Origin of the sequence: Ensifer sp. Root558 (assembly GCF_001427045.1) — a bacterium.
GTDB lineage: Bacteria > Pseudomonadota > Alphaproteobacteria > Rhizobiales > Rhizobiaceae > Ensifer > Ensifer adhaerens.
This window is the reverse complement of record NZ_LMGC01000036.1, coordinates 57,480-115,150: the sequence shown is the minus strand read 5'-3', so window position 1 is coordinate 115,150 and position 57,671 is coordinate 57,480. Positions and strand designations below refer to the sequence as shown.

Below are 57,671 nucleotides of genomic sequence, written 5' to 3'. Positions count from 1 at the left end.
CGAATTCGTGCTCGACGACAAGGCGACGATCCAGGAACACAAGATCACCATGGAGAAATTCCCCGACATGGAGCACGACGACCCGAACGCCATCCGGCTCGAGCCGGGCAAGTCCGGCGACATCTACTGGACCTTCACCAACGACGGCACCTTCGAATTCGCCTGCCTGGTGCCGGGCCATTACGACGCCGGCATGCATGGCCCGCTCGACGTCGTGAAGAAGTAGCCCGAGAAAACAGGAAAGGATGAAACCATGAAAACCGTAGGCAAACTCCTCGCAGCGCTCGCATTGGCTGTTTCCACCGCCACCTTCTCCCTACCCGCCCAGGCCGCGGAGTTCACCAAGGGCGTGGTCAAGAAGATCGACACCAAGGCCAAGAAGGTGACGATCGACCATGAGGATCTGAAGAACCTCGACATGCCGGCCATGACCATGGTGTTCCGCGCCGATGACGCGGTGCTTGCCAAGCTCAAGGAAGGCGCGTCGATCGAATTCGTCGCCGACCGTGTCAACGGCAAGCTGACCGTGACCGAGATCAAGTAGCAGCGACAAACTGCCCGGGTCGACTTTGCGCGGCCCGGGCGCCACAATCCTGAGATCAGGCAAGAATGGAAAGGAATGTTCGATGAACGTATTACGCAGGCATTTCGTGGCGGGCACGATCGCGGGCATCACCCTCTTTGCGACGGGCGCCGTCGCGGCAACCGGCACCATGGCCGTCTACAAGGATCCGCAATGCGGCTGCTGCGAACAATGGGCCGACGCAATGGAAGCGGCCGGCTACAAGGTCGAGGTGCGCGATGAAGCCGACATGTCGGTGATCAAGACGCGCTTTGCGGTTCCTGCCGACATGGAAGGCTGCCATACCGCCGTCATCGACGGCTATGTCATCGAGGGCCATGTACCGCTCGAAGCGGTCAAGAAGCTGCTGGCCGAAAAGCCGGATGTCGCCGGCATCGCGGTTCCCGGCATGCCTTCAGGCTCGCTCGGCATGGGCAACGATCCGCAGGCCTCGTACGATGTCTACACGATCGCCAAGGCGGGCGGCGCGAAGTCGACGGTTTATTATCAGGTCCGGCCGGCGAACTAAGCAGTTCCCCACCGATCGGCAGTCTCCGAGGCTGCCTTCCATGAACAGTTCGGGCATCTCTGCGATCGCGGCGGTGCCCGAACGCCGATGAAGCCTGGCCGTTGGATGGACGCTAGACTGTCGTGCTCGCGGCTCCCAGATCCTGCGGTTCTCCGATCTCGACGGCATGTCCGTCCGGATCATGAAAGCGAAAGACGCGCTGGCCCCATTCCTGGCGCTCGACCGGATGGATCAGGTCCACATGCGGTGCAATGCGCGCGAAGGCCGCGTCGACATCGTCATCTTCAAAGTAGAGAAGCACGTTTCGTCGGCCATAGGCTTCGGCGGAAGACAGCTCCTGCCGCCAGATGGTCCGTTCGAGCGAGCGTCCTTCATGGATGGCAAAGCCGCCCACGAAAAGCACGAAATTGCCGAAGTCCTCGCGGATCGTCAGACCGAGTGTCGTCTCGTAGAAGGTTCGCGATCGCTCGATGTCGCTGACAAAAGGGATCGGATTGATGAAGCGCATGAATTCCTCGCAGACGCGGCCGATACGACGAGACGAGGCTAACGCGCATGTCTCAAGAGGCAAAGGAGTTCATTCGCGGAAGGGTACAAATCCGCGCCGGCCACAGGCTTACAGCCGGCGCGAGATCACGCCCTTCGCCAGCTGCCGTCCCCGTTGCGGGTAAGCATCGGTGTCTGGAAAACGCCGACCACGCGCTCGGGCCAGTGGGGCGCGAGGTCCGCAAGCGGCTGGCGCCAGCGCTCGGTCTGCAGCATAGCCGCACCGATCGCGACCGGCTCGATGCCGCAGGCTTCCATCAGCGTCAGCCCGGCAAGGATCGACGTGCCGCTGGAAATGACGTCATCGATCAGAGCCACGCGCTTACCCTCAAGCAAGGGCAACATTCGCGGATCGACGTAGAGACGCTTCTTCTGGTCGGGCGTGGTGATCGAGGAGAGCGGCACGGAGAGATCGTCGACATACCAGAACTTCTTGGACGTCCCGAGTGGCACGTAGCGGCTGTGGCCGAGCTTGCGGGCAACGGCCGAAGCGAGCGTGAGGCCGAGCGTCGGCAGACCGGCGACGACTTCGGGCTCATAGGGGGCGAGCTTCGCCGCAAGTTCCGTTGCCAGTGCGTCCTCAACAGCAAAGCTCGCCTGATTGACGATCAGCGAGGCCAGCGCATGTTTGCCGTCGGCGAGTTGACGGATCGGCAGGAGAATCTGCCTGCCATCACCGAGGGACGCCGGGAAGAAATCGCGATAACCCGCCTGAATATCGAAACTTTTCGGCGGGTAGATTTCCTGCCAGAAGTCGTGGGGCTGCATCGGTCCGGTCCTCGTCTGCGCGCTTTCGCCCGAAATGAAAGGCGATCAAAAAGGCCGGCTTGCTGTTCTGGTTCCGGCCGTTTTCGTCTATACCGTTTGCGACTTCGATCAAACCGAAAGGGCGCTGCGGCTCAAGCAAAGCACGCGGAATTCACAAGCCCTTCGCGCAATGAAACATGGGAATGCCTGACGATGCGCCTGCCAGACGGAATAGCCGACGACCTCACCTTCCTCACCGACTTCCGTCGCGACCTGCATGCCCATCCGGAACTCGGCTTCGAGGAGGTACGCACCAGCGATCTCGTTGCCAAGTGGCTTGAGGAAGCGGGTCTAAAGGTCCACCGCGGCTTGGGAAAAACCGGCGTCGTCGGCACGCTGCAGGTCGGCAACGGCACACGCTCGATCGGCCTTCGCGCCGATATGGACGCGCTCGCCATGCCGGAGATCGCCGACCGTCCCTACAAATCCCGCGAGGCCGGAAAGATGCATGCCTGCGGTCATGACGGCCACACGACAATGCTGCTCGGCGCTGCCCGCCATCTGGCTAAGACCCGCAATTTCTCCGGCACCGTGCACTTCATCTTCCAGCCTGCCGAGGAAGGGCGTGGCGGTGCGAAACGCATGGTCGAAGACGGCCTCTTTGAACTTTTCCCCTGCGACGCGGTTTACGGCCTGCACAACATGCCGGGCCTTGACCCGAACGAGATAGCCGTCGTCACGGGTCCGCAGCTTGCCTCTTCGGATAGCTGGCGGCTCACCTTTCGCGGCGTCGGCACCCATGGCGCCAAGCCGCATCTTGGCCGCGATCCGGTGACGGCCGCCGGCACCTTCCTTGCCTCGCTGCAGTCGATCGTCGGCCGCGTCGTCGATCCCTTACAGCCAGCCGTCGTCAGCGCCTGCTCCGTGCGCGCCGGCGACCCGAAGGCGCTCAACGTCATCCCCGATACGGTGGAAATCGGCGGCACGGCCCGCGCCTATACGCCTGAAGTGCGCGATCAGCTCGAAACGGAGATCGGCCGGCTCGCGCGTGGTACCGCCGAGATGTATGGGATTTCCGTTGACTACGAATTCGAACGCCGCATTCCGCCCGTCGTCAACGACGCCGATGCCACTGCTCGGGCGTTGAGCGCCGCTCAGGCGGTGTTCGGCAAGAAGACCCGGACGTCATTTCCACCGTCGACCGCCGGCGACGATTTCGCCTTCTTCGGGCTGGAAGCGCCCGGCTGTTACGTCTGGCTCGGCAACGGCCCCGCCGTCGACGGCGCGCTGCACCACAACACTGCCTATGATTTCAACGACGACGCGATCGGTCCGGGCGCCACCTTCTGGTCGACCCTCGTGGAGCAGGAACTGGCACGCGCCGAGTAACGCTTGCATCGCGAAGAAGCAGGCGGGAGCGTGCGATCTCAAGGATTTAGAACCTGCGCTTGAAGGGCGAGGCAAGCTGTCATACGGAAATGACGTCGGACTTCAACGGCCGCCCTGCCTGGGCGGCCGTTGAATGTCAGGCTTCAAGGATCTCCAGGATCGGGCTTTCCATGACCTTGCCCGTCGCCACGTCGGCGATGCCGCGATCGGTCTGGTGCGGTCCGGCATTGCAGGCGAGCGTCGCGCCGAAGCAGGCCTTGAAGACCAGGTAAGGCGGCTGCCAATCGACGATGCGGCCGACTGCTTCGCGGAGTGCGGCAAAGCTATCCGCCACCTCTTCCAGCGGCTCCTCGGAGACCAGCCCCGCGAGCGGCAGAGGCAGGAGTGCATCGACCTTGCCGCCGGACACAGCGGCCATGCCGCCACCGGCAGCAATCACCGCGTTGGCGGCGACCGCCATATCCTGCGCATTGCCGCCGAAAACCGTGAGGTTGTGGCTGTCATGCGATACCGTGGTTGCAAAGGCGCCGCGCCAGGCGCCCCAACTCGACAGCAGACCCACAGCCGGTCGGCTGTCGGCGCGCCCGTGACGATGCGCCACGGCGATCAGAGTCGTCCCCTCGGGCGGAACGACGAAGCCGCCCTCGACCGCGGCAACGGCATCGCCCCATTGGGTAAAACGCGGCCGGTCGATGGTCGCGACGCGGACCTTCGTGCCATCTGCTGGAATGCGGAAATCGTTCTCCGACAGCGGCGCGATCTTCATCGTGCCGTGCAGGGTCTCGGCGGCGATGCCGCAGAGCGGCTCGATCATCCGTCCGGCGTCTGCAATCGACTTGCCGTCGACGATGACCGTGCGCGCACGGAAATCAGCGAGATCTTCGAAGATCACGATGTCCGCCCGACGCCCTGGCGCCACAAGTCCAAGATCATGCCGGCCCTGGCGGACCGCGCCGTTCAGCGTGGCTGCCCGAAGCGCCCATTCGGCGGGCAGGCCATAGCGCACCAGCCGGCGAACGACGTCGTCGAGGCCGCCGGCATGGGCAAGATCGTCCGGGAAAACGTCGTCGGTGCAGAGCGTTACCGTCTGAGGAAGATGGCCCAGAGCCTTGATCGTTTTGACGAATTCCGGCAGCAGGTGATCGTGCGAGCCGCGCAGTTCGATCGAAAGCCCTGCCCTGAGTTTTGCCAGCAGATCGTCGCCGGAAACAAGCTCATGGTCGGAGCTGACGCCGGCGGTCACGAAGGCCTGCAGATCAGAGCCCGCAAGGCTGCGCGCATGGCCATTGACCGGCTTGCCGGCGGCAAGCCCCGCCTGAACGATCCCGGTGATCCGTGCCTCACCGTCGATGACGCCGCGCATGTTCATCATTTCGGCGATGCCGCCGATTTCCGGCCAGCTCAAAATGTCGGCGATCACATCAGCGTCGAAATCGGCACCGGCCAGCTCCAGGCCGGGTGCTGACGGCACGCTCGACGGTGCCAGCAGCACCGTGCGCAGCGGCAGATCGCGACTGGCGTTTGCGGCCCAGCGCACGCCGGCCACACCGTTGACATTACCAAACTCATGCGGATCCCAGACGACGGTCGTCACGCCACGCGGCAGCACCGCATTGGCATAGGTCGCCGGCGTCACCATCGAGCTTTCGACGTGCATATGGGTGTCGATCAGACCGGGCGAAACGTAAGCGCCCGTCGCATCGATCATGGTTGCCGCATCGGAGCGCGTGCCCGGTTCGTGGACACTTGCGATCAACGATCCAACAAGGCCGATATCGGCCGGGCGAAACTCGCCCGTCACCACGTCGACGAGCGTACCGCCCGAAATCAGAACGTCGAACGGTTCAGCACCACGCGCTGCCGCCACTGCCCGGCTGCGGAGCGCCGCATCCATCAAGTCCTGAGGCTGCTCTATGGAACTCACTTCTGCGCTTCCTTCATCAAAGCGCCCAGGATCTGAGCCCTGGTCGTCTCGACATGGGCATCGACGGCATATTCGGCATTGAAGATCGCGTGGCTTTCGCGCGTTTCGACGACGGTGCGCCCGCGGGCCAGCGTCCCTCCGAGTTCGACATCAATGCGCGCCTTGCGAAACGAGATTGCGCCCGGATTGACGAAGGCAACGGCAGCGCAAGGGTCGTAGATCGCCATGCCCGGCCGGCCGCGACTGGTGCCGATCGAAATGAAGCCGGCAAGCAGATCGGCGATGAGGGCGGCATGGACGCCACCCGCCGAGCGGATCGGCGCGACGTCATCGGGGTAGGCAAAGACCTTGCGGCAGAGATCGAGATCGACCATGCGCAGCGGCAGGCCATGAGCGATCACGATCGCCAGCGCTTCCGGATCGGCGAAGGCGTTGAATTCGGCAGATGCCGTATGGTTGCCGCTGGTGACGCCGCCCCCCATCCAGGTGAGGTCGGTGATCCGGCTCGCCAAGTCCGGACGGGCAAGGCAAAGGGCAGCGAGATTGGTGAGCGGCCCGAGCGCCAGAATCCGCTTCGGCCCCTCCTGCTCCAGCCAGGCGCAAAGTGCCGCAAAGGCGTCGCTTACCGGCAAGGCGTCGGCCTCCGGCAGCGTCAATCCCGCTGTCGGCATGCCGGCTTCGCCAAGGATGCGTTCGGCAGTTTCGAGCTTGCCGAGCACCGGCAGGGCGCGCCCCTCATGGATGGGGAAAGCCCAGCCGAAAGCGCGCGCGGCGCCGGCAGCGTTGCGCTTCACCTGGTCAAGCGGCGTGTTACCGAAAACCAGCGAAACGCCGTCGATCTCTTCACCGGCATGAAGGACGACAAGCACTGCGGCAATGTCGTCGAACCCCATGTCCGTATCGATCCAGACACCCATCGGACCTTACCCGAACTTCTTGAGGCGTGCGGCCTTCTCGACCGGCAGGTCGAAGGCAATGGCAGTACCGGTTTCACGGGCTGCAAGTGCTGCATCCTCTTCCGCCTTGATGGCGCCGAGCGGCGTATCGAGCAGGTACTCGCGCGTGCTGCCGGAGAAAGAGGCTCCGCGCACGGTGCCTTGGAAAGGACCTGAACCAAGGGTCACCATGCGCGGACGCCACGCAAGCCCTGCCGTGTCAGGCGGCAGGGATCCGGAAAGATCGATCGGGCCGTTCTCGGCCTTCAGCTTGCCGCCCTCGACGGCAAAGATGTTTTCGAAACCGACGAAGTCGGCGACGAAGCGCGAGATCGGGCGGTTGTAGATATCCTCGGGCGTGCCGATCTGCTCGATCGCGCCGTTCAGCATGACGACGATGCGGTCCGCCAGCGACAGGGCCTCGCCCTGGTCGTGGGTGACGAAGATCATCGTGACGCCGGTTTCCTTCTGCACCCGCTGCAGTTCCGTGCGCATTTCGAGGCGCAGACGAGCGTCGAGGTTCGACAGCGGCTCGTCGAGCAGCAGCACCTTCGGCTCCATGACCATGGAACGCGCCAGCGCGACACGCTGCTGCTGGCCACCGGAGAGTTCGCCCGGCTTGCGGGCGGAAAACTTCGAAAGCCCGACCGACTTGAGACCGGCGGTCACCTTGCTCTCGATCTCGTTGGCCGGCAGCTTCTTCAGCCGCAGGCCGAAGGCGACGTTTTCGAACACGGTCAGGTGCGGAAACAGCGCATAGGACTGGAAGACCAGGCCGACCGAGCGCTTGTTGGCGGACACGCGGGTGATGTCGGCACCATCGAGCTTGATCGCGCCGGACGCGGGCGACAGCAGGCCGGCGATCGAGCGCATCGTCGTCGTCTTGCCGCAACCGGAGGGCCCAAGGAAGGCCACCAGTTCGCCCTTGCGGATCGAAAGGTCGAGGTCCTTCACCGCAACGGTATCGCCATAGGCGAGCGTCAGTTTTTCAAGGCTGAGGAAGGGGGCGTCAGACATAGCGAGAGAATCCCAGGAAGCGTTCGGCAAGAAAGACGATGCCGATGGACATGAAGGCGAGCAGCGCGGAGAGGGCGGCGACCGACGGATCGTAAGTGATCTCCATGTAGGAGAGCATGTCGATCGGCAGCGTGCGCACGCCCGGGCCGGAGAGGAAGAGCGATACCGGCACCTGGTTGAAGCTCGTGACGAAGCCGAGGATGAAGGCGGCGAGGATGCCGCTGCGGATGTTCGGCATCACCACGCGGAAGAAGGCGCCGGCGCGCGAGGAGCCGAGCAGCACAGCCGCCTCCTCGATATCGGAGCGCAGGTTGTTGAGGCTCGCCGAGACGACCCGTACCGCATAGGGCAGAACCAGCGCGGTGTGGGCGAGAAACAGCGTCAGCGTGATGTTGAGGCCAAAGGGCACAACGATGTAACGCAAGAGCGCCAGGCCGACGATGATACCGGGCACGATGATTGGCAGTGACACGATCGTGCGGATGGTTTCGCCAAACGGCAGCTTGTAGCGCGACAGGGCGTAGGAGGCGGGAACGCCGAGCACGAGAGCGGCCGCCGTTCCGCCGATCGCCAGCAGCATCGAGATCGCGAAACTTTCCTGGAAGCTCTCGACCGTGAACACCTTGGCGACCCACTTGAGCGAGAAGCCCTGCGGCGGGAAGGCCAGCGTCTCGCCGCCGGAGAGCGACGCGGCGACGATGATGAAGAACGGCCCGATCAGGAAGCCGATCACCAGGAAGAGGACGAGGGGTGAAAAGACGCGGGGTGTCATCGCTTGTTCCTCGCGGTGGCAAGCCGTTTCAAAAGAAGATTGGCGGCAAAGCTCATGACGATCAGGATGAAGGCGATGACGCTGGCCGCGACGAAATCGTTGGCGACGGTGACGCGCTGATAGAGCAGCGTTTCGAGCATCAGCACCTTGGAGCCGCCGAGGATCGCCGGTGTGATGTAAGCCGTCAGCGAGCCGGTGAAGACCAGGGTACCACCAATAACAAGGCCCTCCTTGGTGAGCGGCAGGATCACCTTGAAAAACACCTGGAACCAGTTGGCGCCGAGTACGCGGGCAGCCGGGATCGCATCCTTCGGCATGTTTTCGAGCGCGCTGATCAAGGACAGGATCATCAGCGGCAGGAAAAGCTGCAAGAGACCGATGAACACGGCGGTCTCGGTAAACAGGAAGCGGATCGGCTCATCCGAGAGGCCGACAAACTGGAGCGCCTGGTTGACGATGCCGGTGCGGCCGAGAATGACGATCCAGGCATAGGTGCGGGCAACCGACGAGATCATCAGCGGCAGCACGACAAGGCCGATCATCTGTCCCTTGCTGCGCGGCGTCAGATTGACGATCGCAAAGGCGGCGGCATAGCCGATGACCGCCGAAACGACGGTAACCATCAGGCCGAGCCGGAAGGTGCGTAGGAAGACGGTGCGGTTCAGCGGATCGGAAAAGAAGGTCGTATAGGCCGACAGCGACCAGCTGTCGGCGCTGCGAAAGCCTTCCGCCAGCAGGATCACCACTGGCGCCAGAAAGACGATCGCCGCAAAGACCGCTGCGGGCAGAGCGAGCGCCAGGGCTTCGGCGCGGTTCTGGAACATCCTTCTTCCTTTCAAGGCATTCCTGGGCGCGTCTCATCGCGCCCGTCGCATCAGGTCTCCACCGGCGATCACGATCCGCCGGTGGAGGTCGCAATGGCTTGGTCTTACTGGCCGACCTGGGCGTTCCACTCCGACAGCCACGCTTCGCGGTTGTCGAGGGCAACGGCCGACGGGATCAGCTTCAGGTTCTTCACGGTCTCTTCGCCGTAGGTGAGGTTTTCGGCGATCTCGGGCGAAACCTTCACGTCCTTGTTGGCCGGGCTGTCGACCAGCTTTTCGGCAAGTGCGGTCTGGATTTCGGTCGAGAGCCAGAAGTCCATGAACTCAAGCGCCAGATCCTGGTTCTTGCTGCCCTTGGTCAGCACCATGACGTTCATGCCGCCGGTCTGGCCTTCCTTGGGCGTTGCCCACTTGATCGGCAGGCCGAGCTTGGTGAAACCTTCCCAGGAGAAGCGACCGATCGGAGCGGCCCAGATTTCTTCCTGCTGCATCAGCTGAACGAGCTGGGAGGACTTGACGTAGAAGGTGACGATATCGTCCTTCTTGGCGCCGACGGCGGCGATCGCTTCCTTGAGGTCAGGCGTGTTCTTGCCGATGGCTTCGCCGACCATGTAGAGCGCCGGCGGGCCTTGGTTGGTGGTGACGTTCGGGAAGGCGACGTGGCTGGCGTTCTTGTCGCTCAGGAGATCGGCCCAGGAGTTCACTTCCATCTTGTCCGAGCGATAGACGATCGAGGTGGCATAGAAGGTGTAGCCGACGCTCATGCCGTCGCCGTTCGGATCCTTGGCAAGGTCGTAGAGCTTGTTGAAGTTCTGGAGCTTCGAGGTGTCGATCTTTTCGATGAGATCGGCGCGGGTGGCCGAAAGCGCGTCGGCCATCGAGACGACGGCCATGTCGACGACCGGGCTCGCCTTGTTGGCTTCCATCTTGGCGAGGCGCTCGACGCTGTTGCCGGTTTCGACGACGAGCTTGCAGCCGCACTTCTGTTCGAACGGGGTGTAGACCAGTTCCTTGAATGCGTCCTGGGCAAAGCCGTAGACGGAAATGGTGAGCGTCTTTTCCTGAGCGGATGCGGCAGGGGCGGTAACGAGCAAGAGCGCGCTCGAGGCAAGCAAGAACTTCTTCATGGCTGGTGTCCTCCTTCGGTGACGGATGTAGCTGCGGTGGCAGTGGTAAGAATGGGTTGAGACGCGGGCGGTGCCGCGGCCGATTGCCGGACGACCAGATGCATCGGCACCTTGCAGGTCGCCGCCGTAACCGGTGCGCCGATCGCGGGATCGGACGGGTCGCGCTCGCTGATCGCCTTGACCAGGGCTGCGACGGCGATCGCCGCGATCTTGGTCATGTCCATGCGCGCGGTCGTCAGCGCCGGCGTGATGACCGGCGACCAGATCAGGTCGTCGAACCCGGTGACACTCGCCTTTTCCGGCACGTTGATGCCGGCGCGCTGCAGCTCGGTGAGCGCGCGCAGCGCATGGAGATCGGAGATGCAAGCAAAGGCCGTGTAGCCTTCCGCCACCTTGTCGGCGAGGCCGAGCGGACAGCCCTTGCCGGCCGCCTTTTCCAACGGCTCGATCCAGAGCGTATCGGTATGGGTGCCCTCGCCGAAGACCGAGCGAATACCGCCGGCGCGGTCGTTCTGCACGTTCGAGGCGGGATTGTTGCCGATGATCATCACGCGGCGGTGGCCGAGAGCCTTAAGGTGTTCGCCAATCTGCCGGCCGCCACCCCAATGGTCGGCGGCGACCGTGTTGCCCGGCGTCGAGGGCGTATCGATGACAGCGACCGGACAGCCGACATCGGCAATGCGCGTGCCGCGCCGCGGCACGATCACGAGGCCATCAACGTCGCGATCGATCAGGCGCTCGATCGCCTTGGTCTGGGTCGAGACGTCGCCGCGCGAGTCGGCGATCAGCACGCCATAGCCCGAGGACGAAGCCGCAAGCTCGATTGCCTGGGCGATCTGTGGGAAGAGCGGATTGGCGATATCGGGAAGCACGAGGCCGAGAACACCGGTGCGGCCGGTGCGCAGCGCCCTACCCGCCTGGCTCGGCACATAGCCGAGCTCGGCAGCGGTCGCGCGGATCTTTTCCACCATCTCGGCGGAGACGCGCCCCTTGCCCGAGAGCGCGTTTGAAACCGTCGCCGCGGAGACGCCCAGCGTTCTGGCAATCCTCGTCAGTTTTGGTCCGGAACGCGCCAAATCAGTGGTTTCCGCCATCGCGTGATTAAACGATTAATCAGCCGATATATCAGAATCTCCCGACTGTCGAATCCTTTTGTCGACTCGTTGCATTTTGCAATTTTCGAGGGAAAAGATTTGCGAACGACAATCGATTTCCGCTTGGCGCCTGGCGTTCACAATCAGCGGAAGGAGTTCACGTCAATTCCTCAAGCGCCAACGGGCCGTCCAAAGTCTGCCTGATATATCTCCGCCGACACCGAGCGATGAAAAGCGAAACACGCATCTGCCCAACCGCCGCAATCGCGGGTACAAATTTCAACTTCGCCAGACAAAAGAAATCAATTTTTCCACTAAATTACTAGGGAATAAGTATGATGCACGGCAATCGTCCGATGGCTAGAATTCGGGCGGCGGTGCGATCCGCACAACAGGCATAAGCAGGAGTTTGGGACATGACTGGCACTATCATCGGCTTTGGCAAGACCGCGGGACAAACCCGCCGGGCGCGCGGTGCAACCTTGGCAGCCACCACGCTGGCGCTGGCTCTTTCGTCGAGCACGGCCGTTTTTGCCGAGGACGCGAAGTTCGATCCCAACGCCTCGATCACCATCGGCTCGCTCTATGAGCCGCAGAACCTCGACAACACCGCCGGCGCCGGCCAGGGCATCAACGAAGCCTTCAACGGCAATGTCTATGAAGCGCTGTTCACGCTGACCGATGCCGGCGACGTTCAGCCGGGTCTCGTGGCCGAGCAGAGCGTCAGCGACGATGGCCTCACCTACACTTTCAAGCTTCGCCCCGGCGTCACCTTCCACTCCGGCGATCCGCTGACAGCGACAGACGTCAAGTACAGCATCGAACGCGTGACGGCAGAGCAATCCAAGAGCTCGCGCAAGAAAAGCCTTGCAACCATCAGCGCCATCGAGGCGCCCGATGACCAGACGGTGGTCGTCAAGCTGTCTGCCCGCTCGATCTCGCTGCCCTACAATCTGAGCTATGTCTGGATCGTCAACGATGCGGCCAAGGACCTGAACGCCAGCGAAGATGGCACCGGCCCCTACCGCCTCGACGAATGGCGCCGCGGCTCGTCGCTGGCCCTGATCCGCAACGACAAATACTGGGGCACCGCGCCGACCAATGGCGAAGTCGTCTTCCAGTACTTCACCGACGCGACCGCGCTCAACAATGCGCTCCTGACCGGCGCCGTCGACATCATCACCAGCGTCCAGAGCCCGGACTCGATCGCCCAGTTCAAGGACAATCCTGACTTCACCGTCACCGCCGGCCAGTCGACGACCAAGGAACTGCTCGCCTTCAACGACCGCGTCGCCCCCTTCGACAACGTCAAGGTCCGCAAGGCGGTCGCCCGCGCCATCGACGACAAGAAGCTGCTGACGTCGATCTGGGGCGAATACGGCACGCTGATCGGCTCCTTCGTTCCGCCGACGGACCCCTGGTACGTGGACCTCACCGCCGTCGATGCCTATGACGTCGAGAGCGCCAAGGCGCTGCTGAAGGAAGCGGGCTTTGCTGACGGCTTCACCTTCAAGCTCGACACGCCGAACTACGACCCTCATCCGATCGTCGCCCAGTTCATCCAGAGCGAACTCGCCAAGGTCAACATCAAGGTCGAGATCAACGTGATCACCGCCAACGAGTGGTACACGAAGGTCTACAAAGCGCATGACTTCCAGGCGACTTTGCAGGAGCACGTCAATCACCGCGACATCGTCTTCTACGGCAATCCGGACTTCTACTGGGGCTACAACAATCCCAAAGTCGTCGACCTGATCAAAGCGTCGGAGGCAGCGGCCAACACCGACGAGCAGACCGCCAAGCTCAAGGAAGCCAACACGATCATCGCCGAGGATGCCGCCAGCAACTGGCTCTACCTCTACCCGCAGATCGTCGTCTCGAGCTCGGCCGTCACCGGTTATCCCGTGAACGGCCTGAACTCGCAGTTCTTCGCCTTCGGCATCAAGAAGAGCGAGCAGTAAGCGGCATCGCCATCCGGCGCGCATCCGCGCCGGATGCGTAAACGACAGCCCCTGGATCCGTTCCGGGGGCTGATTGCGTTTCGCGCCAATTCGTCCGAGCGCCTCTCAGGCCTTCCACAGGCACTCCCAAAGACGAGAGACGCTCTAGCCTCCCTCTTCTTTTTGGTGCAAAAGCCAGCTCTCTGATCACGGATCCCGTGAGAAGAAAGGAATGCAGCCATTCTCACCTATCTCGTCCGCCGCTTTGCCATTCTGCTTCTGTCGCTGCTGATCGCAGCGGTGGTGCTGTTCGTGCTGTTGCGCCTTTTGCCGGGCGACCCCGCCAATGCGCTTCTCTCCGTCGGCGCCGATGCCGTGCAGATCGAGAAGGCGCGCGAACAGGTCGGCTCGAACCTGCCGCTTTGGCAGCAGTTTCTGCGCTTTGCCGGCAGCCTCGCCCGCTTCGATCTCGGCACGTCCTTCGTCAGCGGCAAGCCGGTGATCGAGGAGATCGCCGCGCGGTTGACGGTCACCGTGCCGTTGGCGCTGATGGGTTTTGTGCTCGCTATCCTGATCGCCGTTCCGCTCGGCATCCTCTCAGCCGTCAAGGCCGATCGCTGGTATGGCGGACTGATCTCGACAGTTTCGCAGCTCGGCATCGCCATCCCCGTCTTCTGGGTCGGCATTCTGCTGGTCACGCTGTTCGCCGTCACCTTCCGGCTGTTCCCTTCGGGCGGCTTTCCCCGCCGCGGCTGGCAGAATGAGGGGCAGGTGCTCTATGCGCTCGCCCTGCCCGTCATGACGATCGGCCTCGTCATGGGCGCGTCACTGCTGCGCTATGTGCGCGCGGCGACGCAGGACGTTCTCGGTAGCGATTACTTGCGAACGGCGCGCGCCCTCGGCGCCAGCTTCCCCGAAGCGCTCATTCGCCACGGCATCCGCAATGGCGCCGTGCCGATCGTTTCCATCCTCGGCATCGAGCTTGCGACGACCTTGCTCGGCGCGGTCGTCGTCGAGCGCGTCTTCGCGCTGCCGGGCCTTGGCTCGATGCTGCTGCTTGCTATCGAGCAGCGCGACTATCCGAACGTTCAGGGCGTGCTGTTCATCTCCACCCTGCTGGTGCTGCTGATCGGCTTTGCCGCCGACCTCACCCAACGGCTGATCGATCCACGCCTGCGCGAACGGGCCGTCGGAGGCAACGCATGACCTCGATCGGTACATCCGTTTCTGCGCCGAAGCGCCGGCGCTCGCTGGCGCTTACCGTCGGCCTTGCGCTCGTCGGCCTCAACGTCGCCGTTGCGGTACTGACGCTCTTCTGGACGCCCTATGATCCATTGAACGCCTCGGGCGGACGGCTGGAAGCGCCGTCGCTTTTGCACTGGCTCGGCACTGACCGCTTGGGCCGCGACCTGCTTACCCAGTTGATGATCGGCGCCCGCACAGCGCTGCTGGTCGGCACGGGTGCGGTTGTGATCGGGGCTGCGATCGGCGTCAGCCTCGGCGTTCTCGCAGCCTTCGCCACGCGCCTTGCCGACGACGTGATGGCCGCGACGCTCGATATCCTGATCGCCTTTCCGACCCTGCTGCTTGCCATGCTGGTGGTGGCGGCAAGCGACAGCGCCAGTCTCTGGTCGGCGATCCTGGCGCTCGGGCTTGCCATCTCGGCGATCGTCGCGCGGCTGACCCGCATCCTTGCCAAGCGGGTGCTGCGGCAGGATTACATCGTCGCCTCGCGCACATCGGGAACCTCCTGGGCCGGAGTCGTCTTCCGCCATGTGCTTCCCAACATCTGGCCGACGCTCTCGGTCAACTTCGCCCTGCAGTTCGGCCTGGCCGTTATCGCCGAGGCGTCGCTCTCCTATCTCGGGCTCGGTGCGCCGCCGCCGAACGCCTCCTGGGGACGGCTGCTGCAGGAAGCGCAAGGGACCGTCTATACGGCGCCGATCGGCGCGATCGCGCCGGGCATCGCCCTCGTTGCACTCGTCATCGGCATGAACCTCCTAGCCGACGGCCTGCGCGATATCGCCGATCCGACACGGGGGAGATCGCGATGACGCCGCTTCTCGACATCAAGGGTCTCGACATCCGCGCCGGCGACAAGCCGCTGGTCTCTGACCTTTCCCTCTCAATCCGGCCCGGCGAACGCATCGGCCTGATCGGTGAGTCCGGTTCCGGCAAATCGATGACGGCAATGGCAGCGACCGGCCTGCTGCCGCCGTCGATCACTGTCGCCGGCTCGATCACGCTCGACGGGCAACAGGTGGTCGGCGCCACAGATCGGGTGATGAACCGGCTGCGCGGCGTGGCCGCAGCGGTCGTCTTCCAGGAGCCACTGACCGCGCTCGATCCGCTGATGAAGATTGGCCGACAGATCGCCGAGCCCGTTCGCCGGCGTCTGGAACGGGACGGCGGCAAGGCAACGAAGGAGGCGGTCCAACGCGAAGTCCGCGACCTCATCGACAAGGTGGCGTTGCCGCAACCCGACCGCATCATCAATTCCTACCCGCACGAAGTGTCCGGCGGCCAGCGCCAGCGCGTCGCCATCGCCATGGCGCTCGCCTGCCGCCCGAAGCTCCTGATTGCCGACGAGCCGACGACCGCGCTCGACGTCACGACGCAGGCGGAGATCCTGAAGCTGCTGGACCAGCTGGTGCGCGAGACCGGCATGGCGCTTCTGTTCATCAGCCACGACCTGCCCGTGGTTGCCCAGGTGGTGGAGCGCGTCCTCGTGCTGAAGAACGGTATCGCTGTCGAGGAGGGACTGGTCGGCTCGGTCTTCGGCAAGCCGCAGCACGACTATACCAGGACGCTGGTCGAGGCCGCCCGTCTCTTCGACGAAGCGCTGGGAGCAACCGGATCATGATGCTCGATCTTCAAAACGTCAGCTTCGGCTATTCCCGCCAGCAGACCACCCTCGACAACGTCTCGATATCGGTGCGACCGGGAGTGAGCGTCGGTCTCGTCGGCGAATCCGGATCGGGCAAGACGACGCTGCTGCGACTGATGCTCGGGCTCATTCGCCCGACGAGCGGTAGCATTCGCTTCGGCGAGGAGATCCTCGACACCGGCAGCAGCGCCTTCATGCGGCGCTATCGTCGTGCCGTGCAGCCGGTTTTCCAGGACCCCTATTCCTCTCTCGACCCGCGCCAGCGAGTGATCGATATTATCGGCGAGCCGCTGCGGTCGCTGCGGATCCCGGGTGACCGGACGCAGGCGGTCACCGCGGCGCTCGAAGCGGTCGGGCTTCCTGCCGATGCACTCCACCGCTACCCGCACGAGTTTTCCGGCGGCCAGCGCCAGCGCATTGCCATTGCCCGCGCCATCGTCGCGCGACCGCAGATCGTACTCGCCGACGAGGCGGTCAGCGCGCTCGACCTTTCCACCCGCATCCGCATCGTCGAGCTGTTCAAGACACTCGCCGAGAAGCTGACGCTGGTTTTCGTCTCGCACGATCTCGGCGTCGTCGCGGCCCTCTGCGAGGAGATGGTCATTCTGGAGCGCGGCAAGGTGGTCGAAAGCGGCAAGACCCGCGACATTTTGGCCGCCCCGAAGCACCCATACACACAGCGTCTTCTTGCCAGCATTCCGCGCATGCCCGCCTGACAGGGGATTGGCGCGGATATCGCATCTTCAGCCGAATCCACCTTTATCCCCAAGGGCTTGGTGATTCGCGCGCGCATTGATCCAAGACAACCGCTGAGACGCCCTGTTGAGCATAGTGCCGTCGGCCGCAGAATCCCTGCCGCTAACGCCCTGACCGGCGATGTTCAACTTCTTCTGGGGGTCCGGAAAATCATGCCTACTCGCGCCATTCTGCCATCTGCCGTCCTTTTCGCCGCGCTTGCGGCGCCGCTCGCGCTCGCGACGGCGGCAGATCTCTCCGAGCCGGGCGCGGTCGCGGCACCGGAAATGCCTCTCGCAAGCGAGCCAGGCCCGTGGATGATCCGCGGCCGCGCACTGGCTGTCCTGCCTGACGACAAGGGCACGCTCTATCTCAACGGCAGCGCGCTCGACGGCGAAAAGGTCGGCGTCAGCAATTCCGTGGTGCCGGAACTCGACATCACCTATTTCTTCACCGACAACATCGCCGCCGAACTGATCCTCGGCACGACGCCACACACGGCACGCGGCAGCGGCTCGATCGCCGGCCTCGGCGAGATCGGCAAGGCCTGGCTGCTGCCACCGACGCTCACGCTACAGTACCACTTCAACGTCACCGACGAGATCAAGCCCTATGTCGGCGCAGGCGTGAACTACACGATGTTCTACAACGAGAAGCCCCGCGGCGATTTCTCCAGCTTCAACCTGAAGAACACCTTTGGCGTGGCGCTGCAGGCGGGCGTCGACATCAAGCTCGACGACCACTGGGGCCTGAACTTCGACGTGAAGAAGCTGTTCCTGGAACCGGAGGTCAACGCCACCCTGCCCGGCGCCGGTGCTGTCAGCGGCAAGGTCAAGCTCGATCCGTGGCTCATCGGCACCGGTATCAGCTACCGGTTCTGATGACCCCAAACGAAACGGCTTGCGGCGCCCTCTTAAAGGCGCCGCACCCTGTAGAGCCCGACCTTAGACGTGGTGGGCCGTGACGGCTCTGGCGAGTTCGCCCGACAATTGCTGGCTGCCCGCATGGGAGACGTCCCCCAGCGACAGCATACCGACCATGCGCTTGTCCTGGTCGATCACCGGCAGACGCCGCACCTGCTTCGCCTCCATCAGATGAACGGCATGTTCGATCGTCTCGTCCGTGCGGCAATAGACGATATCCCTCGTCATCACGTCCCGCGCCGTCATCGACGCCGGGTCCCGCCCGTTGGCAAAGGCGCGCAAGGCAATGTCGCGGTCCGTGACCATGCCGATCAGGCGGTCGTTTTCGCCGACCGGCAGCGCACCGATGTCCTCGTCGCGCATGATACGCGCGATTGTCTTCAGATCGGTTTCGGGAGAGATCCAGCGAGCGCCGGGATGCATGGCTTCCGATATTCTCATCTCAACCTCCTGTACGTGAAAGGGGCGGAGCATAGACTGACATCGTGGCCATTCATTGATCCAGCGATGTGCCGCGCCACTCCTTACCGCAATTCGAGGAGGAAATAGGTGGTTGGGCCGAAGGGCCCATTGTTGGAGAGCCGGAAGGCGACGTCGCCCGTGCCTTGCGCTACCGGCGCATGCACCTTGCCGTCGAGGCCCACGGGCGAAACGCTCCAGTTCTTTGCGGTTCGCGCCAACGTCAGATCGACATAGCCTTCACGCAGCCGAACCGGCAGCCGCCCAAAGTCCTCGATCACCTTCTCCTCGGTGTCGCGAAACGCCATGCCGGTGTTTTGTGCATCCGTCGCAAAGATCAGCAGTAGGCGCCGGCCCCTTGCGAGCCCTCCATCCGCATCGAGCGCCGAGAGCGCAACGAGCCCATTGCCATCGGCCCGCTCAACCCTGAGCAGGCCGAGATCGATCGGCTCTCGCAGCGTCGAGAAGGCGGATGCCTCCGTTTTGTCGGTGACGACGCGCAATTGTCCGGCAAAGCGATTCAACAGGATCTCGCCGGTGCTGCTCTGGTAAATGCCGGTATCGATGCTGGTACCGTTTTCATCAGAAAGCGCGCCGCTTTGGCGCAGGCTGCCGAGTATCCCTTCGCTGTCTTGCTGGCGCGGTTGCTTCACCGCAGGCACATCGCCGAGCCGGTTCACGTCTTCAAGACCGATCCGCCCGACCAACGCCAGGTCCGTCAGGCGTTCCGGTTCGCGGGCCTGCATGTCGTCGGAAAGATCCTCCTCACCACGTACCGCAAACGGGACGGTGACGGCTGAGGTCGCCACGTCGCCGCGCCGGTAGAGAAGCGCCGACAGCGTCTCGCCGGCGCGCGCGACGGGATCGAGCGCGATGGCATAAGGCAGCATCGCCTTCTTGTGCGGGAACGGCTCGCCATAGGAAAGAACGATCGGGCCATGGCCATGTCGGCAAAGCGCGTCCCAGCCTTGCAGCGCCGCATAGGCCGGCATCGCCAGCCCGGCCTCGTAGCGGTAGCGGTTCCAGAACAGATGATCATATTCGCTGACGAGGAACGGCCGGTCGAGCCAGCGCGTTGCCGCGATCATGCGGATATAATTAACACCGTCGGCGATCGAGCTGACCTGCGTCGTCTTGCTTCCCGGGGCGTAGCCGCTGACCCAGTCGTGATATGTATTCATGGTTACGGCTTCGAGGCCGCGGCGGCTGAGCGACGCCTGCACCGTCGGCCAGTTGTTGTAGTTGCTGATCAAGCCGCGGTAGCCGAGCCTGCGGAGCACCTCGCTCATGCGCGCGGTCGTGGCCTCTTCCGTCTCGGTGAAGAAGGCCTGCAGGTCGCGCAGCCGCGGAGCAGGGATGTAGCGGTCCGCCGGCAGCGCCACGGATCTCGCCTCGATCGTCTCGTCCGGGCGGAGGTCAGGCCACGCCTTGGCAAGCGCCTCGGTCGATCCGTAGCGTTTGGCGAGCCACACGTTGAACGGCTTGGCAAGCTGCGGATCATAGGGCGGCTTGCCCGGCCGATCGTGCACGACGGTGTCGAACTCCATGCCGTTCTCGTTGGCGAGAATGACGACCGCGAGCGCATCGTCGCGGATTGGCGCCACGCCCGTGTAGGGGTTCACGCGCCCGAGGATCGTCTCCTGCATGCGCTTCCAGTGGTCGAACGCCCGCTCGTCGACAAACAGCTCGAGCTTGAGGTTACCGCCATCGTCCCAGCGATCGTCAAAACCGCCATAAACGCCGCGCAGCGACGACAGGCCATCCATCATCCAGTAGATGCCGTTCTTCTTCAGCGCCGCCAGCAGGTAGTGGACACGGTCGAGCGTCTCGGGGTCGAAATCGAAGTCGCGGTCCCGGCCGAACATCAGGCTGCCATCAACGAAATGCAGCCGGGCGAGATTGTAGCCGCGCATCGCCAGCTGCCGGGCGTAGCGGTCAGCCGTTTCGTGATCTGGAAACCCGCCGGAGGCTGGGCTCCAGGCAAGCGATGCGCAGAGCATGCGCTCCGGCTTGTCCGGCGACTTCGCGAAGGCAAGCCGCCCGCCGGCACCGGCGACCAGGCGGTGATCCGCATCGATCGTGCCGTTCGGCAGGAAAGACGAAAAATCGAGAGGGCTGCCAGCCTCGAACTCGAGGGAAATTTCCCGCAGGGCAAGCCACTGGTCCGATGCCTGCGCCGGCGAGCAGACAGCAGCAAGCGCTGCCGCGGCTACCAGCAATGGCCGCCGCATCATGCCGGGGCCCCGAGCAGCTTGCTTTCGATCGGCGCGTCAGGCTTTCGGCGCGCCCGGAAGAAGCCTACCGGCAGCGCCGCTGCATGGAAGAACCAGGCGACGACGGTATAAAGCCCCATGCTGAAACCGCCTTTGCGCAGGCTCATCAGCCCGACCACGCCGGCAAGGATCGCAAGAACGATGCCGAGCGCAAGGAGTTTATCGGGCACGAACAGCAGGATCGCAAGCGACGCCGCCCACCAGAGATAGACCAGCGCCCAAAGCTTGAGCTCCGGCAGCTCTCTGACGAGCTGGAGGAAATAGGGCTGGCCGAGCGAGGCGCGCAGCAGTTCTCCGATGCCGAACAGATACTTGCTCTTCCAGCGGCGCACGAGCAGGCGATAGGAATTGTCAGTGTGGCCGAAATGCTGGACGAAGCGTCGGTCGAGGCGATGCAGCTTAAAGCCGGCACTTCTGAGCCGGATGCCGAGGTCGAACTCCTCATAGCCGTGCAGATTACGGTCCGACAGGTAACCGACCGCCTCGATCGCCGCCCGGCGATAGAGGCCGCCCCCATTCATGCGGTCGATCGCGCCGATCCGGTTTTCTGGTGAATTGCGTGTGACCCGGCGGGAGAATTCGAGGTTTGAGGTCAGCATCTCCTGGACATGGCCGGTGACACCAGCCACTTCGGGGTCTTCGGCGAGGAACGCTTCCGCCACTTCGAGGAAATCGTCGTCCAGCAACATGTCGCCGTCGAGCAGGCAGATATGCGCGTGGCGCGAGTATTGGAAGCCGAGTTGCGGGCCGATGCCGCAGCTCGGAAGTGCCGGCGGGCTGATCTGTGCGATCACGACCGGATAGCGCGAGGCGATCTCCACCGTCCTGTCCCTGGAGCCGCTGTCGGCGACGATGACCTCGCCGCCAACGGTTTCGAGCGCCTTCAGCGCGCTTTCAATGGTCGCGGCGATGCGCTTTTCTTCGTTCAGCGTCTTGATGATGACGGATACTGCCACGCGATCCCCCAGTCTCGACGGAGCGCAGGCCTGCTCCGGTTGCCGCCGATCTTATCGGCGATATTTTGCGTTTTGGTTTACCGCCCCAGCAGTCGCAGCAGCGGCAAGCGAAAGCGATGAAGGAACCAGCCGCCAAAGACGCCGCAGGCGCCGCCAAGAAGCTTGACCATCACATCCGTTACGCGTGCGTGGCGATCGGCCGAAACCATCTGCAGCAGCTCGAAGCCGATGGCCGTCGCAAAGACCAGAACCAGCACGAGCCCCAGCCGCCTCGGATAGGCGATCGCGAACAGCAGGCCCAGCAGGCCGAAGGCACCGAACCGTTCGAGATGGACCAGGTGCCCGATGCGGGGCCGCAGGTCGAGCGGCGACATCGTCGAATAGGCGATCACGGCAAAGAGGATCCATGCGAAGAGGCTGGCGGCGCGTTTGATAGTCATTGTCGGCTTGTCTTCCAGGAGGCGTGCGAGGCACGGCAATCATCGAACGATCGGCGACGGCGCCTGCGCGTTCATCGCGTTGCGGGGGCGCGGCCGCATTTTTGAGGTGAGCGGTGCGTGGTGAACGCACGGGGCAAGCTCCGGCCGGCGACACGGCGGACGCGAACGTCCGGCTATTTCGCCAGCAACGCGCTATACACCGCCGCGGTCCTTTGTGCCACATTTGTCCAGCTATAGGCGGCTTCCGCGTGCGCCGCACGCTCGCGCACCTCCTCGTCGCTGAGCGGGGCTGCGAGTTTTTCCACGATACCGGACGCCAACGCGTCGATGTCGCCCAACGGGAAATATTCGTCGGGCGCCAGTTCCATCTCCTGATTGGCGACGATATCGCTTGCAAGGACCGGCAGCCCGTAGGCCATCGCCTCAAGCAGCGCAATGGGCATGCCTTCGTGGCTGGACGGCAACACGAAAAGGGCGGCATTGTCGAAGAGTTCCGCCAGCCTGTCGCCTGTCTGAAAGCCGGTGAGCACGACGCCCGGCACGTCGCGCGCAAGCGCCCTCACCTCCTTGACGTAGGGCGTTTCGAATTCAGCGCCGCCGGCAAGAACGAGCTTCATATCGGCCAAGTCGCACTTGGCAAAAGCGCGGATGAGATCAAGCTGTCGCTTTTCCGGAACCAGCCGGGCAGCGAGCAGGATATAGCGCCGCCGTTCCAGGCCGAACTCCGCGAGAATGCCGGCCTCGCCGGTCGGCGGAGTGACCTGGACGCCGTTCGGGACCAGCGTCATGGAGACATGGTGCCGGGCATGCATCGTCTCGGCGATGTCCTTCGAGATCGCCACGCGTCCGTTCGAGAACCGCATGCCGAGGCGCTCTCCGAGCTTCAGCGTGCGCCTAGCGAAACCGCCCCATTTCTGCCGGTCATAGTCGTAGCCATGGTGGGTCACCACGACCTTGAGCCCAAGCATGCGCGCAAGCGGCGTCATCAGCGCGGGGCCGATGGCATGAATGTGCAGGACATCCGGGCGCCGCCAGGCGGCGAGCCAGACACCGAGGAAGGTATGTACAATGGCTTCCAACGCCATCCGGCGCGGTGCCCAGAGAGGGACGACGTCGACGCCGTTCCAGGCGTAGGCGTTGCGATCCTCCAGATAGCGACGACGTCCGACCACCTCGACGTCCCAGCCGTATCCGAGCAGCTTGCTCGCCAGCATTTCGACGTGTTTCTCGACGCCGCCCTGAACGTTGGGGATGCCGCGCAAGCCCAGCATCATCACGCGCTTGCGCTCGCCGCGCGCGGCCAGCGCGCCGCTCTGAACGGGGTGGCCATGCTGCCGGCCTGCGAGCGCGGCGCTATGCCGAGGCAACCGGCCGGCTCCGTCCGACAGTCCGGTCTGCACCATCTCCTGCGCAATCACCGGCTGTTGCTGGCGATGACTTCGCGAAACATCAGGCTTTCTGCTCATGTGTCGCCTCGAAGGTTGCCCGTTCCGTTTACTAGGGCGATATACTTAATCATCGCCAAGATATTTCATTCACCCCTTATATAAATGACTGAAAACCATAGGGCGAGCCCAGTTTACTGCAAATTGTATCGTAACGTTAATGCCGGACGAGATCAGACCGCTCCCAGCCTGGAGTAGAGGTCGACCGTTCTTTCACGATAGGCGGCGGCGGAGAACTCACTGGCGATCCAGTGTCGGCCCGAAGCACCCATCGCAGCGCGTTCGGCAACTGGCAGACCGGCCATCGTCGAGAGCACGCGGGCGAGATCATCGGCGTCGCCCGAAATCGCGGTCATGCCCGTCTCACCCTCGCGGATCATTTCAGGAATGCCGCCGATCGAGGCGCCGATTACCGGTCGCCCCAAAGCATAGGCTTCAAGCACGCTGATCGGCGCGTTCTCGTACCATTCGGAAGGCAGAACCAGCGCCCGGGATTCTCCGATCAGACGATGCAGGGACTGGCCTGAGAGATAGCCGGCAAAGGTCACGTCGGCGCCGGTTTGCGCAACCAACTGGCGCAGCATCGCTTCCTCGGGGCCGGTTCCGGCGATCACCAGCCGTTGGCCCGATGTGGCCGCCGCGCGGATCAGCGTCGCCAGCCCCTTCTCCGGGGCCAGGCGTCCGGCAAAGACGAAATAGTCGCCCTCGACCCAGTCGGCCGAATAGCCGTCGACATCGACGAAGTTCGGGATATGGACCATCTGTTCGCGCGGCCAGCCCCACTCGACCAGCTTCTCGACATAGAATTTGCTCGGCACGACGATGCGGTCCACCTTGTTGCGGTAGAGACCGAGCGCACGGTGGACCACGGTTTCAGCGAGCACGACCGCGCTCAGCGTCGTCTCCCCCTTGATGCAGCGATGACGCAAGACGTTGTAGATATGCCCGCCGCGACAGTCCTCGCAGACGGCACCGTCACGCAGCATCTTGTAGGAGGGACATGCGAGCTTCAGATCGTGGGCGGTCATGACGACCGGAATGCCGGCCGCCTTCAGCGTCGAGAAGATCGCGGGCGAAAGATGATGGTAGACGTTGTGCGCATGGGCGACGGAGGGCCGAGCGCGCTCGATCAGCCGGCTGACGTTCTTCTGCGCTTCGCGCGAGTAGATGACGCTCGCCGCCTGAACCACCTTGCGCAGGAGGTTGGTACGCCGGCCATACTCGATTTCGGAGACGAAATACTCGGACCATGGCGAGGCTTCGTTATCCTCGTGCTGCATGGCGAAGGGCACCACGTCCCAGCCGATGTCCGAGAACATCTTCATGTGGTCGAAAAAGACCGCCTCCGCGCCGCCACGGCGATAGAAGTAATTGTTGATGGCGAGCAGCCTGTTGCCGCCGTTTCCCTGCCGCGACATGCGTCCTCCTACCAGCCGAGCCTGTCGAGCGCCTGCTCGACCGGCAACACGACACAGCCCTTCTCAACCGCGGAGCGAACCAGGTTCTCGAAGGTCTCGGGCGTGCAGCCATAGGGCGTCGGGCGCGCGGCGATGTCGTGGGTGAAAAACACGAGCCAGCCAGGCCGATCGACGACATCTTCGATCCAGCCCGTGAGCGCCTGCGCGTCCGTCTCCGGCTGCCGGATCTCGACGGCCTTCAGCATCAGCGGATCGACGGCCGTGCGGTTGATGCCCTCGCCGGCCGCGCGGCAGGTGCGGTAGCGGCGCGCCAACTCCCGGCGCGCCAGCGGCCAGGCGGCATTGTAGGGAAAGGCAAAGTTGGTCGCGGCCGGGCCGACGCCGCTTTGCCTGAGATAGGCGGCATTGCGGTCGAGATCCCGGGCAAGCCCACTTCCGCCCAAACGCCTGATCTTGCTATGGGAATAGGTGTGGCAGCCGACCTCGTGACCCCGGCAGGCGAGATCCGCGCAGCCCTCGGGCGAGATCAGGGTGCGATCCGTTTCGACGCGCCCCGCAAGCCCCCCGGCGATGTAGAACGTTCCGCGCACGCCGTGACGTTCGAGAATAGCGGCGCCATTGTGAAGTGCTGTGTCCGGCACGTCGTCGAAGGTGAAGGACACGAGCGGCGCGTCGGTTATGACATCACGGGGTTTCGACGCGAGACGCCAGATCAGCCGGTTGGCGACGCGGTCGACAAGGCCGTCGACCCTCGACAAAGCCTGTGAAAAACTAGGCATGCGCCACCATCCTTTGTGCAAGCGGGCGTGGTTCGGTTGCAAGCGCTGCCGAGGACTGCAGGCGCAAACCGCAAATCGCGAAAAGCAAGGTAAACCACAGCACATTCGGACCATCGAAGAAGAAGGCCTCAAGGCTGGCGCTGTAGATCGAATAGAGCCAGATCCGCAGGAACAGCCGCGTGAGGTCGCTGTGCTGCCGGGCCGGCGGAATGCGCGAGATATGATAGAGCGGGAGCACCACCAGCCAAAGCAGCGTGAGGATCAACCCCGGAATGCCGATGACGAGAAGCGTCTCGAGATACGAATTGTGCGCATGGGCCGCACGAACCGCCCAGGTCTCGATGCCACCGCCGCTGAACACCACTTCCTCGGTCTGCCAGAAGGCCTTGAAGCCTCGCCCGATAAACGGCTGTTCGGCGATCACCGAAAAGGCGAAGCGCCAGACATCGGCCCGGTTCGTGAAGGTCGCGTCGATGCCGAGCGACGAGACGAATTCGCCGAGCGGTCGGAAGACGGCCGACCCGACGGCGAAAAGGTTGAACAGGGCCACGCCGCCGATCGCGATCGGGATGCGCAGCAAGCGCACATGTTCGAAGAGCCACGCCAGAAGCAGAATGCCCGGCAACATCGCCGTCGAGGTCTTTCCTCCCGTATGGATGAGGAAGAAGAAGGCCAGACTAACGATGGTCAGGCCGACAAGCTTCGACCACCGGCGCAGGACGTACAGGCCGAGAAACGAGGCAAGCACCATGGCGACCGCCGCTTCGTTCTTGTGACGGAAATGGCCGCGCCACAGCCCTGCATGCATCGGCTCCAGCACTTCGTTGGCCTGGTGAATGGACAGAAGCGGTTTGAACAGGACGCCGTAATAGGCAACCGCGAGCATGACGAGCGTCGAGACCGCCAGCATCTTGGCGAAGTGCCGCTCGTTGGCCGGCAGCAGCAGATAGACGTTGGCGTTGACCGCAACCATCGTCGTCAGGATGATCGCCTTGATGCCGTTGGCCGGATGAGCGGAGACCAGGCAGGCAAAGAGCACCCACAAAAGCAGGATCGCAAGCAGCACCCGCGGCTGCATAAGCCCACGCCGCATCGGATGCAGCACACCGTAGCAGGAGGCGCCCGCAAACAGCAGCAGTGCCACGATCTGGTTCAGCCGGCTGGAATTGTCGCCGCCCGGTTCCAGCAGACTTTCCTTGGTCAGGTCGACGAAGGAATGAAAGGGGATCCAGTAGTAGATGGAAATGGCCAGGAACAGGAAGGTCCCGACGCGGACCCTCAAGGTTTCTGCAGAATTGGCCGGGCTGCCGCTGAGATCGGGCACGATGGCCGCCCTCTCACGGCGCCAGGGGCTGCGGACGACGGATGTATCTCCACAGACCGAGGGCAAGCGCGAGGGATATGCCGAGAATAGTCCCCAGGAAACCGCCGCCGGCGACCAGAACCACGGTGCGCGGCGGCCAGCTGCGCGCATTCGGCGGCAAGGCGCGCGAGATCACGCGAACATTAGTCGTGTCGATCTGCTGGCGTTCGGTGATCTGCTGGGCGCGCGCCAGGTGGGTCTCATAGATGGCAGCCTTGGCGCGCGCGTCCCTTTCGAGGTCTCGCAGCTGCACCTGGGCTTCGTTGTCGGAGAACACGTTCGACTTCTCGTCGCTCGCCTTGGCGCGCAAGGCCGAAAAGGCCTGCTGCTCCCGGTCCATGTCCGCCTTGGCGCGATCGAGGATGCGGCGCGCCTCGTCGGCCATGGCCGATTCCAGGTTCGCACGCTCCGAGCGCGCATTGACGAGGCGGGGGTGGCGCTCCCCATAGGTGCGCTGCATGGAGGCGATCTGCTGCTGCAGCACGTTATACTGCTCTCGCAGGTTCGTCATGTTGACGGATTCAAACTCGGATGCACTTGCGGTCCGCCCCTGTGTTATCGCGTCGTTCATCTGCCGGTAGCGGGTATCGGCCTGGATGAAGCGCTGTTGGGCGTCGAGAACCTGGGTGTTGAGTTCGTTCGAAAGCTGATTGCTCACGAGCTGACCGTCATTGGTCGACTGCAGCCCGTTCTTGCGGCGGAAATCCTCGACCGCGCGTTCGGATTCGGTGACGTTGTGGCGCAACTCGTCGAGCCGGGCGTTGAGGCTCTGCGCGACGCGACCGGCGCTCTCGGCGGCGGACTGAAACAGCTCCTGCTCGAAAGCCGCGACGATCGCATCCGACAGCGTCACCGCTTTCGCAGGCTCTTCGCTCCAGACCTTCATCACCACCACGAAGGACCGCTCTTCGCGCCGGGCTTCCACCCGCTCCGACAAGGCCCGCATGGCAGCAAGCTCGTTTCCGGCCTGCTGCTCCGCCTTCGTCGAGAAGAGGTTCTTCAGCGAACTGAAGGCCGAGGGCTTCACGAATTCCGGGTCCTCGGTGAGGCGCATCTGGGTGATCACCCGCGACAGCACATTGCGCGACGTCAGGATACGCAGCTTGCTTTCCACTTCCAGCAACTGCGCATCGCGCTGCGGATTGGTGGTGAAGACGTCATCGCTGACGACATTGAGGTTGGACGGATCGACGACGATATCGGTGTAGACCGTATAGCGGGGCGTCGCCGTCATCGCATAGGCGAGCGCGGCCCCCACGCACAGGACGAGCGCCAGCACTATCCAGATGAGCCCGTCGCGCAACCAGCCGATGATATCGTCGACGCCGATCCGGCTGAGGCCGCTCAACCCGGGAAAATAGCTGTCGCGACGCGCGCCGGCCGCACTGGACACGGGCGGTACCAAGTCAGCCGGATGGGGCGAGGCTTTCGGAACATCTCTGGATTGATGCTGGACTTCGGCAGGCCGGTCTGTTGCCGAACCGTCAGCGCCAGACTTCGCTTCGTGAAGGTCTGACGAGAGCAGATCGAGCAGCGAGCCTCTTTCGACCGGTGCACGCTGCTCGCGTGCCGGTTGGCTGGCCCCCTGTTTTCCGGCCTCGTCCGGCCTATACATAAGCATCCCTCACGCACGCCCATCAAGACGCGAAGATCGTGACCCCGCGAGCCGCCTTCTAGCGCAGAATTAAGGTTGTACGGTGAATATTCCGTTAAATGGCAGGATTGCCGCTTAACCCGTCGCTTCAGAAGTCGGTCAACAACCGGCTCCAGCTCTCCGATGCCAGACCGCCCACGTAGATATCGTTGCGCTGGGCCGCGTCTTTCAGATCCGCATGCCGCGTCACCATGCAGAAATAGCCGCGATGGTGGAAGGACAGCCATCTCTGGCGCGAGATCGCATTCATGAGGAACGGCTGCGAGCTGCCGACGGCGAGCGCGTAACCCTCGGCGTCAAGCGCATGGAACATCTGTGCGGTGACGGCGAACTCACGGCCGGCCTCGCAGACGACGTTGAGCACCGTTGCCCGCTCGCCGGCCTTGCCGAAGTAGAGATAAGCGCCGATGACGCGCCCGCTTTCATCCCGGACCTCGCGGCAGAGAAGCTCGCCGAGCGGCGTGTTCAGTCGCGCGACCGTTACCAGCCAGTCGAATTCGCTGCGCGACCAGACCGGCCTGACGGAAAATCGCTGCAGCATGGGTTCTGCGAGATCGACGAAGGCAGCGGGATCAATGGCGTGCGTCGTGCAGCCGGCCACCGGATCGGGTTTCGTGCGCGGGCGGCGGCGGCGCAAAAGCCGGTCCGCAAGCGCAAGCGGCTTGGAAAGTATCGGGGATCTGAGCAGGCGCACTTGCCTGCCAACCGTTAGCCCCCAGGCTCTGAACGGACGGAAGGAGCGGCGCCAGTCGAGGCTCTGGATCGGCAGCACGACGCCACCGCCAGCGACCCAGTGATCGGCGCTGACCGGAGACGAGTTGTCGGAAAAACACATGTCTTGCCGTGTCGCCCGCATGGCGCGCGCCAGGCAGGCGGCGCCGACCGCACCGGCCTTGCCCTCGGACATGAAGGCGCAGAGAAGTTTCGCCACCGTTCGGCGGCCGTTGACCGTGAACTCCATGGGAATCGCTAGAATGGCGCTGCCGATGCCGCCGGTCCCGTCGTCGTAGACGATGCTGCCGTGTTCCGGCGCATAAAGCGGGCTGCCGAAGAAGATGGTCTCGACATAGTTCTGAAGCTCCGCGCTCGCCTCTTGCTCCCGCTTGCGAAAGATCCGGGTGAACATGCTGCTGACGGCTGGGATATCCCGGGGTTCCATGGCGCGCACGTTGCCCATCCGGGGCATTTCCCGTCCGGACGACCGTGCGGCCTGGATCTTCCCGAGCTCAACCTCCATGCACCACCCCCGTCGACAGGGAGGCCGCGCCGGCCTGTTCCCGATCGCGCCGCACGAAGCGCAGGAAGACCGCCCATGAGACGATCACCATCGCGGTCTCGATCACGTAGAAGGAAATGAACGTGCCTGTCGGCGGTGCGTACCAGGTCGCCCAGGCGGTGAGTGCCGCACCAAGCACGCTGCCAAGACCCATGACCGAAGCGCGCGCCGGATGGTGGCCGGACGCACCAAGGGCCTCCATCGCCACCGACCACATGGCGAGCGGCACCACGACCCAGCACAGGATGCGAACGAAGGAAACGAGGGAGACGTAGTCCTTGCCGAAGAGATAGGGCAGCACCGGCGCCAGCACGAAAACGGCAACGGCCGCGGCAATGCTGATCGAGGTGGCCGCGAACAGAACCTTGCGCACGCGCTCGAAGGCGTGGTGCAGGCCGGCTGCCGTCGCCTTTGCCGAACCCGGATAGATCAGCCGGTTCAAGGCCTCAACCGACAGATAGCTGCTCTCCAGCATGCGCCGCGCGACGCTGTAGCTGGACATGACCTCGGCGCTCGCCACGAGGCTCAGGACCAGAAGGTCGGCGTTCTGCCGGACCGCGCGCAGGATGAACGGGATGCTGAAATACAGCCCGAGCGGCAGCTCTTCCCGCACGATGCCATAGGTCGGGCGTCCCAACCCCTTGACCGCTCGCCAGCAGCCGAAGGCCACGATTACATGGCATACGAACTGCCACACAGCCCAGGAGGCCACCGTCGCGACCCCGAAGGCGATGCAGGCGAGCGCTGCAGCTATGGTGCGCGCCAGGGCGAAACCGACGACCACCTTGTTGGCCGAGGCAAAATTCGAATGCGCAAGAAAGATCTGCTCCGCAAGCACGATGACCCGCACGAAGATGATGTTGGTCACGAGCATCAAGGTGATCACCGCGACATTGGCCGCGGGATCGGGCGAAAGCGTGAAGAAGAACGGCAACACCGCTGCGCCGAGCAACACCAGCAGCACGCCGCTGATCGAGGTCAGAATGATGTTGTGGCCGAGCATCTGCGGGTACATGCCCCGGTCGCGCGCGACGCGGCGCACCAGGCACTCCATCGCGCCGAGACCACAAAGGTGAACCGCGATGTTGGCAACGGCCGTGATTGCGACGAAGACACTGAATTCATGCACGCCGAGAAAGCGCGCGAGGATCGCAAATGTCAGAAGCTGCGCAGCCGAGCCAATGACAAGGCTGCCGCCGGATGCAGCATAGGATATGATCATCGAGAGGAACGGTTTGTGCGCGCGTTCCTTCACACCTTCCGAAGCCATTCCGATCTGCCCTTGATCTCAACCCGTCATTGTTGCGCGCAAAAAGCGTTCAATGACAGCGAGCACCCGCCTCTGATCACGCGCAAGGTAACAGGCAGAAATGATTGCGCGGTTAACGTGCTCGCGGCAATTGTATTTCAGCTTCCGTTTACTCAATTGCACTAGGCTGCGGTCCGCACGTCTACAGAGTTTTCCAGCGACATGAGGAGTGGCTGTGGCGCAAAACGACAGCAATCAGACCGACCGACCGACCGAAGACCGGGCCGCAACACTGCACCGCTTCATGGGTGTCGAACTGGAACTTGCGCCCGACGTCCTGGTTCCACGGGAAGAAACAGAGCTTCTTGGAAAAAGAGCCGTCTCAATCCTTGAAGGCGCCCCCCTCGACGTCACCATCATCGACATGTGCTGCGGTTCCGGCAACCTCGCCGTTGGTATCGCCAGAGAGATCCCGTCGGCGCGTGTCTGGGGCGCTGACCTGACGGACAGCACCGTGGCGCTTGCCCGCCGCAACGTCGATCGGCTCGGCCTCGGGTCGCGCGTCTTTGTCCGGCAGGGCGATCTTTTTGCGGCGCTCGAAAGCGACGATCTCCAGGGCAAGATCGACATGGTGGTCTGCAATCCACCCTATATCTCGACCGGCCGGCTGGAGGGGGACCGCGCGCATCTGCTCGACAACGAGCCGCGCGAGGCATTCGACGGAGGCCCCTACGGCATTTCCATACACCAGCGCCTGATCCGGGACGCCCTTGCCTTCCTGAAACCGGGAGGCTGGCTGTTGTTCGAGTTCGGCGAGGGCCAGGAGCGGCAGGCGGCTGCACTTCTCTCACGGGCGAAAGCCTATGCACCGGTCACCTTCGCATCCGACCGTGACGGCAAGCCGCGCGTCGCCATCGTCCAGAAAATCGCCGGCCCGGCAGAGGCCGGCGCCGGAGAGCAGGCCCGATGAGCGAAATCCGTTCGCTAGACCACGCGGACGTTCCAGCGGTCGCCGGAATGTTCCAGCGGGTGTTCCGTGACGAGCGGACCGCTTCGCCAGCACTTGCCGACTATATGCGGCAACTCTATCTCCACGGGCCAGGCTGCGATCCGGAAATCAGACCTCTCGTGCATGTGAACGACGAGGGTCGGATTACCGGCTTCGTCGGCGTCAATGCGCTGCCGATGACACTGAACGGCCGGCACTTGCGCGCCGCGATCTGCGGATCGCTGATGGCGGAAGACCGGGAAAGCGACCCCTTGGCCGGAGCGCGCCTCATGAAGGCCTTCCTCGCCGGTCCGCAGGATCTATCCTTCAGTGAGACAGCAAGCGAAGTCTCTGTACAGATGTGGACGCGGCTTCGCGGCGTGGTCCTGCCGCAATACAGCCTCGACTGGGTGCGCGTCATCCGTCCGGCGACCTTCAGCCTGAGCGTCGCCTCGAACCGCATCAAGCCCGCCCGGCTCGCCGCCCCCTTCGCGCGCGCACTCGACAGGTTCTATCGCAAGCGCATGGGCCAGGGCGAGCAGCGCTGGTCCGCCCTGCCCGAGGCGGGGGCGGCACCGGCCGGCTTCACCGCGACCGAGACGGACCGCAGCGGCTTTGCGGCCGTCGTCGACCAGTTCACCGCGCCGTTTCCGCTTCGCCCCGAATGGAGTGACGGCCAGCTCGATCACGTCCTTGCCGATGCCGAAAAGAAGCCCGAGCAGGGCGAACTCGCCTACGCGCTGGTGACGGCGCGCACGGGCGCCGTGGTCGGTGCATTCGCCTACTACGTCAAAGCCGGTGAAATCGGTCGGGTACTGCAGATCCTGGCGCGGCCAGGGCAGGCCGGGCCGGTCATTGACTGCCTGGTCGACGAGGCGTCGAGACGTGGCCTTGCGGGTTTGCGCGGGCGCACACAACCGGCGCTGATGGAAGCCATGCTCGGCCGACGCATCGCCTTCGTGCACGTCGCCTCGACCGTTGTGCATTCGCGCGACCAGACCATCGTCGAAGCCTGCCGCGACGGACAGGGCTTCTTCAACGGCATTTCCGGCGAATACTGGAGCCGGCTGATCGGCGGCAGCTTCGATTGACGATGGCCGGCGGTGCGGCCAGGCCTCAATAGCCGGCAATTTCCTCCACGGGCTGCACCAGTTGCGGCCCGAGATGCAGGTAGCGCGTCGCCTTGCGCTTGGCGGCGATATCCGCCCAGACCCTTTCGACCTGGACCACGGTCAAGCCGGCCGCCTTGGCGACGGCCTCGATCTCGATCCCGTGATTGAGGCCATAAAGGCAGAGGTCCATGCGGTCGTAAGGCAGGGAGAAATAGAACTCCTCCTGCGTCTGTTCCAGAGAATAGGTGTCGGTCGTCGGCGGGCGACGGCAAACTTCCGCGGGAACGCCGAGATGGGCGGCAAGCGCATAGACCTGCGACTTATAGAGATGGGCGATCGGCTTTACGTCGGCGGCGCCGTCGCCGTTCTTGACGAAGAAGCCCTGGTCGTATTCCAGCCGGTTGGGCGTGCCGAGTACGGCAAAGTTCAACCGGTCGGCATGGTAGTACTCGACCTGCTTGCGAGTTCGCTGCTTCATGTTGGTGGCCGCAACGACGCCGAGATAGACCGAGGGCGGCATGCGATGTTTCGATTGCACGCCTTCCGGGCTCTGAACGACCAGCGAGGAGATGTTGTAGCCTTCTCCCTCAAGCGCGTTGGCGATGACGACCTTCGAGGCCCACCCGTCGCCATAGTCCGGAACCAGTTCCCGGATGAAGGCGTCGCGGCGCTCGTAGCAGCCCATGGCCTTGAGGGTCGGCCCGATGTCTTCGACGATCGCCGCGACGCCGAAGGTTTCAGCGACCAGCCGGCCGAAGCGCAGGCTTTCCGGATCGGAGTCGTTTTCCGGCATGAACAGGCAGAAGACGTTCTTGGCGCCGACCGCGCGCACCGCAAGCGCCACGGAAACGCTGGAGTCGATGCCGCCCGAAAGCCCGAGCACCAGACCGCGCTTCTTCATGGAGCGCAACTGTCCGCGCAAGGCGGAAACGATGCGATCGGTCTCGGCCGCGTGGTCGATTGTCAGGGTTTCGGCCGAAAACGGGCCATTGCCCCCGGTTGTTCTGATGTTCATTGTGCAGGCTCCATCGTCTCGGCGGCAAGTCGGCGGCTGACCTTGCCGGTATCCGTCTTCGGCAGTTCGGTGCGGAATTCGATGATCTTCGGCACCATGAAATCTTCGAGGTGGCGGGTGCAGTGGCGGATGATGTCCTTGTCGGTCAAGTCAGGATCCGTGCGCACCACAAGGGCAGCGATCGCGTGGCCGAGAACCGGATCCGGCATGCCGATGACGACGGCCTCGGCAATGCCGGGATGGGCATGGAGCACGGTCTCGACTTCCTTGGGCGCGACCTTCTCGCCGCGGGTCTTGATGATATCGTCCTTGCGGCCGACGAAATAGAGAAAGCCCTCTTCGTCCGTCTGGAAAAGGTCGCCCGTATAGAGCACCTTCTCCCAAGGGTTCGGCCCGGGCCGCAGCATGCGCTCGGTCGCCACGTCGTTGCGCCAGTAGCCCTGCATTACATGCGGCCCGCGGATGACGAGTTCGCCGGGAACGCCCGGCGGCACGCGGCTGCCCTCGTCGTTGACGACGAAGGCTTCCGTGTTGGGGATGGCAATGCCGACGGAGCCCGGCCGGCGATCCAGTTCCTCCGGCGGCAGGTAGGTGCAGCGCTTGCACTCTGTCAGCCCGTACATCGAATAGAGCCGTGCGCCCGGGAAAAGCTCGCGCAGGCGGGCGATATGCGGCGGCGGCAGGGCGGCGGCGGTGTTGGAGAGGTAGCGCAGGCTCGGCAGGAAACCCGGCTCAAGGTCGCGCATCTGCAGGATCATCGCCGCCATCGTCGGCACCAGCGGGAAGCCGGTGACGCCCTCCTCGCGAATACGCTCGAAGATCGCATGCGGGAACGCGAAGGACTTTTCGAGCACCAGCGTCGCCCCGAGCCTGATCGCCATCAGCAACTGGTAGAGCCCATAGTCGAAGGCGAGCGGCAGCACGTTGAGGATGATATCGTCGTGCTCGTTGCGCAGATAGGTGGTGATCGATTCCGACGCTGCATCGATGTTGCGGTGGGTCATCATCACGCCCTTCGGGCGGCCGGTCGAGCCCGACGTGTAGATGAGCATCGCCAGGTCGACGTCAATGCCGCCATGCGGCACCGGCGTCGCCTCCGCCGACAGGCAGCCCTCGAAGGGCACCGCGCCGGCGGGCGACTGGCCGTTGGGCGCCGCGGTCGATGCGACGAAAATATTCGCCTTGCCGCTGCTCTGCGCCCGGGCGTCAGCCACCACCGGCATCAACTTGGCCTGCGTCAGGATCGCAGCCGCCTCGCAGTCGTCGATGATGTAGGCGAGCTTGTCCGCCTTGGTCGATGCGTTGATCGGACTGAAGGTCGCGCCGGCCTTCAGGATCGCAAAGATCGAGACGGCCGCCTCCCAGCAATTGTCCATGAACACGAGGACGCGGTCGTTGCGCTTGACGCCTGCCTTTGCCAACGCGGCCGCCAGCCGGCTCGACAGATCGTCGAACTCGCCGTAGCTGAGGCGCTTGCGATCGGTGACCAGCGCCGTCTTGGCCGCATGCCTTGCCGCATTGCCGATGAGAAACTGCTCGAACCGCATGGAACGCCCTCGGGTCTTGGTTAGGCCGTGGCCGGCACTCCGGCCTTTGCCTCGATGAAGGCCGAGATGCGCGCGAGCGAATCGAGGTTCGCCGGCACGATGTCGGCGTCGGCCATGGCGATGCCGAACTGGTCTTCGATGAAGGCGACGAGTTCGAGAACGCCGGTCGAGTCGATGATATCGTTCTCGATCAGAGAGGCGCCGTCGGCGAGATCGTACGAGGTATCGCCAAACAGGAAGTTCTCGATGACAAAGGCCCTGACCTTGTCCTTGATGGTTTCCGTCATTTCATTTCCTTTCCCAATGGGTTTCAGGCCGCTTGAGCGGCGCGGATGCTGGTGCCGGTAAAGGTCTGCAGCCAGAGCTGCGTCGACAGGATGCCGACGAAGGCGGCATTGTCCCTAAAGCCGGTGGTCGGTTGCGACTGGCATTTCTCGTAGAGCTTGCTCACGGCCTTGGCATTGAACAGACCGCTGTCACCGATGCGTGTCTCGCTCATGGCATCGCGAACGTATTCCAGTTCGCCGGCGCCGGTGAAGGAATGGCTGTCGGGCGCGCGGTAGGGCTGCTTGGTGCGCTGACCGATGGTCGGCGGAAGCAGGTCCTTCGTCGCTTCGCGCAGGATGTGTTTTTCCACCAACCCCTTCAGTTTCATTTCCGGCGGCAGGCGCGTCGCGAACTCGACGAGGCGGTGGTCCAGGAACGGGAAGCGTCCTTCGATCCCGTGCGCCATGGCCATGCGGTCGCCCTGGCTGGAGAGAATGTAGCCGGGCAGAAGGAAACGGCTTTCGAGATACTGCGCCTGGTGCAGCGGATGCCAGCGACCGAAGGCAGCAGGAAGCCGGCTCGCCAGATCTTCGGCCGCGTCGTAGTCCTTCAGCGTGGCGCGCAGGTCGGGAGAAAAGAAAATCTTGGTCGCGGCCGTGCTTTTGAACCGCGGGCGGTGCGAGAACAGCGGGTCGTTGAGCGGCACGTCGCCGGCGCCGAAGAAAGCGGCGAGATATTCCGCCGATTGCTGCTGCAGGCCCGGCAGATAGGGGTAGAGCTTGCGGAACAGGTGCGGCCGGATTCGCGAACCGGGCTGGCGGCCGCAGAAGCGGCGCACCCGCGCCTCCTTGAAGATATCGTATCCGGCGAAGACCTCGTCGGCGCCCTCGCCCGTCAGCACGACCTTCAATCCCTGCTCGCGCACGAGACCCGAGAGCTGGTAAAGCGGGGCGGGTGCCGTGCGGATAATCGGACGTTCGGCGAAACGGACGACCTGCGGAAAGACCTTCGCGATGTCGCCGGCACGACAGGCGACCGCGCTATGATGCGTGCCGAGCGCCTTCGCCATTTCCATCTGGAAGGCGCTCTCGTCGTGTTCGACGCTATCAAACGTCACGGAAAACGTGCGCAGACCCTGCGGCGCCATTCCGGCCGCAAGCGCCGAGACGATGGAGCTGTCGAGCCCGCCCGAGAGATAGGATCCGACGGTCACGTCGGCCCGCATGCGGATCCGGGTCGCATCGGTAAGAAGGGCGCGTAGTTCCTCGGCCGCGCTGCGCTCATCGGCAAACAGCGGCGGCGCGTCGTGGTCCGGATAGTCGAGTTGCCAATAGGGGCGGATCGACGTCTTGCCCTTCTCGACGATCATCAGGTGAGCCGGCTCGAGCTCGTGAATGCCACGAAAGCCGGTCCGCGGCGCGATCGGCGCCCAAAGGGTAAAAATCTGGTCGAGCGCAACGGGATCGAGTTCGGCGGAAATGCCGGGAACCTGGAGCAGCGCCTTGATTTCGGAGGCGAAATAGAACGTCCCGGCATGGGTCGTGTAAAACAACGGGCGCACGCCCATGCGGTCGCGCGCCAACACCATGCGCTGACGGCGTCTATCCCAGATCGCGAAGGAGAAATCGCCGTTGAGGACGGACAGGCAGTCCTCGCCCATCACGGCGTAGAGATGCAGGATGACCTCGGTGTCACTCGCAGTGCGGAACCGTCGCCCCTTGGCGCGCAGTTCCTCGCGCAATTCGACGTAGTTGAAGATCTCGCCGTTGAAGGCGATCGAAAGGTCGCCGGTTTCGTCGGACATCGGCTGCTGGCCGTCGCCGAGACCGACAATCGACAGCCGTACATGGGCGAGCCCGGCCTCCGGTGCGGCAAGAACGCCGTTTTCGTCCGGGCCACGATGCGCGATCGCAGAGGCCATCCTTTTGAGAAGGATTTCCGCATCCGGGACCGACCCGAAATAGCCACCGTAACCGCACATGCCGAGATACTTTCACACCGTTCGATCACTGCCGGACCATAAACCGCATGACGGAATCATGGGTTAATCTCCGGCATTTTCTAGTTGTATGGTAAATACCGCCGTTCAGGCGCCGCGTTGAGGATAAGCGCCGCTGGCCCTTGCCGTCAGCGCTCCGGAATTCGTCTTTTCGATGCCATCCTGAGCATCAGATACAGAAACAGAATCGGCCAGAAAACGCAGACCAGAAGCCCGGCCACGCGGTACATGTTCCAAGGTGCATGCGCCTGCAATCCTTCAAGGTAGGTCATCCCCACGAGAAAAAACGCCGTCAGGCCATAGGCGACACCGGCAACGTATAACCAGGACATGCAACCGCCCTCCGCGACGCGCCACAACCAAAACCAGGAAATAGCAGCAGCGAACCTATACCACCGGAAGTAACATTTTGAAACGAAGAGTTAACTTTAAGCGGGGGCATGGTTAACCGAACCGAGGATCGTTTCGGTTCTCGGCGGATGCCCGGACATTACCGTCCTTGTCCTCATGCATGAAAGGACTTGAGCCGCCAAAGGCTCCTTAGCGGCTACCCTCGCGCGCCACGAACAGCAGGTCGAAACCGCGAAACTCCCGGCGCGCGATCGATTTGCGTAGCGCCGTCCAGATTGCCGAGGGATTGTCGAGGCGGAAGCCCTTCAGGCTACGGATCAATCCGATAGTGGCGGTCATGGTGCGAAGGACGCGCGACAGCCTGGAGCCCGTCAGCGACGCAAACAGGATCTGCGGATGAACCGCCAGCAGCACGCCGGCCGTCCGCATCCGATCGATCGTGCGGAACTGGTCCAGCGCGCGATACTCGTAACCTTCGATGTCGATCTTGAAACAGAGCCTTTCGGTCCGCGCCATGTCCTGAAGGGCTGCGATCGTCACGGTGCGCGCACGTATCGCCTCGCCGTCGTCGTCGGCGATCAGGGCCGATGTTTCGGAGCTTCCGAAACCGCCACCGACGGAATGCAGCACGAGAACGTCATCCTCCGATAGCGCGGCATTGATGACCCGCACTTCGCCGCAATTCTCCGGCTGCATTTCCTTGAGGATGCCGAAACAGACAGGATCGGGCTCGACCGTGATGACGTTGTCGGCAATCTGCGCCGCCCAATAGGGCGTCACGCCGATCCAGCCGCCGATGTCGATGAAAGTCGTCTTGGCGTCGACCAGGCGCGCGATGTTCTGGAACGTGCAAGGCTCCCAGTCGCCGTTCTGCAGCCGCGCGAAAAAGCGCTTCTTTTCCGGCTTGTCGGGAAACTGAACGGTCTTGTGGAAATAGGTGATCGAACGCATAGCGTTTCTCTAACCCATATCCGGACGAAGCGGAATGGATTTTGCGAAGGGCTCATATGACCGAGGCGAATGGCTGCCCCGGCACATCGCCGCCTGCATTTTCGTGAAGGTTCGCCCGTACAAGAGAGGTGCCGCCGTCAGGCGTCCACCGGCTCCATCGAGCCGCGGGCCTCGCTGAGCTCCGCCGTCGTTTGCGCGAGGCGGTCGGCGAGAACGCGCATGATTTCCACCGCCATCTCGGGGAAATCGGCCAGAAGCTTGAGGAAATCGTCCTTGCGGATGCGCAGGGCCTCGAGCGGCGTGCTGGTGCGCACCGTCGCGGTGCGTGGCGTGTTGCAGAGAATGGCGATTTCGCCGACGATCGAATTCTGCTCGACTTCGGCGATCTTGAAAGGCCCACCCGCCGTATTGATGAGCACCTCCGCCTTGCCGGAAAGAATGACATAGGCCGCGTCGCCGATGTCACCCTGATAGAACAGCGCTTCGCCAGCGCTGTACATGACCCTGTCGGACGTGAAGGCCAGAAGTTTCAGCTTTGCCGGCGGCAATCCCGAGAACAGGGTTATTCGGCGCAGCATTTCGACTTCATCTTTGAGCAACATCACAATCCGTGTCTCCGAGTTCCCGTCGGGGGCAACTTGCCTCCCGCATCGCGGCGGGACCATATGCTCGTGCCCTGACATTAATATTACATCAAGATGCCATTTCCTTGTAGTCAGGTCGTTCATCCACATTGGCGTCGTGCAGTAGGCGCCCGTTTTCGAACCGGGCGACGCGATCGAAGAGGTCCGCCAGCGCCGGATTGGCGAGAACCCAGATGACCGCCGGATCGCGCCCGCCCTGATCGAGCATCGCAAAGACGTTGCGGACGACCTGTTCCTGGACGCGCTGGTCGAGCGCCAGGAGCGGTTGATTGAAGATGTAGTAATCGCAATTGCGGATCAGCGCGCGCGCAAGGTCGAGCTTCTGCCGCTGCGCGGCCGTCAGCCGCTTGCCGCCGGCGCCGACATTGAAGTCGAAGCCGAAAGCAAGCACTTCGTTGTAGAGACCGCCCGCCTCGAAGAGATCACGAACGATCGCGCGGATTTTCTCCGAGCCGTCGGCGTGTTTGTGACCGATACGTCCAAAGAGCACGTTGTCGATAATGCTGCCGGACGCGATGAATCGGTTCGGGCGGTAGTGCTCGATCATCCCGGCGAGATCCGCCGGCAGGCCTTCGTCGAACTCGCGCCGGGCGGCGACGATCTTCGCCATGACCTCATCGGTCAAAAGACCGAAACGGTGCCGCGGCTCGATGTAATCGAAGCACAGCCTGATCACCTTGATCTGGTCGTCCTCGGAGACCTCGCCCTTGCCCTTCGTGCGTACCTTCTGGAGGATGGCCTCATAGACCGGGATTTCCTCGGCGGTCATGAAGGTCAACTGCTGGAAGAACGGGTGATCCGGCGGCAGGTCGCGGAACAGTTCGACGACGTTCTCGGCGATCTCGATGCCCATCTCATAAAAGGTGTCGCGCAGGCCGACCCGCTGCAGGATCGTCTTGAAGAACGGATGGTTCTCCAGCGCATCTGCCCACATCACCTGATCGGTGATGGTGCCGAAGAGCATGTTTTCGCCGATCGTCGCCTCGACATTGTAGGTCCCGGGCTCGAAGAACACGACGAGGTCGCTGAGCTTTTCCTTTTCGAGACGCTGCCGGAGCGCGCTGCGCATCTCGACGATGCCTGCGGCGAACTCCGCATGCTCGTGGGGATCGATGGTCGAGCGCACGGCCAGCGCCATGACGTCGTTGGTCAAAAGCACCGCGTCGAGAACCGGCCGGATCTGCACGAGCAGATCGTCCGGCCCGTTCGCCCCGGCGGATCCATAGTCGATCCAGTCGCTGTTGACGTCGAGATACGGGTTTCCGGCCAGCCGGGCTTCGGTCACCTCCCACTTGCGGTGCGTCGCACGCTCGCCCTCATAGATCTCGTCCGTGAGCGGCGCATGCTTCAGCCCGTAAAGGATGTTGTCACCGAGGCTGCCCTGGAAGACGTAGACGTCGGACGAGGCGTAGGCAATCCGTCGGCCGGTCACCGATTCCGGCAGCTCCAAGATGTCCTGGCCCCCGACGAGCACCTTGCCGCTTGCCGGCCAGACGAGCCGGCCGAAGGCCTCGGCGAGCACTTCGCCACCCCCCATCAGCGCCACCTTCTCGCCGGGCTGGACCTGCAGCGAGACGTGGTCAAGCAGCGTCGAGCCGCCATCGTCGATCACCGTCAGATTGACGGCGGCAAGCGGGCCTGCGAGCGGCACGGCAGCGGTGGTTGCCACCGCCTGGACCTTGGGATCGAGCAGCGTGTCGACGCTGAACTGCTCGACCACCTGCGCATATTTCACCTGGACGTCCTGACGGGCCTGGTCCCAGTCGATCAGTTCCTTCAGCGGACCCGGCAGGTCCTTGTAGGCGCCGATGACGGCAACGAGCTGGCCGATGTCGAGGCGGCCCTGCAGGGCGAAATAGCCGCCGATCGCGTAAAACAGGAAAGGCGTGACCTGCGCGAGGAAGTTGTTGATGAACTTGACGAGGAATTTCCACTGGTAGAGGTCGTAGCGGATCTTGAAGATCCGGCCGAGCCGCGCCGCGATGTCGGCGCGCTCGTAGTTCGACGTATCGTGGCCACGGATCGCGCCGATGCCGTCGACGATTTCGCTGACGCGGCCGGAAAGCTCGCGCGCCGTCAACTGCCGCTCGCGCCCAAGCACGAGCAGCCGCTTGCGCATGCGCGGAATGATGACCGCCTGAACCGCGACGATCAGCGTTGCGATCAGCCCGAGCCAGAAGCTCTGCAGCAGGATGAACACGAGCGCCGTCAAGGCCTGGCCGCCGAGCAAGGCGGGCGAGACGAAGGCATCACCGGTGAAACCACCGAGCGGCTCGACCTCGTCCTTGATCATCGTCGCGATTTCGGCGGGCTTCACCCGCTTGAAATGGCTGGGCGGAAAACGCAGGACCCGGTCGACGAGTTCGAAACGGATGCGGCGCAAGAGCCGCTCGCCGAGCCGGCCCTTGAACGTGTTGATGTAGAATTTGAAGAGGCCGTTGACCACCACCAGCGCCAGGAACACCAAGCTGAGGGCGAGCAGCATACCTTCGCGGCCGAGCTGGAAGCCGTCAAAGACGTTGAACGTGCCCAAATACGGCAGGTCGAAGGATATCGGCAGGAAGGCCTGGGTGGCCTCCGGGCTGTCGAAGCCATCGCCCTGGATCGGCCCGTTGACGATCTGCTTCGGCAGATCGAACGACAGGAAGTAAGGGATCATCGACAGCGCGACGACAACCAGGATCCAAAGCTGGTCCTTGCGCGTGTGGGTCCAGATATAGCGGGAAAGGCGTGGTTCCATGTTACTGGCGATAGGACCTTATTGAACACGACTGCTGCTGGCGGGCCGGGTTGCCATATGTCCCCAGCACGCATCACTCTTCGGCGACACCTCCGGACGGGTACCCTAAGGCACGCTCCTGAAGGGACGCCTGCATATTCCGCCCGGCGCCGAATCCGGTTGATCGATTATGCAGGTGCGAGGGAAATCTGCAATGGACGCGGTTTCCAACAGGCGGCCTTGAAGTCAACCGGCAGAGGTCGACGCTCCCGAAAGCACACGCCGTTATTGCACTCGCTCGATGCGCAGCTTACAACGACCGCATGAAACAAACCAGCCATCCCCCCTGCCAAACCAGCGATTGGTACGAGCATGCCTTCGATCTCGCGCGTGGCATCGCCGCCTATACGCGCAGTCCGCTGATCGAAGGGATCGGCCGGGTGATCGCCAAACATCCCGACGCCCACATCGCCAATGCCTTCAACCACAAGCAGGTTGCCTGCAAGGTCTGGGCGCGCGATACGCTCTTTGAGGTGGCCGGCCCCTCCTACGGCAAGATCGCCATCCTCGGCGGCTGGTACGGCATTCTCGGCGCCATGCTGCTAGAAGACCAGCGCTTCGATGTGGCCGCAGTCGACAGCTTCGACATCGATCCGGACGTCGAAGCAGTGGCGCGGACGCTGAACGCGGCCTTTCCGGACAAGTTTCACGCCGTGACGGCGGACATGTATGCGATCGACTACGCGGCGCTCGCGGCAGACGTGGTGATCAATACGAGCTGCGAGCATATCGCAGACCTCAAGGCATGGCTCGATCGCATTCCGGCCGGTACGCGGGTGCTGCTCCAGTCCAACGACTATTTCAGCGAGCCGACGCATATCAACTGCGTGGCCTCGGTCGAGGAATTCGCCAAGCAGGCGGCACTGACGACCGTCGAGTTCGCCGGCGCGCTGCCGACCAAAAAATACACCCGCTTCATGCTGATCGGCACGGTCTGAACCGATCGAGATCGCACTTGTTTGCCGGGACAGCACCCGTGCGCTCCGGCACCGTTGTCTGTCTTCGGCCTCCACGGGTACCGCCGCCCCCCGACGTTCAGTCATGCGTCTCGGCGACCCTTGTTTTCATCTCGTTCCAGAGCGACGACGCGGTTCCCGCGAACGCCTTGTAGCCTGCCTCAAACGGATGTCCGTCGTTATCAGGATAAAAGCGCTGCCCGGCCAGGATCGCATCCCGCAAGGCGTCGGTCGTTGCATCCACCGCACTACGATACGGCAGATCAAGCCGGCCGGCGACCTCCCGAATTTTGTCCTCGAGTGCGATCTGACGCTCGACACTGCGGATGAAGGCGGGATCGGCAACCGCCAGCTGGCCACCGCGCCGAAGGTGTTCGAAAACCACACGTTCCTTGGACGGAATCAGCAACAGTCCTACCCGTCCCCGTCCCTGCGCGGCCCAGTCGGCCGCAAAACGTTCAAAGTCCGCAAACATCGCCGCTGTCTCGGACGAGGCCAAATCGCTCATGCGACCGGCATCATCCACATAGCGCCTCGACACCGGTGGGATCCCGTCCGGGAACCGGTAATATTCGGACGCTTCATCGCTGCCCGTGCCAAGGAAGCGCGCATACAAGCTCGTCACACGGTCCTTTATCGCATATTGATAAGCGCTCAGAAGCGCGACGTTCTCGAACAGCTTCGTCTTGATGCTCGCCGATCGCGCCTTGGTGCATTGCGTATGGCTTCCGGTCAGACTGAAGAGTGCCTGCAGGTGAAGCCGCGCCTGCTCTGCAAGCCAGAAGTCGGAACGCGCGTTCATGATATCGCATGCCGAAAAAACGATCGCGAAGTCGTTGCCTGGGAAAATGGCGACGATCGCGCCTTTGGCTCCATTTGCCAGCGCGTCGTGGACGATCGCGTGGTAGGTGTAGATGCCGTAACTTCCGACACCAAAATTGTAGGTGTGTTCGCCGGTGATGGCCTGGAAGACGGCCGGCCAGGTCTGACCGCTTTCGACGTTGTTGCCATAGGTCATCGAGTCGCCGATTGCGGCGACTTGAAAGCCCTGCCGTGCGCCTGCCGGGTCGCGGAAGCCGTCCTCGTCAACGCCGGAAAGGGTAGGATCGAGACGATAGCCATACTTTTCGTCGATGCTTCGGTGCGACTGCGTTCCGATCGGAAACGGCGTGAACATGCGCAGCATTACCTCCCCGGCCCCCAATGCCAAGGTCACTGAGATCAACAGCGCGATCAGATTTCTCAACTGCCCCTCCTGCCTTACGCGCTCGACGCGCCGAAATCCCCTTGCATTGCTCTGCGGCCGCCGTTCATCGCGGGTGCCCCGCTGCCTCTACGCTCGCCAGCCAGCGCCGCTGCAGCGCACAGGCGATGCCGTGCGCGAGAGGCCGGCGGATGTTGGAGAGGTAGACAAGGCAGGAAAGCCGTACGGGAAACTCTTCGCCAAGAGTATGACCCAGTCCTGGCAAGACCTTGAGTTTAGTGCACACAGGAACCCAGGTTATCGTTCGGTGGAAATGCACTGCGTATATTCAGAATCAGTATTATTGATTTCACTAACATACCATTCCGGAGACAGCCAGCCGGGACACGCAGAACGCGAGGAAAATATCCAGGCTCCGTACATACTGGCAGATAGTCGAATGGCCGCCCGACCATTGGTTTGCCGAGCGACTTTTCTATTTCGGTGGTTCCGCTCAAGGGCGGCCTTCAGCGGAGACCGATGGGCACCACCGACTACAGCTAGCGGACCGTCTGAAGCCCCAGTATCTCCGCCGTTCTAGCGGCGCCGTTCAGGTCGAGTGGTGGGATCTCCGGCCTTGGCCGCGCCAGCATCGTCTCGACGTCGCGGGCCAGCCTCTCCGGTGTCACGTCCGCTTCTGGCAGAACGCCGGCAAGGCCGAGCTTTTCGAGCCTTTCGGCGCGCGTCGACTGCTCGGTCTCGCCGCCGGCGACGAAGGGAATGAGCAGCGACGCACAGCCGGCACGGAAGATATCGCAGACGGTGTTGTAGCCGGCCTGGGAAACCGAGAGCCGCGCACCCGACAGAAGGCTCGCAAAATCCTTGCGGAAGCGGAACAGATGCACGTTTGCGGGCGCTGCGGCGGCAAAGCCATCATAGTCGTCCTGCGGCAGGTTCGGCCCGGTGATCAGGCACCATTTCAGGTCGCCCGCAAGCAGCCCGGCCGCCTGTAGTGCCGCGCCGATCAGCTCCTTGCCGACCGCGCCGCCGCCAGCCGAAACAAGCACGTCGAACCTTTCAGCCGGAGGTTCAGGGGCATGGCCGGCGACAAGACCGGTATAGACGATCTTGTCTTCGATCTCCGCCGTATACGGATAGGTCTCCTCTAGCCGCGCAAAGGCAGGATCGCCATGCACGAGCACGAGGTCGAAATGCGCCCTGACAACGTCGAGGGTTTCTTCGGCGCGCCCGGGCTTCGTCCGCTCCTGCAGGATATCGCGCAGCGATGCGGCAACGAGGGGCCGCGGCTCCTGCTTCTCGATCACCTCCAGCAGCGGCATCAACTCGAAACGCATCTGGCGGCGGCCAAAGGGGAAGGCTTCGAAGATGACGATGTCAGGCTTGCAGGCAAGAAATGCCTCGATCAGCAGGTCGCGGCGCTCTTGCTTGAAAGCCTCGCTGACCGGGTTTCCCTCGCCATCGGCAAGTCCGCTAAACCCCTTGTCGCCAGCCAGCACCGGCGGCAGGGCCACGTGTTTCACATCGTTTGCGGGGAACCCCGGCACCGGGCTGCCGCCCGTCACGACGGTCACGTCATAGCCTTTGGCCGCCAAGGCGCTCGCGATCCGGCTTGCCCGCGCCAGGTGACCGATGCCGAGCAGGTGCTGTACGTAGAAGAAGACGCGACGTGCGGACATCAGGCGGCTCTCCATTCGCTGGCGAACAGGCCGGCGAGTTGTTCGATGCTGGTGTGGTGGTCGAACTGGCCGCGAACCTTCCGCTCGGCCGCATCGCCGAACCTGTGGCGAAGTGCCGGATTGCGGATCAGTTCCTCAAGCGCGGCCGCAAGTGCCTGCGGATCCTCCGACGGAACGACACGGCCGTTTTCGCCGTCCTCGAGGAGTTCCGGAACGCCGGATATCGCCGTCGAGACGCAGGCCAGCCGCTGGCTCGATGCTTCGACAAGCACGTTCGGCAACCCGTCCCGATCGCCGTCCGCGGTGATCCGGCAGGCGAGCGCAAAGATGTCGCTTGCCCGATAGTGCGCAAGCACATCGGTCTGGTCGAGCGCGCCCTTCCAGACAATACGGTCGGAGACGCCGAGCTCCGTGGCGAGCGTCTTCAATTGGCCGGTCAGTTCGCCGGCGCCGATATGCTCGAACCGCCAATGAAGCTCTGCCGGCAGCTTGGCCAGCGCCTTCAGCAACACGTCGTAGCCCTTTTTTCCAACGGCACGGCCGACGCTGACGATGCGGACGGGATCGGCCGGATCGGAACCGGTGCGATTGGAATGCGTGCCGTCGAAATGCGGGAAGCGGTCGAGGTCGAGGCCATGATAGCTCAGATGTACTCTCGATTTGTCGCTGGCAAGGCTGCGGAGATGCTCGTACCCCATGCGTGTGCAGGTCACGGTCCAGCGCGCAAGGCCGAGCTTTTCGGACAGTTCCCAGTCGGGCGAGGTCCAGATGTCCTTTGCATGCGCCGAACAGGTCCAGGGCGTGCCAGCGATCACGCTGGCATAGGCCGTCACCGAAGCAGGGGTATGGATGAAGTGCGCGTGCAGCCAGCGCGGCTGTCCAGGCCATTCGGAGGCGAGCACCAGCGCCTGGCCGAGCCGGCGAAAGCGGTTGCGGCTGAAATCGCGCGGCAGGTCCTTGAGGAACAGACCCAGGACGCGCCAGAATCCGGGTTTCGGCAGACAGCGCACGAGCCCGCGCAGAACCCTTAGCGGCTCCTCATGCAGATATTCCGGCAGATAGTGGACGTCGGCGCGGATTTCGTCATGCACCGGGTGGCGCTTGCCGTCCGTCGGACGCCGAAGCGAGATCAGGACGAGTTCGATCCCGGCGCGCTCGAGGCCAAGCAGTTCCTGGGCGATGAATGTTTCCGAAAGACGCGGGTAGCCCTTCAGCACGACTGCAATCTTGCGGTCTGTCGGCAATGCTTCAGCTCGATTTCTTCACGATGTTCAGGTGGTCGCTCGACGGCCGATCGAGCCATCTGCCGACGATCTCGGAGATGTGCACGAGGCCTTCCAGCCGCAGGTCGTTGGCGCTGCTTTTCGACGGTGGCTCACGATAAGGCAGCGCCCTCAGCGCCGCCGCCAGCCGCAACGGATCCTCCGCCTCGTCCGGCAGGAGCATCTCGACCAGCCCCAGCTCGGCAGCCCGGCGCGCGCGGATCAATTGCTCCTCGCGCGGCTGGATGCGCGGCACGATCAGCGCCGGCTTGTCGAAGGAGAGGATTTCGCAATAGGTGTTGTAGCCGCCCATGGCGACGACGCCCTTGGCGCCGGCAATGAGCTCTTCCATGCGATTGTCGAACTCGATGATCTTGATATAGGGGATCTTGCTGCCCTTGCGGATCAGCTTCTCGCGCTTCTTGACCGGCATATAGGGCCCTAGCACGATCAGCGCCTTGTGCGTGAGCTCCGGATCCTGCTGATAGGCGTGGATGACGTCGTGGATCAGGTCCGCCCCATCTCCGCCGCCGCCGGTGGTGACGAGGATGTAGTCGCCCTGAGGCTTATGACCCGGCAATTCCTCGCGCGGGACGCTGCGCTGCAGAAAACCGACGAAGTTCATGCGCTCGCGCACCGCGGGCGGCACGTCAAGTTCGGTCAGGGGGTCGTAGAAATCAGGCGGGCCGTAGACCCAGATCGTGTCGTAGTACTGCTCGATCTTGCGCATGGTATCGCGCCGCTTCCACTCTGCCTCGAGCAGGTGCGGCGCATCCATGACCTCACGCAGGCCGAGGACGAGCGTCGTGCCGTGCGCCTTCAGATAGGTCAGCGTTTCCTCGACCTCGCCGCGCAGGCCCATCGGCTCCTTGTCGACGATGAAGATGTCCGGCTTGAAGGTCTCTGCCGTATGGCGAATGATCGCCTGGCGCATCTTCAGCGTTTCATCGAGTTCGATATGGCGGTCGAGCGAGGTGTAGTCGCCATTATGCAGCTTGATCACGCTCGGGATCTTCACGAAATCCACGCGCGCGCGATAGTCGAACGCGCCGGCAATCGTCGCCCCGGAAATGATCAGGATGTTCAAGCCGCGATAGTCTTCCACCAGCGAATGCGCGATCGTGCGGCAGCGCCTGAGGTGTCCGAGCCCGAACGTGTCATGGCTATACATGAGGATCCGGGCATCTTCAAAACGCCGCATCATGCAAGAAACCTTTCACTCAGGGTACGATGAACCGTTTCACGCGGGCCGTATGGCTGCGTCAAACCGGGCTTCATTTGTAGGGATCCGCCGCGTCACGCAACCCATCTCCCAAGAAGTTGAACGCCAAAATCACAAGAATGACCGGAATTGTGGGAAATAGGAGCCAGGGATAGAAGGCAATGACGCTGACGCTTTTCGCCTCCGTCAGCAGAATGCCCCAGCTGGTGATCGGCGGCCTGAGACCGAGGCCAAGGAAGCTGAGCGCCGTTTCCCCGAGGATCATGCCGGGAATAGAGATGGTCGCGGTGGCGATCAGATGCGACATGAAACCGGGCACGAGGTGCCGGCCGATGATGCGGCTGCTCCTTGCACCCATAAGCTGGGCCGCAAGCACATAGTCTTCTTCGCGCAAGGCCAGCAGCTTCGAGCGGACAGCGCGCGCAAGCCCGGTCCAATCGAGCAGGCCGAGGATGATCGTGATCGCCAGATAGATGAAGATCGGACTCCAGGTCGCCGGCATGATCGCCGCCAGCGACAGCCAGAGCGGGATACTCGGGATCGATTGCAGCACCTCGATGACACGCTGGACGATGAGGTCGAAGACGCCGCCGTGGTAGCCTGCAAGGCCGCCGATGACGATGCCCAGCACGAAGCTGACGGTAATGCCGAGAAGGCCGATCGTCAGCGAAATCCGCGCGCCATAGATGATGCGCGACAGCACGTCGCGCCCGAGGCGGTCCGTTCCGAGGAAGAAGGCCTCGCCGCCCGTTGCCGGGCAGACGAAATGCACGTTGCTTTCAAACAGCCCCCAGAAGCGATAGCCGTCGCCGCGGCAGAAGAAGCGAAGGGGCTGCACATCGTTGGTATCGTCGGCGTAGTTGCGCTTCAGCGTATCCATGTCCAGCGTCATCGTGCGGCCGTAGACGAAGGGACCGACGAACTTGCCCTCATGGAAGAGATGCACCGCCTGCGGCGGCGCATAGATATAGTCCATATTCCGGGTATGCAGGTTATAGGGCGCCAGAAACTCGCAGACGACGATCATCAGGTAGAGCACGACGAGAAAAACGCCGGACGCAAGCGCCAGCTTGTGACGGCGGAATTTCCACCACATCAGCCGCAGCTGCGAAGCCTGGTTGACGCGCACCTGCTCGTCCGTCATCGCCTCGACGGAATAGGGATCGAACGGAGCCGTAGATACGTAGTGCGGCATGGGCTCGCCGGGCGCCGGAAGAAATGACGTCACTTGGTGCTCCTGCCTTGCAGCCGAATTCGAGGATCAAGAATGGCGAGCGCGATGTCGGAGATCAACACGCCGATCACCGTCAGGAAGGCCAGGAACATCAAGAAAGACCCGGCAAGATACATGTCCTGGCTCTGCAACGCCTTGATCAACATCGGGCCGGTGGTCTCGAGCGAAAGCACGATCGCGGTGATTTCCGCGCCGGAGATGATCGCCGGCAGGATCGAACCTATATCCGAGATGAAGAAGTTCAGCGCCATGCGCAGCGGATATTTCACCAGCGTGCGCATCGGCGAAAGGCCCTTGGCGCGTGCCGTCACCACATACTGCTTCTGCAACTCGTCAAGCAGGTTGGCCCTCAGGCGCCGGATCATGCCGGCGGTTCCCGCCGCGCCAACGATGATGACCGGTATCCAGATGTGTTCGAGGATCGATTTCGCCTTTTCCCAACTCATAGGTTCAGCGAGATACTTCTGGTCCATCAAATGGCCGATGGAAATCCCGAACCAGATATTGGCGAAATACATCAGGATCAGCGCCAGCATGAAGTTGGGGATGGCGATGCCGATCAGGCCCATCAGCGACAGGCCGTAGTCTCCCCAGCTATACTGATGGGTCGCCGAGTAGATGCCGATCGGGAAAGCGATCAGCCAGGTGAAGATGATGGTGACGAAGGAGACGAGGATCGTCAGCCAAAGGCGGTCGCCGACGACGGCGCTCACCGGAAGCTCGTACTCGAACGAATAGCCGAAATCGCCCTGCAGCATGCCGCCGAGCCAATAGACGTAGCGCAGGACCGGCGGCTGATCGAAGCCGTACTCCTTCCTGAGCGCCTCGATCTGCTCCATGTCCACGCCTTCGCCCTGCGCCTTGATCTCGGCGACATAGCTCTCGAAGTAATCTCCTGGCGGCAGTTCGATGATGGTGAAGACAAGAGCGGAAATGATGAGGAGGGTCGGAGCCATCGCCGCGATACGCCAGAGAATATATCGCAGCATGTCAGGCTTCCTGTTCGATCCAGAAGGTGTCGGGTTTGTAGACACCGAAATAGCACGTGGGGTCGAAGCCGTAGAGCGCAGTGTCGGGCACGTTCCTCAGCTTCTTTGCCACGAGGATCGGCTGGAGCGAGGCGTTGACGATGCCGATCGAGAACACCTGGTCGGTGTAGATCGAGAGCATCCGGCTCCAAATCTCCGTCCGCTCGGCGTCTTCGGCCGAATGCCGCCAGCGCTTCAGCAGTTCCGTCAGTTCCACGGCTGCCGGAAGGTCCGGGGCCTGGCCCATTTCGCCGTGGGAAAGATAATTCAGCCCCCAGACCGGCCATTGCAGCTGGTCGTCCGCGGTCGGCGCAAGCTGGCCGGGGTTCATGCTGGCCGTCGGCACGCCGTTGTCTATGCCGAACCACATCGACATGATGATCTCGCCACCGACGGCGCGGCTGCGGAACGTGTCGCGTTGCGAGGTCCGGATGAAGAGCGATATCCCGACCTTCTGCCAGTAGTCGGTGATGAGCTGCAGCACGTCCGTCTCGAGTGTGCTTTCCCCGGCCGTTTCCACGACGATCTGCGCCGCGCGGCCGTCGGAGAGAATGCGGATGCCGTCGCTGTCCTTCTTGGTCAGGCCCGCTTCGTCGAGCAGCGCATTGGCCTGTTCCGGATCGTGGGCGACCCAGGCATTGGCGAACTCGGGCCGGAAGAGCGGGCTCTCGGGCAGCACCGTGTCGGCGCTCTCCTTCGTCAGCCCGTAGAACACCGCCTTGTTGATTTCGGTGCGGTCGATGGCAAGCGACAGGGCGCGGCGAACGCGCACATCCTGCAGCAGTGCCCGCCAGACCGCATCCGAGCAGTTGAGGTTGGGAAGCAGCGCCAGGCGCGAGCCCTGCGTCTTCTTCCACAGCAGCACTTTCGCCGGATAGCGCTTCTCGGAATCCTTGAGGAAGGTGTAGTCGACGAAGTCGATACCGGTCGCCTGCAGGTCGCTTTCGCCGGTGCCGGTCTTGGCCGGGATTAGCGCAGACGAGCTGACGCTGAGCACGAACTTGTCGATATAGGGTAACTGCAGGCCGTTCTCGTCGACGCGATGATAGTAGGGATTGCGCTCGAAGACGAATTGTTCGGCCGGAAGCGGCGTCGTGTTGCGCCAGGGGTCCAGCGTCGGCAGGTCCGGGTTTTCCGGGCGGTAGGAACGGGCCATGCGCATGTGCAGCTGGCTCCATTTCTTGACCCGCTCCTCCTTCATCAGGGCCTTGAGCTTGTCTTCTTCCTGATATTTCTCATGGAACTGTTTCAGGTAGGTCGACGGCATCACCACCACCATCGGCTGGGCGCCGGCGAGCTTCTGCAGGAAGTCAGGATTGGGTGTCGACCAGGAATAGCGCACCGTGCGTTCGTCGATGATCTCGAACTTGGCGGCCTCGCCATCCATGACCAGCGCCGTCGGCAGCCCGGCCGGGCTCAGCTTCTCGTTATTGAGAACGTCGTCCCAGCAATAGCGGAAATCCTCCGACGTCAGCGGCGTGCCGTCGGACCACTTGTGGCCTTCACGGATGTGGAAGGTGAAGATGCGGTCCTCGACCGTTTCGAAGCTTTCGAGAACGTCCGCTTCGATCTTCAGCGCTTCGTCGAAGCCGACCAGACGGGCATAGCCGTAGATCGTCATCAGGCGGATGTCCTTGGCGCTGCCGATCAGCATCCGCACCTCGCCGCCGTACTTGCCGGGCTGGCGCCCCATGGCCGCGACGTTGATGACACGCGGCGTCTTCGGCAGGCGCTCGGCAAGCGGCGGCAGCTTGCCGTCGGCAATCTGCTTTTCCCAGAATGCGGGCTCGCCTGCAGCTGCAAAGAGCCGCGTCGGCAGAGCCACGGTCGCAAGCAATGCCAGTACAGTTCGGCGGGTGATCATGGCCGCAACTCCCTTGCATCCACGGATCGGCGCGCCAGCACGATGTGGTCACCACCGAGATCCGCGGGGATCAGCGCGTCGCCGGCATCATCGTCCCGGAACTGCGGTCCCCAGCGCCGCATGTCCGAACCTTCGCTGTCCTTCAGCAGTTCGAAATCCAGCGGCCGGTCGAGATCCGGATAAGGAACCGCCGCGAGCAGCGACTTGGTATAAGGATGAACTGGATTGCGCATCAGCACTTCGCGTGGCGCCAGCTCGACGATACGCCCGGCGCACATCACGGCGATGCGGTCGGCCATATAGTCGACGACAGCCAGATTGTGCGAGATGAACAGGCAGGTCAGGCCCAGCTCCTTCTGCAGGTCCTTCAGCAGGTTGAGGATCTGCGCCTGGACGGAGACGTCGAGCGCGGAAACCGGCTCGTCGCAGATCAGCAGCTCCGGCACCAGCGCGAGAGCCCGCGCGATCCCGATGCGCTGGCGTTGACCGCCCGAGAAGGAATGCGGGTACCGGTTGATGAAGCGCTGGTCGAGACCGACGGCCTGCAGCAGCGAACGCACCGTTTCTTCGCGCGATTTGCCCGTTCCGCGCCCGTGGATCTCGAGCGGCTCGCTGAGGATGTTCTTGACCGTCATGCGCGGCGAGAGCGAGGAGACCGGATCCTGGAAGACCATCTGGATCTTGGACCGCATGGCCTTAAGGTCGTCGCCCTGCACTTTCAGCACATCGACCGGCCCCTCGCCATTGTCGAAGATCACCGAGCCCTGGTCGGGCGTGACGGCCCGCATCAGGATCTTGCTGACGGTGGTCTTGCCGCAGCCGCTTTCCCCGACGAGGCCGAGGCACTCGCCACGGCGGATGTCGAAGCTGACATCGTCGACGGCGCGATGCAGCGTATCTTCGCCACCGCCGAACCAGGACGATTTGCGCGTTCCATAGGTCTTCGAGACATTGCGGACGGACAAAAGCACGTCGGGACCGGTGCGCCGGTCGGCGGCCGAGGTCCCGAGCAGCGTTCCGGCCTTGACCGGCACTTCGCGCAGTGCCTTCAGCCGCTCGCCGGGCTTCATGTCGAAATGCGGAACCGCGGCCATCAGGCCCTTGAGATAGGGATGCTGCGGGTTGCGGAAGATCGCCTCGACCGGACCCGCCTCGACGATCTGGCCGTGATAGATCACCACAACCTCGTCGGCCATGTTGGCGACGACGCCAAGGTCATGGGTGATCAGCAGCATGGCCATGTTGAGCTTGACCTGAAGCTCGCGCAGGAGTTTCAGGATCTGCGCCTGAACGGTCACGTCGAGCGCTGTCGTCGGCTCGTCGGCGATCAAAAGCGCCGGCCGGCAGATCAATGCCATGGCAATCATCGCGCGTTGCCGCATGCCGCCGGAAAGCTCGAACGGATACATGTCGTAGGCGCGCTTCGGATTGGCAAAGCCCACATAGCCGAGCAGCTCTTCCGTTCGCGCCCGACGTTCCGCCTTTTCCGCGTCGGTGTGGATCTTCAGCACTTCGGAAATCTGGTTTCCGATCGTGTGGAGCGGCGACAGCGATGTCATCGGCTCCTGGAAGATCTTGCTGATGCGCGTGCCGCGCAGGCTGCGGATCTCTTCCCCTTCCCGCTCCAGCGAGAGCAGGTCGATCGGCTTTGCCGCCGTCGTCGGGTCGTTGAACAAAATTTTGCCACCAACCTTGGCGACGTTGGGCAAGATGCCCATCACCGCCTGGCTGATTGCGGATTTCCCCGATCCGGACTCGCCGACGAGCGCCGTCACCTTGCCGGGCAAAATTCTGAAATTCGCGTTATTGACGGCTTGAACTTCGCCGCCGAGCACCGAGAATGTGATCCGCAGACCTTCAACTCGAAGCAGGTCCGCCCCAGATGTCATAGCAGCACGCTTCCCTCATTGCTTTTTATCCGCCGCCTCTAAAAAAAGACTAGCGCAGCTTCCAAGGGCTGTCCAGCACACCCGGTTGCAGACGAGGCTATACCCACCTGCATCTTCAGATGGTTAGAACGAAGGGCAGGCACCGCCCTTCAACACGTCGGCGCAATTAGCCGAGCGTCGGAAGTCGTCGTAAAACAGTGTCCAGTCGGTTTTATCGGCCGCCCGGTAGGGGCCGAACTTGAAGTACTGGTTCTTGCCGAGCCCCTTGTCGTCGTGACCGATATGGCCCGTCACCGTGATGATCGGCTTGTCGTTGGCGAAGAGTTCGATGCGACCCGTGCCATTGGCTCCCGGCAGCGTGTAGATCGCGAAATCGATCCAGCCGGACTTCGGGTCGGGCAACGGATTGCCGTGGTTCGTCACCTTGATCGCATCGGTGCATGCATTGAAGAGACTGCCGTCGATCAGCTCCCAGTTGCTGTCTGCGGCGACCAGCATGCGCATCTGGTTGACGCCCGGCCGCCCCCATACGGGGATCTCGCCCGGTTTGCAGCTCGCCGGCTTCCCCTCAGGACCGGCCCAGAGCGGCGCGATATAGTTCGTTTCCACAGTGGCGAAAAGTTTGCCGGCCTCGAGCCTCAAGGCAAGGAACGGGCTGAAATCGCCCTCGGCACCCGGATCGATCTCGCGCTTCCACTGGGCGATCAGATAACGATGGTCCTCATTCGGGATCGGGTCGGCAAACTTGACCGCGAAACCATACCAGACGCCCTGGTCGTAAGGCACGCGCAGCGCCGTCTTTTCCCAGATCTCGGCCCGCTCGCTGCAACCGTCGAGCGAATCGGGACAGGTCGGAACGACGCTCAGCTTGAGCGCGCCATTACCGTTATGCTTGACCTCGTTCTGAAACTCCACCGTGCCGGCGGTCTGCTCGAAGTTCTCGCGATAGTAGAGCCCGCCCTCAGGCGCAAAATCCCGCCCCTCGAAGTCGTCGGAAAGCCTGGTTTCCCATGGCTGCGCCATCGCGCTCCCGGCCATGACGATGGAAGCGACGAAAAGGACGGTTCGAAACATTCTTCCCCCTATTGAAGCATCTTGTCGATAAGGCCGCGCGGCGGCTGGAGCGGACGCGTATTGCGATGAAGCAGCATGACATGCTCCGCCTCGGAAAGTCCATCCTGCAACACGTCGTCGAATCGTTCATCGGCCCTTGCGAGCAAGGCAGCGTCGTTGGGGTAGAGGATCGTGAATTTCTGCCGCACGCCGCGGAGCTTTTCCTGGCCGAGGGCCGTCCAGTCGCCGCCGCAATAATTGACGAAGGCTTCGCTCGCGACGACGCTGTGGGCGTATTTCTTGGTCAGGTTCTGCAACCTCTGGACTTCGTTGACGGCCGAGCCGAAGGCCGAGAACGTCAGCCGGTCGCGCAGGCCCACATTGCCGAACATCACGTTGCCTACATGCAGACCGATGCCGTAGCCGATCGGATCGCGTGCCTGCTTGCGCCGCTCGCCGTTCAGCATGTCCATGCGTGCGGTTGCCGCGCGCACGGCGGCAAAGGCCTCGCGGGCGGCAAATTCCGAGGGCTCCTTGTGGCGCCCACAGGGATAGACGGCGATGAAGCCGTCACCGACGAAGCTCAGAATATGGCCACCGTTGCGATTGAAGGGGGCTGCGATCGCATCGAAATAGGTGTTCAGGGTCTCGATATAGGACTGACGCCCTTCCTTTTCTGCCAGCATCGTCGAGCGGCGCATGTCGCCCATGACGAGGACGGCGCGCACGGTCTCGCCGTCGCCGCGGCGAACCTGGCCGCTCATCACACGCCGGCCAGCGCTGGAGCCGAGATAGGTGGTCAGCATGTTGTCGGCGAGCTTGCCGAGCACCGCCATCTTCGCGGCGACTGCCAGATGGTATTGCAGCTTCAAAAGCGCGCCAATGACATCGTCCGTGAAGCCGCCGTGCCGATCGGTCGTCCAGGATCCGACCATGCCGTGGCCGGAATCGGCGCCGAGAGACTGCATGAAGGCGAGATAGTCCGTCGCACCCTGCTCCTTCAGATCGTCGAAGATCGGAAATTCGGACGGGGTATCCTGGTAGATGCGCCGGCGGACATGCTCGAGATTGTTGTTGAGCAGGTAATAGTAGGGGCTCTGCAGGAACCGCTCGGGATTAAGCGCCAGTTCCTCGTGCCGAAGGCCGCTGACCTCCACGCCCTTGCCGCGCACCCAGGTGAAGCCCAGAGCATCGTAAAGCGGGTGCAGCATCGAGAAGGAAAGATGGACGCGCATCAGCGGCAAGCCGGCGGCCGCCAGCCGCTCGCAGAAGCCTTTGACGATCGTCTCCAGCGGCGCGTCGCTCAGCGATGTGCGCATCAGCCAGTCGGCGACCTTGTCGATGAGGATTTCGGATACGTTGTCGTT

At 63.1% G+C, this 57,671-nt stretch carries 51 protein-coding genes (2 of these 51 cut by a window edge); 13 read left to right on the top strand and 38 right to left on the bottom strand.

What is annotated here, in order from left to right; all coding sequences use genetic code 11:
* The 3 genes from ASD63_RS30045 to ASD63_RS30035 all read left to right on the top strand — a co-directional run.
* On the top strand, positions 1-226 hold the 3' end of the coding sequence (locus tag ASD63_RS30045; RefSeq protein ID WP_060530269.1) for a plastocyanin/azurin family copper-binding protein. The gene continues 260 nt to the left of window position 1, outside the view; only the last 226 of its 486 coding nucleotides appear in the window; the start codon falls outside the window, past its left edge; it ends in the stop codon at positions 224-226.
* 27 nt (positions 227-253) lie between these two features.
* Positions 254-544 carry a copper-binding protein gene (locus tag ASD63_RS30040; protein WP_060521726.1) on the top strand — a complete coding sequence of 97 codons (291 nt, stop codon included), beginning with the start codon at positions 254-256 and terminating at the stop codon, positions 542-544.
* An 82-nt stretch (positions 545-626) separates the two neighbouring features.
* Entirely contained in the window at positions 627-1,091 is a 465-nt protein-coding gene (locus ASD63_RS30035; RefSeq protein ID WP_034799270.1) for a DUF411 domain-containing protein, read from the top strand.
* Between the two features lie 112 nt (positions 1,092-1,203).
* Here ASD63_RS30035 and ASD63_RS30030 read toward each other — a convergent pair whose 3' ends face one another.
* Entirely contained in the window at positions 1,204-1,599 is a 396-nt protein-coding gene (locus tag ASD63_RS30030; RefSeq protein WP_060530268.1) for a VOC family protein, read from the bottom strand.
* Between the two features lie 125 nt (positions 1,600-1,724).
* A complete protein-coding gene (locus tag ASD63_RS30025; RefSeq protein ID WP_256385293.1) occupies positions 1,725-2,441 on the bottom strand; it encodes a phosphoribosyltransferase in 717 nt (238 codons plus the stop codon).
* Between the two features lie 156 nt (positions 2,442-2,597).
* Here ASD63_RS30025 and ASD63_RS30020 point away from each other — a divergent pair, with 156 nt between their 5' ends.
* On the top strand, positions 2,598-3,773 hold the full coding sequence (locus ASD63_RS30020; protein ID WP_034799257.1) for a M20 aminoacylase family protein: 1,176 nt from the start codon (positions 2,598-2,600) through the stop codon (positions 3,771-3,773).
* 136 nt (positions 3,774-3,909) lie between these two features.
* On the opposite strand, the gene ASD63_RS30015 is transcribed toward ASD63_RS30020, so the two are convergent.
* The 7 genes from ASD63_RS30015 to ASD63_RS29985 all read right to left on the bottom strand — a co-directional run bounded on the left by ASD63_RS30015 (position 3,910) and on the right by ASD63_RS29985 (position 11,448).
* Positions 3,910-5,697: an adenine deaminase C-terminal domain-containing protein gene (locus ASD63_RS30015; protein WP_034799256.1), complete on the bottom strand. Its 1,788-nt coding sequence runs from the start codon at positions 5,695-5,697 to the stop codon at positions 3,910-3,912.
* Complete coding sequence (locus tag ASD63_RS30010) at positions 5,694-6,614, bottom strand: nucleoside hydrolase (protein WP_034799255.1); 921 nt, start codon at positions 6,612-6,614, stop codon at positions 5,694-5,696. Before ASD63_RS30010 ends, ASD63_RS30015 begins: the two co-directional genes overlap by 4 nt.
* A gap of 6 nt (positions 6,615-6,620) precedes the next feature.
* Positions 6,621-7,649, bottom strand: coding sequence for an ABC transporter ATP-binding protein (locus ASD63_RS30005; protein WP_060530266.1), 1,029 nt, complete (start codon positions 7,647-7,649; stop codon positions 6,621-6,623).
* Positions 7,642-8,421, bottom strand: a complete 780-nt coding sequence (locus ASD63_RS30000; RefSeq protein WP_058323510.1) for an ABC transporter permease — start codon at positions 8,419-8,421, stop codon at positions 7,642-7,644. Before ASD63_RS30000 ends, ASD63_RS30005 begins: the two co-directional genes overlap by 8 nt.
* Complete coding sequence (locus ASD63_RS29995; protein ID WP_034799251.1) at positions 8,418-9,245, bottom strand: ABC transporter permease; 828 nt, start codon at positions 9,243-9,245, stop codon at positions 8,418-8,420. Before ASD63_RS29995 ends, ASD63_RS30000 begins: the two co-directional genes overlap by 4 nt.
* A 104-nt stretch (positions 9,246-9,349) precedes the next feature.
* On the bottom strand, positions 9,350-10,372 hold the full coding sequence (locus tag ASD63_RS29990; RefSeq protein ID WP_034799250.1) for an ABC transporter substrate-binding protein: 1,023 nt from the start codon (positions 10,370-10,372) through the stop codon (positions 9,350-9,352).
* Entirely contained in the window at positions 10,369-11,448 is a 1,080-nt protein-coding gene (locus ASD63_RS29985; RefSeq protein ID WP_034799249.1) for a LacI family DNA-binding transcriptional regulator, read from the bottom strand. Before ASD63_RS29985 ends, ASD63_RS29990 begins: the two co-directional genes overlap by 4 nt.
* A gap of 434 nt (positions 11,449-11,882) precedes the next feature.
* On the opposite strand from ASD63_RS29985, the gene ASD63_RS29980 reads away from it, so the two are divergent.
* The 6 genes from ASD63_RS29980 to ASD63_RS29955 all read left to right on the top strand — a co-directional run bounded on the left by ASD63_RS29980 (position 11,883) and on the right by ASD63_RS29955 (position 17,909).
* The gene (locus ASD63_RS29980) at positions 11,883-13,427 is read left to right on the top strand and encodes an ABC transporter substrate-binding protein (RefSeq protein ID WP_060530264.1); all 1,545 of its coding nucleotides are present in this window, start codon (positions 11,883-11,885) and stop codon (positions 13,425-13,427) included.
* Between the two features lie 219 nt (positions 13,428-13,646).
* Positions 13,647-14,612 carry an ABC transporter permease gene (locus ASD63_RS29975; protein WP_112772094.1) on the top strand — a complete coding sequence of 322 codons (966 nt, stop codon included), beginning with the start codon at positions 13,647-13,649 and terminating at the stop codon, positions 14,610-14,612.
* Positions 14,609-15,460 carry an ABC transporter permease gene (locus ASD63_RS29970; RefSeq protein WP_060521747.1) on the top strand — a complete coding sequence of 284 codons (852 nt, stop codon included), beginning with the start codon at positions 14,609-14,611 and terminating at the stop codon, positions 15,458-15,460. Before ASD63_RS29975 ends, ASD63_RS29970 begins: the two co-directional genes overlap by 4 nt.
* Positions 15,457-16,269 (top strand): ABC transporter ATP-binding protein, encoded by an 813-nt coding sequence (locus tag ASD63_RS29965; RefSeq protein WP_060530262.1) that lies wholly within the window; start codon positions 15,457-15,459, stop codon positions 16,267-16,269. Before ASD63_RS29970 ends, ASD63_RS29965 begins: the two co-directional genes overlap by 4 nt.
* Positions 16,263-17,009: an ABC transporter ATP-binding protein gene (locus tag ASD63_RS29960; protein ID WP_060530261.1), complete on the top strand. Its 747-nt coding sequence runs from the start codon at positions 16,263-16,265 to the stop codon at positions 17,007-17,009. The genes ASD63_RS29965 and ASD63_RS29960 overlap by 7 nt, the downstream gene beginning before the upstream one ends.
* Before the next feature lie 192 nt (positions 17,010-17,201).
* Entirely contained in the window at positions 17,202-17,909 is a 708-nt protein-coding gene (locus tag ASD63_RS29955; RefSeq protein ID WP_060530260.1) for an OmpW family protein, read from the top strand.
* A 63-nt stretch (positions 17,910-17,972) separates the two neighbouring features.
* Here ASD63_RS29955 and ASD63_RS29950 read toward each other — a convergent pair whose 3' ends face one another.
* The 11 genes from ASD63_RS29950 to ASD63_RS29900 form a co-directional block, all read right to left on the bottom strand.
* Positions 17,973-18,392, bottom strand: a complete 420-nt coding sequence (locus ASD63_RS29950) for a CBS domain-containing protein (RefSeq protein ID WP_034799235.1) — start codon at positions 18,390-18,392, stop codon at positions 17,973-17,975.
* Positions 18,393-18,475: 83 nt separating this feature from the next.
* Positions 18,476-20,641 (bottom strand): hypothetical protein, encoded by a 2,166-nt coding sequence (locus tag ASD63_RS29945; protein ID WP_060530369.1) that lies wholly within the window; start codon positions 20,639-20,641, stop codon positions 18,476-18,478.
* Entirely contained in the window at positions 20,641-21,639 is a 999-nt protein-coding gene (locus ASD63_RS29940; RefSeq protein WP_060530259.1) for a glycosyltransferase, read from the bottom strand. The genes ASD63_RS29945 and ASD63_RS29940 overlap by 1 nt, the downstream gene beginning before the upstream one ends.
* 77 nt (positions 21,640-21,716) lie before the next feature.
* Positions 21,717-22,079, bottom strand: a complete 363-nt coding sequence (locus tag ASD63_RS29935) for a VanZ family protein (RefSeq protein WP_034799228.1) — start codon at positions 22,077-22,079, stop codon at positions 21,717-21,719.
* A gap of 173 nt (positions 22,080-22,252) precedes the next feature.
* A complete protein-coding gene (locus ASD63_RS29930; RefSeq protein WP_244497290.1) occupies positions 22,253-23,353 on the bottom strand; it encodes a glycosyltransferase family 4 protein in 1,101 nt (366 codons plus the stop codon).
* Positions 23,354-23,697: 344 nt separating this feature from the next.
* Positions 23,698-24,942, bottom strand: coding sequence for a glycosyltransferase family 4 protein (locus ASD63_RS29925; protein ID WP_060530258.1), 1,245 nt, complete (start codon positions 24,940-24,942; stop codon positions 23,698-23,700).
* Between the two features lie 8 nt (positions 24,943-24,950).
* Positions 24,951-25,721 (bottom strand): polysaccharide deacetylase family protein, encoded by a 771-nt coding sequence (locus ASD63_RS29920; RefSeq protein ID WP_060530257.1) that lies wholly within the window; start codon positions 25,719-25,721, stop codon positions 24,951-24,953.
* A complete protein-coding gene (locus ASD63_RS29915; RefSeq protein ID WP_034799223.1) occupies positions 25,714-27,045 on the bottom strand; it encodes an O-antigen ligase in 1,332 nt (443 codons plus the stop codon). The genes ASD63_RS29920 and ASD63_RS29915 overlap by 8 nt, the downstream gene beginning before the upstream one ends.
* Positions 27,046-27,058: 13 nt before the next feature.
* Complete coding sequence (locus tag ASD63_RS29910; RefSeq protein WP_060530256.1) at positions 27,059-28,699, bottom strand: GumC family protein; 1,641 nt, start codon at positions 28,697-28,699, stop codon at positions 27,059-27,061.
* A gap of 127 nt (positions 28,700-28,826) precedes the next feature.
* Positions 28,827-29,975 (bottom strand): hypothetical protein, encoded by a 1,149-nt coding sequence (locus ASD63_RS29905; RefSeq protein ID WP_060530255.1) that lies wholly within the window; start codon positions 29,973-29,975, stop codon positions 28,827-28,829.
* Positions 29,965-31,284: a lipopolysaccharide biosynthesis protein gene (locus ASD63_RS29900; protein WP_060530254.1), complete on the bottom strand. Its 1,320-nt coding sequence runs from the start codon at positions 31,282-31,284 to the stop codon at positions 29,965-29,967. Before ASD63_RS29900 ends, ASD63_RS29905 begins: the two co-directional genes overlap by 11 nt.
* Positions 31,285-31,567: 283 nt before the next feature.
* Between ASD63_RS29900 and ASD63_RS29895 the strand changes: the two genes are divergently transcribed.
* Together ASD63_RS29895 and ASD63_RS29890 are read left to right on the top strand one after the other, a co-directional pair.
* Positions 31,568-32,233, top strand: a complete 666-nt coding sequence (locus ASD63_RS29895; protein WP_082573034.1) for a HemK/PrmC family methyltransferase — start codon at positions 31,568-31,570, stop codon at positions 32,231-32,233.
* Complete coding sequence (locus ASD63_RS29890) at positions 32,230-33,342, top strand: hypothetical protein (protein WP_060521763.1); 1,113 nt, start codon at positions 32,230-32,232, stop codon at positions 33,340-33,342. Before ASD63_RS29895 ends, ASD63_RS29890 begins: the two co-directional genes overlap by 4 nt.
* 25 nt (positions 33,343-33,367) lie before the next feature.
* Here the strand turns inward: ASD63_RS29890 and nadE are convergent, their stop codons facing one another.
* The 8 genes from nadE to ASD63_RS29850 form a co-directional block, all read right to left on the bottom strand.
* A complete protein-coding gene (gene nadE, locus ASD63_RS29885) occupies positions 33,368-34,378 on the bottom strand; it encodes an NAD(+) synthase (RefSeq protein WP_060521765.1) in 1,011 nt (336 codons plus the stop codon).
* A complete protein-coding gene (locus ASD63_RS29880; protein WP_060530252.1) occupies positions 34,375-35,925 on the bottom strand; it encodes an AMP-binding protein in 1,551 nt (516 codons plus the stop codon). The genes nadE and ASD63_RS29880 overlap by 4 nt, the downstream gene beginning before the upstream one ends.
* 20 nt (positions 35,926-35,945) lie before the next feature.
* Positions 35,946-36,212 carry an acyl carrier protein gene (locus ASD63_RS29875; protein ID WP_034799210.1) on the bottom strand — a complete coding sequence of 89 codons (267 nt, stop codon included), beginning with the start codon at positions 36,210-36,212 and terminating at the stop codon, positions 35,946-35,948.
* 23 nt (positions 36,213-36,235) lie between these two features.
* Positions 36,236-38,173: an asparagine synthase (glutamine-hydrolyzing) gene (gene asnB, locus ASD63_RS29870; protein WP_060530251.1), complete on the bottom strand. Its 1,938-nt coding sequence runs from the start codon at positions 38,171-38,173 to the stop codon at positions 36,236-36,238.
* A gap of 146 nt (positions 38,174-38,319) precedes the next feature.
* On the bottom strand, positions 38,320-38,523 hold the full coding sequence (locus ASD63_RS29865) for a hypothetical protein (RefSeq protein ID WP_034799207.1): 204 nt from the start codon (positions 38,521-38,523) through the stop codon (positions 38,320-38,322).
* 208 nt (positions 38,524-38,731) lie between these two features.
* Positions 38,732-39,493, bottom strand: coding sequence for an FkbM family methyltransferase (locus ASD63_RS29860; RefSeq protein WP_034799205.1), 762 nt, complete (start codon positions 39,491-39,493; stop codon positions 38,732-38,734).
* A 137-nt stretch (positions 39,494-39,630) separates the two neighbouring features.
* Complete coding sequence (locus tag ASD63_RS29855) at positions 39,631-40,095, bottom strand: Crp/Fnr family transcriptional regulator (protein ID WP_034799203.1); 465 nt, start codon at positions 40,093-40,095, stop codon at positions 39,631-39,633.
* Positions 40,096-40,186: 91 nt separating this feature from the next.
* Positions 40,187-42,877 carry an ABC transporter transmembrane domain-containing protein gene (locus ASD63_RS29850; protein ID WP_034799202.1) on the bottom strand — a complete coding sequence of 897 codons (2,691 nt, stop codon included), beginning with the start codon at positions 42,875-42,877 and terminating at the stop codon, positions 40,187-40,189.
* A gap of 302 nt (positions 42,878-43,179) precedes the next feature.
* On the opposite strand from ASD63_RS29850, the gene ASD63_RS29845 reads away from it, so the two are divergent.
* The gene (locus tag ASD63_RS29845) at positions 43,180-43,854 is read left to right on the top strand and encodes a class I SAM-dependent methyltransferase (RefSeq protein ID WP_060521771.1); all 675 of its coding nucleotides are present in this window, start codon (positions 43,180-43,182) and stop codon (positions 43,852-43,854) included.
* 97 nt (positions 43,855-43,951) lie between these two features.
* On the opposite strand, the gene ASD63_RS29840 is transcribed toward ASD63_RS29845, so the two are convergent.
* The 10 genes from ASD63_RS29840 to ASD63_RS29795 form a co-directional block, all read right to left on the bottom strand.
* A complete protein-coding gene (locus ASD63_RS29840) occupies positions 43,952-45,118 on the bottom strand; it encodes a hypothetical protein (RefSeq protein WP_060530250.1) in 1,167 nt (388 codons plus the stop codon).
* A gap of 497 nt (positions 45,119-45,615) precedes the next feature.
* A complete protein-coding gene (locus tag ASD63_RS29835) occupies positions 45,616-46,752 on the bottom strand; it encodes a glycosyltransferase (RefSeq protein ID WP_177235716.1) in 1,137 nt (378 codons plus the stop codon).
* A complete protein-coding gene (locus tag ASD63_RS29830) occupies positions 46,752-47,996 on the bottom strand; it encodes a glycosyltransferase family 4 protein (RefSeq protein WP_034799194.1) in 1,245 nt (414 codons plus the stop codon). The genes ASD63_RS29835 and ASD63_RS29830 overlap by 1 nt, the downstream gene beginning before the upstream one ends.
* Before the next feature lie 4 nt (positions 47,997-48,000).
* Complete coding sequence (locus ASD63_RS29825; RefSeq protein WP_060530249.1) at positions 48,001-49,218, bottom strand: glycosyltransferase family protein; 1,218 nt, start codon at positions 49,216-49,218, stop codon at positions 48,001-48,003.
* 70 nt (positions 49,219-49,288) lie between these two features.
* Positions 49,289-50,464: an ABC transporter permease gene (locus ASD63_RS29820; protein ID WP_090426408.1), complete on the bottom strand. Its 1,176-nt coding sequence runs from the start codon at positions 50,462-50,464 to the stop codon at positions 49,289-49,291.
* Positions 50,461-51,459, bottom strand: coding sequence for an ABC transporter permease (locus ASD63_RS29815; protein ID WP_034799190.1), 999 nt, complete (start codon positions 51,457-51,459; stop codon positions 50,461-50,463). Before ASD63_RS29815 ends, ASD63_RS29820 begins: the two co-directional genes overlap by 4 nt.
* A 1-nt stretch (position 51,460) precedes the next feature.
* The gene (locus ASD63_RS29810; RefSeq protein WP_060530248.1) at positions 51,461-53,362 is read right to left on the bottom strand and encodes an ABC transporter substrate-binding protein; all 1,902 of its coding nucleotides are present in this window, start codon (positions 53,360-53,362) and stop codon (positions 51,461-51,463) included.
* Entirely contained in the window at positions 53,359-55,251 is a 1,893-nt protein-coding gene (locus tag ASD63_RS29805) for an ABC transporter ATP-binding protein (protein ID WP_060530247.1), read from the bottom strand. Before ASD63_RS29805 ends, ASD63_RS29810 begins: the two co-directional genes overlap by 4 nt.
* Positions 55,252-55,374: 123 nt before the next feature.
* Positions 55,375-56,325, bottom strand: coding sequence for a polysaccharide lyase (locus tag ASD63_RS29800; RefSeq protein WP_060530246.1), 951 nt, complete (start codon positions 56,323-56,325; stop codon positions 55,375-55,377).
* An 8-nt stretch (positions 56,326-56,333) separates the two neighbouring features.
* A protein-coding gene (locus ASD63_RS29795) for an adenylate/guanylate cyclase domain-containing protein (protein WP_060521782.1) crosses the window boundary here: on the bottom strand, positions 56,334-57,671 show its 3' portion. 12 nt of this gene lie beyond the right edge of the window; the window shows 1,338 of its 1,350 coding nt (coding positions 13-1,350); the start codon falls outside the window, past its right edge; the stop codon is at positions 56,334-56,336.

Bases quoted from the DNA above. Each gene is read 5' to 3' on its own strand.
- ASD63_RS30040 (WP_060521726.1), top strand. From the start codon at position 254: ATGAAAACCGTAGGCAAACTCCTCGCAGCGCTCGCATTGGCTGTTTCC.
- ASD63_RS30035 (WP_034799270.1), top strand. From the start codon at position 627: ATGAACGTATTACGCAGGCATTTCGTGGCGGGCACGATCGCGGGCATC.
- ASD63_RS30030 (WP_060530268.1), bottom strand. From the start codon at position 1,599: ATGCGCTTCATCAATCCGATCCCTTTTGTCAGCGACATCGAGCGATCG.
- ASD63_RS30020 (WP_034799257.1), top strand. From the start codon at position 2,598: ATGCGCCTGCCAGACGGAATAGCCGACGACCTCACCTTCCTCACCGAC.
- ASD63_RS30010 (WP_034799255.1), bottom strand. From the start codon at position 6,614: ATGGGTGTCTGGATCGATACGGACATGGGGTTCGACGACATTGCCGCA.
- ASD63_RS30005 (WP_060530266.1), bottom strand. From the start codon at position 7,649: ATGTCTGACGCCCCCTTCCTCAGCCTTGAAAAACTGACGCTCGCCTAT.
- ASD63_RS30000 (WP_058323510.1), bottom strand. From the start codon at position 8,421: ATGACACCCCGCGTCTTTTCACCCCTCGTCCTCTTCCTGGTGATCGGC.
- ASD63_RS29995 (WP_034799251.1), bottom strand. From the start codon at position 9,245: ATGTTCCAGAACCGCGCCGAAGCCCTGGCGCTCGCTCTGCCCGCAGCG.
- ASD63_RS29990 (WP_034799250.1), bottom strand. From the start codon at position 10,372: ATGAAGAAGTTCTTGCTTGCCTCGAGCGCGCTCTTGCTCGTTACCGCC.
- ASD63_RS29980 (WP_060530264.1), top strand. From the start codon at position 11,883: ATGACTGGCACTATCATCGGCTTTGGCAAGACCGCGGGACAAACCCGC.
- ASD63_RS29970 (WP_060521747.1), top strand. From the start codon at position 14,609: ATGACCTCGATCGGTACATCCGTTTCTGCGCCGAAGCGCCGGCGCTCG.
- ASD63_RS29965 (WP_060530262.1), top strand. From the start codon at position 15,457: ATGACGCCGCTTCTCGACATCAAGGGTCTCGACATCCGCGCCGGCGAC.
- ASD63_RS29955 (WP_060530260.1), top strand. From the start codon at position 17,202: ATGCCTACTCGCGCCATTCTGCCATCTGCCGTCCTTTTCGCCGCGCTT.
- ASD63_RS29950 (WP_034799235.1), bottom strand. From the start codon at position 18,392: ATGAGAATATCGGAAGCCATGCATCCCGGCGCTCGCTGGATCTCTCCC.
- ASD63_RS29945 (WP_060530369.1), bottom strand. From the start codon at position 20,641: ATGCGGCGGCCATTGCTGGTAGCCGCGGCAGCGCTTGCTGCTGTCTGC.
- ASD63_RS29935 (WP_034799228.1), bottom strand. From the start codon at position 22,079: ATGACTATCAAACGCGCCGCCAGCCTCTTCGCATGGATCCTCTTTGCC.
- ASD63_RS29930 (WP_244497290.1), bottom strand. From the start codon at position 23,353: ATGATGCTGGGCTTGCGCGGCATCCCCAACGTTCAGGGCGGCGTCGAG.
- ASD63_RS29925 (WP_060530258.1), bottom strand. From the start codon at position 24,942: ATGTCGCGGCAGGGAAACGGCGGCAACAGGCTGCTCGCCATCAACAAT.
- ASD63_RS29920 (WP_060530257.1), bottom strand. From the start codon at position 25,721: ATGCCTAGTTTTTCACAGGCTTTGTCGAGGGTCGACGGCCTTGTCGAC.
- ASD63_RS29910 (WP_060530256.1), bottom strand. From the start codon at position 28,699: ATGTATAGGCCGGACGAGGCCGGAAAACAGGGGGCCAGCCAACCGGCA.
- ASD63_RS29905 (WP_060530255.1), bottom strand. From the start codon at position 29,975: ATGGAGGTTGAGCTCGGGAAGATCCAGGCCGCACGGTCGTCCGGACGG.
- ASD63_RS29900 (WP_060530254.1), bottom strand. From the start codon at position 31,284: ATGGCTTCGGAAGGTGTGAAGGAACGCGCGCACAAACCGTTCCTCTCG.
- ASD63_RS29895 (WP_082573034.1), top strand. From the start codon at position 31,568: ATGGGTGTCGAACTGGAACTTGCGCCCGACGTCCTGGTTCCACGGGAA.
- ASD63_RS29890 (WP_060521763.1), top strand. From the start codon at position 32,230: ATGAGCGAAATCCGTTCGCTAGACCACGCGGACGTTCCAGCGGTCGCC.
- nadE (WP_060521765.1), bottom strand. From the start codon at position 34,378: ATGAACATCAGAACAACCGGGGGCAATGGCCCGTTTTCGGCCGAAACC.
- ASD63_RS29880 (WP_060530252.1), bottom strand. From the start codon at position 35,925: ATGCGGTTCGAGCAGTTTCTCATCGGCAATGCGGCAAGGCATGCGGCC.
- ASD63_RS29875 (WP_034799210.1), bottom strand. From the start codon at position 36,212: ATGACGGAAACCATCAAGGACAAGGTCAGGGCCTTTGTCATCGAGAAC.
- asnB (WP_060530251.1), bottom strand. From the start codon at position 38,173: ATGTGCGGTTACGGTGGCTATTTCGGGTCGGTCCCGGATGCGGAAATC.
- ASD63_RS29865 (WP_034799207.1), bottom strand. From the start codon at position 38,523: ATGTCCTGGTTATACGTTGCCGGTGTCGCCTATGGCCTGACGGCGTTT.
- ASD63_RS29860 (WP_034799205.1), bottom strand. From the start codon at position 39,493: ATGCGTTCGATCACCTATTTCCACAAGACCGTTCAGTTTCCCGACAAG.
- ASD63_RS29855 (WP_034799203.1), bottom strand. From the start codon at position 40,095: ATGTTGCTCAAAGATGAAGTCGAAATGCTGCGCCGAATAACCCTGTTC.
- ASD63_RS29850 (WP_034799202.1), bottom strand. From the start codon at position 42,877: ATGGAACCACGCCTTTCCCGCTATATCTGGACCCACACGCGCAAGGAC.
- ASD63_RS29845 (WP_060521771.1), top strand. From the start codon at position 43,180: ATGAAACAAACCAGCCATCCCCCCTGCCAAACCAGCGATTGGTACGAG.
- ASD63_RS29835 (WP_177235716.1), bottom strand. From the start codon at position 46,752: ATGTCCGCACGTCGCGTCTTCTTCTACGTACAGCACCTGCTCGGCATC.
- ASD63_RS29825 (WP_060530249.1), bottom strand. From the start codon at position 49,218: ATGATGCGGCGTTTTGAAGATGCCCGGATCCTCATGTATAGCCATGAC.
- ASD63_RS29815 (WP_034799190.1), bottom strand. From the start codon at position 51,459: ATGCTGCGATATATTCTCTGGCGTATCGCGGCGATGGCTCCGACCCTC.
- ASD63_RS29810 (WP_060530248.1), bottom strand. From the start codon at position 53,362: ATGATCACCCGCCGAACTGTACTGGCATTGCTTGCGACCGTGGCTCTG.
- ASD63_RS29805 (WP_060530247.1), bottom strand. From the start codon at position 55,251: ATGACATCTGGGGCGGACCTGCTTCGAGTTGAAGGTCTGCGGATCACA.
- ASD63_RS29800 (WP_060530246.1), bottom strand. From the start codon at position 56,325: ATGTTTCGAACCGTCCTTTTCGTCGCTTCCATCGTCATGGCCGGGAGC.